This is a genomic window from Sandarakinorhabdus sp. DWP1-3-1 (assembly GCF_049896705.1).
GTDB lineage: Bacteria > Pseudomonadota > Alphaproteobacteria > Sphingomonadales > Sphingomonadaceae > Sandarakinorhabdus.
In genome coordinates, this window is sequence record NZ_JAFCUV010000003.1 from 245,001 (window position 1) to 302,176 (window position 57,176).

General features: G+C 66.4%; 53 protein-coding genes and 1 other RNA gene (1 of these 54 only partly in view). 10 read left to right on the forward strand and 44 right to left on the reverse strand.

Annotated features, from left to right (window positions below; genetic code table 11):
• Positions 1-154: the 3' portion of a hypothetical protein gene (locus tag ACP7AI_RS14890; RefSeq protein WP_426168951.1), read on the forward strand. The gene continues 65 nt to the left of window position 1, outside the view; 154 of the gene's 219 nt are visible here — the last part of the coding sequence; its start codon lies off the left edge, out of view; the stop codon is at positions 152-154.
• Between the two features lie 180 nt (positions 155-334).
• On the opposite strand, the gene ACP7AI_RS14895 is transcribed toward ACP7AI_RS14890, so the two are convergent.
• The 7 genes from ACP7AI_RS14895 to ACP7AI_RS14925 all read right to left on the reverse strand — a co-directional run bounded on the left by ACP7AI_RS14895 (position 335) and on the right by ACP7AI_RS14925 (position 8,284).
• Complete coding sequence (locus ACP7AI_RS14895) at positions 335-1,456, reverse strand: DUF4167 domain-containing protein (protein WP_426168954.1); 1,122 nt, start codon at positions 1,454-1,456, stop codon at positions 335-337.
• 131 nt (positions 1,457-1,587) lie between these two features.
• A complete protein-coding gene (locus ACP7AI_RS14900; RefSeq protein WP_426168957.1) occupies positions 1,588-2,316 on the reverse strand; it encodes a hypothetical protein in 729 nt (242 codons plus the stop codon).
• Complete coding sequence (locus ACP7AI_RS14905; protein WP_426168960.1) at positions 2,316-3,119, reverse strand: SDR family NAD(P)-dependent oxidoreductase; 804 nt, start codon at positions 3,117-3,119, stop codon at positions 2,316-2,318. The genes ACP7AI_RS14900 and ACP7AI_RS14905 overlap by 1 nt, the downstream gene beginning before the upstream one ends.
• On the reverse strand, positions 3,119-3,802 hold the full coding sequence (locus ACP7AI_RS14910; RefSeq protein WP_426168963.1) for an NnrU family protein: 684 nt from the start codon (positions 3,800-3,802) through the stop codon (positions 3,119-3,121). The genes ACP7AI_RS14905 and ACP7AI_RS14910 overlap by 1 nt, the downstream gene beginning before the upstream one ends.
• Entirely contained in the window at positions 3,799-5,097 is a 1,299-nt protein-coding gene (locus ACP7AI_RS14915; RefSeq protein WP_426168965.1) for an amidohydrolase family protein, read from the reverse strand. The genes ACP7AI_RS14910 and ACP7AI_RS14915 overlap by 4 nt, the downstream gene beginning before the upstream one ends.
• On the reverse strand, positions 5,094-6,512 hold the full coding sequence (locus tag ACP7AI_RS14920; protein ID WP_426170146.1) for an amidohydrolase: 1,419 nt from the start codon (positions 6,510-6,512) through the stop codon (positions 5,094-5,096). The genes ACP7AI_RS14915 and ACP7AI_RS14920 overlap by 4 nt, the downstream gene beginning before the upstream one ends.
• A complete protein-coding gene (locus tag ACP7AI_RS14925; protein ID WP_426168967.1) occupies positions 6,512-8,284 on the reverse strand; it encodes a peptide MFS transporter in 1,773 nt (590 codons plus the stop codon). Before ACP7AI_RS14925 ends, ACP7AI_RS14920 begins: the two co-directional genes overlap by 1 nt.
• A gap of 105 nt (positions 8,285-8,389) precedes the next feature.
• On the opposite strand from ACP7AI_RS14925, the gene ACP7AI_RS14930 reads away from it, so the two are divergent.
• Positions 8,390-8,968 carry a nitroreductase family protein gene (locus ACP7AI_RS14930; protein WP_426168970.1) on the forward strand — a complete coding sequence of 193 codons (579 nt, stop codon included), beginning with the start codon at positions 8,390-8,392 and terminating at the stop codon, positions 8,966-8,968.
• Here the strand turns inward: ACP7AI_RS14930 and ACP7AI_RS14935 are convergent.
• From ACP7AI_RS14935 to ACP7AI_RS14960, 6 genes are all read right to left on the reverse strand, one after another.
• Positions 8,965-9,654, reverse strand: coding sequence for a head GIN domain-containing protein (locus tag ACP7AI_RS14935; RefSeq protein ID WP_426168973.1), 690 nt, complete (start codon positions 9,652-9,654; stop codon positions 8,965-8,967). The genes ACP7AI_RS14930 and ACP7AI_RS14935 overlap by 4 nt on opposite strands.
• 45 nt (positions 9,655-9,699) lie before the next feature.
• Positions 9,700-10,245, reverse strand: coding sequence for a hypothetical protein (locus ACP7AI_RS14940; RefSeq protein WP_426168976.1), 546 nt, complete (start codon positions 10,243-10,245; stop codon positions 9,700-9,702).
• 28 nt (positions 10,246-10,273) lie between these two features.
• The gene (locus ACP7AI_RS14945) at positions 10,274-10,777 is read right to left on the reverse strand and encodes a CarD family transcriptional regulator (RefSeq protein WP_426168978.1); all 504 of its coding nucleotides are present in this window, start codon (positions 10,775-10,777) and stop codon (positions 10,274-10,276) included.
• 347 nt (positions 10,778-11,124) lie between these two features.
• Positions 11,125-11,463 (reverse strand): ferredoxin FdxA, encoded by a 339-nt coding sequence (gene fdxA, locus ACP7AI_RS14950; RefSeq protein WP_426168981.1) that lies wholly within the window; start codon positions 11,461-11,463, stop codon positions 11,125-11,127.
• A 75-nt stretch (positions 11,464-11,538) separates the two neighbouring features.
• Positions 11,539-11,856 (reverse strand): RNA-binding S4 domain-containing protein, encoded by a 318-nt coding sequence (locus ACP7AI_RS14955; RefSeq protein WP_426168983.1) that lies wholly within the window; start codon positions 11,854-11,856, stop codon positions 11,539-11,541.
• Positions 11,857-11,859: 3 nt separating this feature from the next.
• Positions 11,860-14,382 (reverse strand): helicase-related protein, encoded by a 2,523-nt coding sequence (locus tag ACP7AI_RS14960; protein ID WP_426170148.1) that lies wholly within the window; start codon positions 14,380-14,382, stop codon positions 11,860-11,862.
• A gap of 389 nt (positions 14,383-14,771) precedes the next feature.
• Here ACP7AI_RS14960 and ACP7AI_RS14965 point away from each other — a divergent pair, with 389 nt between their 5' ends.
• Together ACP7AI_RS14965 and ACP7AI_RS14970 are read left to right on the forward strand one after the other, a co-directional pair.
• Entirely contained in the window at positions 14,772-16,280 is a 1,509-nt protein-coding gene (locus ACP7AI_RS14965; protein ID WP_426168986.1) for a M23 family metallopeptidase, read from the forward strand.
• Positions 16,281-16,321: 41 nt separating this feature from the next.
• Entirely contained in the window at positions 16,322-16,990 is a 669-nt protein-coding gene (locus ACP7AI_RS14970; RefSeq protein WP_426168988.1) for a class I SAM-dependent methyltransferase, read from the forward strand.
• Positions 16,991-16,999: 9 nt separating this feature from the next.
• Here ACP7AI_RS14970 and ACP7AI_RS14975 read toward each other — a convergent pair whose 3' ends face one another.
• Positions 17,000-17,629, reverse strand: coding sequence for a 1-acyl-sn-glycerol-3-phosphate acyltransferase (locus ACP7AI_RS14975; RefSeq protein ID WP_426168991.1), 630 nt, complete (start codon positions 17,627-17,629; stop codon positions 17,000-17,002).
• 125 nt (positions 17,630-17,754) lie between these two features.
• On the opposite strand from ACP7AI_RS14975, the gene hslV reads away from it, so the two are divergent.
• From hslV to ACP7AI_RS14995, 4 genes are all read left to right on the forward strand, one after another.
• Positions 17,755-18,315: an ATP-dependent protease subunit HslV gene (gene hslV, locus ACP7AI_RS14980; RefSeq protein WP_426168993.1), complete on the forward strand. Its 561-nt coding sequence runs from the start codon at positions 17,755-17,757 to the stop codon at positions 18,313-18,315.
• Between the two features lie 5 nt (positions 18,316-18,320).
• Positions 18,321-19,637, forward strand: coding sequence for an ATP-dependent protease ATPase subunit HslU (gene hslU / locus ACP7AI_RS14985; RefSeq protein ID WP_426168995.1), 1,317 nt, complete (start codon positions 18,321-18,323; stop codon positions 19,635-19,637).
• Between the two features lie 138 nt (positions 19,638-19,775).
• Positions 19,776-22,397 carry a M1 family metallopeptidase gene (locus ACP7AI_RS14990; RefSeq protein WP_426168998.1) on the forward strand — a complete coding sequence of 874 codons (2,622 nt, stop codon included), beginning with the start codon at positions 19,776-19,778 and terminating at the stop codon, positions 22,395-22,397.
• A complete protein-coding gene (locus tag ACP7AI_RS14995; protein WP_426169000.1) occupies positions 22,394-22,630 on the forward strand; it encodes a hypothetical protein in 237 nt (78 codons plus the stop codon). The genes ACP7AI_RS14990 and ACP7AI_RS14995 overlap by 4 nt, the downstream gene beginning before the upstream one ends.
• A 4-nt stretch (positions 22,631-22,634) precedes the next feature.
• Here ACP7AI_RS14995 and ACP7AI_RS15000 read toward each other — a convergent pair whose 3' ends face one another.
• The 12 genes from ACP7AI_RS15000 to ACP7AI_RS15055 form a co-directional block, all read right to left on the reverse strand.
• Complete coding sequence (locus ACP7AI_RS15000) at positions 22,635-23,501, reverse strand: class I SAM-dependent methyltransferase (RefSeq protein WP_426169003.1); 867 nt, start codon at positions 23,499-23,501, stop codon at positions 22,635-22,637.
• A complete protein-coding gene (locus ACP7AI_RS15005; protein WP_426169006.1) occupies positions 23,498-24,763 on the reverse strand; it encodes a M16 family metallopeptidase in 1,266 nt (421 codons plus the stop codon). Before ACP7AI_RS15005 ends, ACP7AI_RS15000 begins: the two co-directional genes overlap by 4 nt.
• Positions 24,760-26,163: a threonine synthase gene (gene thrC, locus ACP7AI_RS15010; RefSeq protein ID WP_426169009.1), complete on the reverse strand. Its 1,404-nt coding sequence runs from the start codon at positions 26,161-26,163 to the stop codon at positions 24,760-24,762. The genes ACP7AI_RS15005 and thrC overlap by 4 nt, the downstream gene beginning before the upstream one ends.
• Before the next feature lie 11 nt (positions 26,164-26,174).
• Positions 26,175-26,834: an SURF1 family cytochrome oxidase biogenesis protein gene (locus ACP7AI_RS15015; RefSeq protein WP_426169011.1), complete on the reverse strand. Its 660-nt coding sequence runs from the start codon at positions 26,832-26,834 to the stop codon at positions 26,175-26,177.
• Entirely contained in the window at positions 26,831-27,118 is a 288-nt protein-coding gene (locus ACP7AI_RS15020; protein ID WP_426169014.1) for a DUF983 domain-containing protein, read from the reverse strand. The genes ACP7AI_RS15015 and ACP7AI_RS15020 overlap by 4 nt, the downstream gene beginning before the upstream one ends.
• Before the next feature lie 79 nt (positions 27,119-27,197).
• Complete coding sequence (locus tag ACP7AI_RS15025) at positions 27,198-28,031, reverse strand: cytochrome c oxidase subunit 3 (RefSeq protein WP_426169016.1); 834 nt, start codon at positions 28,029-28,031, stop codon at positions 27,198-27,200.
• Positions 28,032-28,036: 5 nt separating this feature from the next.
• Positions 28,037-28,645, reverse strand: a complete 609-nt coding sequence (locus tag ACP7AI_RS15030; protein ID WP_426169019.1) for a cytochrome c oxidase assembly protein — start codon at positions 28,643-28,645, stop codon at positions 28,037-28,039.
• A complete protein-coding gene (locus ACP7AI_RS15035; RefSeq protein WP_426169021.1) occupies positions 28,642-28,845 on the reverse strand; it encodes a hypothetical protein in 204 nt (67 codons plus the stop codon). The genes ACP7AI_RS15030 and ACP7AI_RS15035 overlap by 4 nt, the downstream gene beginning before the upstream one ends.
• Positions 28,842-29,759 carry a heme o synthase gene (locus ACP7AI_RS15040; RefSeq protein WP_426169024.1) on the reverse strand — a complete coding sequence of 306 codons (918 nt, stop codon included), beginning with the start codon at positions 29,757-29,759 and terminating at the stop codon, positions 28,842-28,844. Before ACP7AI_RS15040 ends, ACP7AI_RS15035 begins: the two co-directional genes overlap by 4 nt.
• A gap of 71 nt (positions 29,760-29,830) precedes the next feature.
• Positions 29,831-31,483 carry a cytochrome c oxidase subunit I gene (gene ctaD / locus ACP7AI_RS15045; RefSeq protein WP_426169026.1) on the reverse strand — a complete coding sequence of 551 codons (1,653 nt, stop codon included), beginning with the start codon at positions 31,481-31,483 and terminating at the stop codon, positions 29,831-29,833.
• Positions 31,484-31,496: 13 nt separating this feature from the next.
• Positions 31,497-32,537: a cytochrome c oxidase subunit II gene (gene coxB, locus ACP7AI_RS15050; RefSeq protein WP_426169029.1), complete on the reverse strand. Its 1,041-nt coding sequence runs from the start codon at positions 32,535-32,537 to the stop codon at positions 31,497-31,499.
• A 107-nt stretch (positions 32,538-32,644) separates the two neighbouring features.
• A complete protein-coding gene (locus tag ACP7AI_RS15055; protein ID WP_426169032.1) occupies positions 32,645-33,466 on the reverse strand; it encodes a crotonase/enoyl-CoA hydratase family protein in 822 nt (273 codons plus the stop codon).
• 128 nt (positions 33,467-33,594) lie between these two features.
• On the opposite strand from ACP7AI_RS15055, the gene ACP7AI_RS15060 reads away from it, so the two are divergent.
• A complete protein-coding gene (locus ACP7AI_RS15060) occupies positions 33,595-34,119 on the forward strand; it encodes a (2Fe-2S)-binding protein (RefSeq protein WP_426169034.1) in 525 nt (174 codons plus the stop codon).
• Here ACP7AI_RS15060 and ACP7AI_RS15065 read toward each other — a convergent pair whose 3' ends face one another.
• The 14 genes from ACP7AI_RS15065 to rpoB form a co-directional block, all read right to left on the reverse strand.
• A complete protein-coding gene (locus ACP7AI_RS15065; protein ID WP_426169036.1) occupies positions 34,120-34,665 on the reverse strand; it encodes a DsrE family protein in 546 nt (181 codons plus the stop codon).
• A complete protein-coding gene (locus ACP7AI_RS15070; RefSeq protein WP_426169039.1) occupies positions 34,662-35,618 on the reverse strand; it encodes an NAD(P)H-dependent flavin oxidoreductase in 957 nt (318 codons plus the stop codon). The genes ACP7AI_RS15065 and ACP7AI_RS15070 overlap by 4 nt, the downstream gene beginning before the upstream one ends.
• 117 nt (positions 35,619-35,735) lie before the next feature.
• A complete protein-coding gene (locus ACP7AI_RS15075) occupies positions 35,736-37,172 on the reverse strand; it encodes an aldehyde dehydrogenase family protein (protein WP_426169041.1) in 1,437 nt (478 codons plus the stop codon).
• A 68-nt stretch (positions 37,173-37,240) separates the two neighbouring features.
• On the reverse strand, positions 37,241-37,453 hold the full coding sequence (locus ACP7AI_RS15080) for a DUF2061 domain-containing protein (RefSeq protein ID WP_426169043.1): 213 nt from the start codon (positions 37,451-37,453) through the stop codon (positions 37,241-37,243).
• Between the two features lie 93 nt (positions 37,454-37,546).
• The gene (locus tag ACP7AI_RS15085) at positions 37,547-38,827 is read right to left on the reverse strand and encodes an amidohydrolase (protein ID WP_426169046.1); all 1,281 of its coding nucleotides are present in this window, start codon (positions 38,825-38,827) and stop codon (positions 37,547-37,549) included.
• Positions 38,828-38,880: 53 nt separating this feature from the next.
• Positions 38,881-39,522: a DUF4893 domain-containing protein gene (locus ACP7AI_RS15090; protein WP_426169049.1), complete on the reverse strand. Its 642-nt coding sequence runs from the start codon at positions 39,520-39,522 to the stop codon at positions 38,881-38,883.
• Positions 39,523-39,562: 40 nt separating this feature from the next.
• On the reverse strand, positions 39,563-40,219 hold the full coding sequence (gene gmk / locus ACP7AI_RS15095; RefSeq protein ID WP_426169052.1) for a guanylate kinase: 657 nt from the start codon (positions 40,217-40,219) through the stop codon (positions 39,563-39,565).
• A 46-nt stretch (positions 40,220-40,265) separates the two neighbouring features.
• On the reverse strand, positions 40,266-41,660 hold the full coding sequence (locus ACP7AI_RS15100) for a class II fumarate hydratase (RefSeq protein WP_426169055.1): 1,395 nt from the start codon (positions 41,658-41,660) through the stop codon (positions 40,266-40,268).
• A gap of 69 nt (positions 41,661-41,729) precedes the next feature.
• Positions 41,730-42,200 carry an SspB family protein gene (locus ACP7AI_RS15105; RefSeq protein WP_426169057.1) on the reverse strand — a complete coding sequence of 157 codons (471 nt, stop codon included), beginning with the start codon at positions 42,198-42,200 and terminating at the stop codon, positions 41,730-41,732.
• 286 nt (positions 42,201-42,486) lie between these two features.
• Positions 42,487-42,836, reverse strand: a transfer-messenger RNA (tmRNA) gene (ssrA, locus tag ACP7AI_RS15110).
• A gap of 39 nt (positions 42,837-42,875) precedes the next feature.
• Positions 42,876-44,063, reverse strand: a complete 1,188-nt coding sequence (locus ACP7AI_RS15115) for a glycosyltransferase family 4 protein (RefSeq protein WP_426169060.1) — start codon at positions 44,061-44,063, stop codon at positions 42,876-42,878.
• Positions 44,064-44,208: 145 nt separating this feature from the next.
• The gene (locus tag ACP7AI_RS15120) at positions 44,209-44,949 is read right to left on the reverse strand and encodes a PEPxxWA-CTERM sorting domain-containing protein (RefSeq protein WP_426169062.1); all 741 of its coding nucleotides are present in this window, start codon (positions 44,947-44,949) and stop codon (positions 44,209-44,211) included.
• A 201-nt stretch (positions 44,950-45,150) separates the two neighbouring features.
• Entirely contained in the window at positions 45,151-49,326 is a 4,176-nt protein-coding gene (rpoC, locus tag ACP7AI_RS15125; protein WP_426169064.1) for a DNA-directed RNA polymerase subunit beta', read from the reverse strand.
• A gap of 89 nt (positions 49,327-49,415) precedes the next feature.
• Positions 49,416-53,558 carry a DNA-directed RNA polymerase subunit beta gene (rpoB, locus tag ACP7AI_RS15130; RefSeq protein WP_426169067.1) on the reverse strand — a complete coding sequence of 1,381 codons (4,143 nt, stop codon included), beginning with the start codon at positions 53,556-53,558 and terminating at the stop codon, positions 49,416-49,418.
• A gap of 541 nt (positions 53,559-54,099) precedes the next feature.
• Here rpoB and ACP7AI_RS15135 point away from each other — a divergent pair.
• On the forward strand, positions 54,100-54,639 hold the full coding sequence (locus ACP7AI_RS15135; protein ID WP_426170150.1) for an opacity protein: 540 nt from the start codon (positions 54,100-54,102) through the stop codon (positions 54,637-54,639).
• 99 nt (positions 54,640-54,738) lie between these two features.
• Here ACP7AI_RS15135 and ACP7AI_RS15140 read toward each other — a convergent pair whose 3' ends face one another.
• The 4 genes from ACP7AI_RS15140 to ACP7AI_RS15155 all read right to left on the reverse strand — a co-directional run bounded on the left by ACP7AI_RS15140 (position 54,739) and on the right by ACP7AI_RS15155 (position 57,062).
• Positions 54,739-55,128, reverse strand: a complete 390-nt coding sequence (locus ACP7AI_RS15140; protein WP_426169069.1) for a cupin — start codon at positions 55,126-55,128, stop codon at positions 54,739-54,741.
• 223 nt (positions 55,129-55,351) lie between these two features.
• Complete coding sequence (rplL, locus tag ACP7AI_RS15145; protein ID WP_426169072.1) at positions 55,352-55,726, reverse strand: 50S ribosomal protein L7/L12; 375 nt, start codon at positions 55,724-55,726, stop codon at positions 55,352-55,354.
• A 51-nt stretch (positions 55,727-55,777) separates the two neighbouring features.
• Positions 55,778-56,293 (reverse strand): 50S ribosomal protein L10, encoded by a 516-nt coding sequence (gene rplJ / locus ACP7AI_RS15150; RefSeq protein WP_426170153.1) that lies wholly within the window; start codon positions 56,291-56,293, stop codon positions 55,778-55,780.
• Between the two features lie 277 nt (positions 56,294-56,570).
• Positions 56,571-57,062: a hypothetical protein gene (locus ACP7AI_RS15155; protein WP_426169074.1), complete on the reverse strand. Its 492-nt coding sequence runs from the start codon at positions 57,060-57,062 to the stop codon at positions 56,571-56,573.
• Positions 57,063-57,176: the final 114 nt, after the last annotated feature.

Below are 57,176 nucleotides of genomic sequence, written 5' to 3' on the forward strand. Positions count from 1 at the left end.
CGGCGTTCCCTTTCGCCTGCATTTCATGATTGCGATGGGCGGGGGAATCATCATCGCCCTGCTGCTTGCCGGCGCCTTGATGGGCCTGGCATTCGTCTCGAATCGATCGGGCCATGACGAGTCGGTTGGCGACAACCCGGGTGAGACTGACTGAGGCTCTCCGATAACGTGCCGGCAACGCCGGGAGCGGCGTATCTCGACCCTGAGCTGGGCACGAGACTTTAGGTCCGTGCCGCCAGGGCCGATTAGATCGACACTGTTGCTAGCAGTATCGCGCGGCCGTTCGGCCGCGCTTGCAAGCTTTAAGGCCAAGCGAACGACCTTGGCGCCGCGATCAGCCGTCGATCGGCAGTTCGGCAACAACCTTGCGGGGGCGACCGCGGCGACGCGGGGCGACCGCTTCAACGTCATCGCTGGGCAACTCGGCCTGGACCACTGGCGGCGCTTCGGCTTCGACCGCCACCGACTCGCGACGCGGCGCCCGCGTCGGTCGTTCGGGGCGCTCGCCATCGACAGGGCGCGTCACGCGCAGGGTCACAGGACCTGGCAGACCCGGAATCGGACCTTCATCGAGAACTGCCGGCTCGGCCGCGCGCGGCGCCTCCGGACGACGTTCTGGACGCTCGGGACGTTCGGGACGCTCGCGGCGCTCGCCACGCTCGTTGGGCCGCTCGGCCTGGCGCTCGCTCTGGCGGTCACGATCGGGACCACGGTCTTGCTGGACCCGATCGGCACCGCGTTCGGCATTGCCGTCGCGGTTGCGGTTGGGCGCATTGCCGTTCCACGGTTGCCGTTCGCGATTGCCATCGCCGCGCGCTTCACGCTGGGCGCCGTCACGATTGCCCTCACTGCGCGGTTCACGCTGGCCACCATCGCGGTTGCCGCGGTCGCGATCACCCCGGTCCGGGCGCTCGCGGGGCTGGTTGCCCTGATTGCCCTGGCTGCCGCGCTCCTCGCGCCAGTTGCCGCGATTGTCCTGCTGGTCGTCGCGATCGTCGCCGCGGGCCTCGCTGCGCTCCCCGTCCTGGTCCTCGTCGTCGCCGATGTCGGCATCGTCGCCGCCGGCATAGGCGGCATTGTCGTCGTCGTAGAATTCGCGGCCACGCTGGCGGCCATTTTCGGGCTGCTTGTCGCGGTAATCGCCCAGAACCCGGTAATAATGGTCGGCATATTGCAGGTAATATTCGGCGGTGACCCGGTCGCCGGCTTGCTGCGCGTCACGGGCCAGGGCGCGATATTTCTCCAGCAGCTGGCTGGCATTGCCGCGCTGGCGGTTGTCGAGCCGGTTGCCGTAGTTGTTGCCGCCGCCCATTTGCTGCGGACGCGGACCGTTGCCGCCGCGGCGCCGCCGGTTCTGATTGTTCCTGATCAACTTCGCGTCCCCGTATCCACGGACGGCATCAGCCGTGATTCTGGCAAGGTTCGACCTGTTTCCGGGCGGTTCCCAAGGGCCCATCGTTGATGGAGCTGGGGAAATAGGTCGACCGAAGCGGCAATGTCGAAGGGTGGAGGATTTTGATCTACGCCACCTTGTTCGTTCCTAGACGGCTTTACCGGGCCTTCCAAGCGAAAAAGGATGTGGGGCAGTCATCGCCGCAATTCAACCAGCTCGTACCAGGTTTGCATATAGCCCCCCACCCCGCCGCAGACAAAGATCGAGTCGTCATCGGCGGTGACCCACATGTCATAGGGTGGATGCTGGGTCCCGCCCATCGCGGCTTCGTCCACGAACCGGAAATGCCGGCAGGCAAAGATGCCTGCAGCGACCGTGCGCTCCGCCTCCCCGACATATTCGAGGTGGATATCGACCCGCGCCAGCAGCGGCGGCGTCGCGCCGCGATGGTCGGGCGACGGCAGCAGCACGGTGACGTGGCGGCGGTGAGGGCCGGCGGCGACGTCCATGCAGCGGGTCAGGAAGCCGTCACCGACGATCGGATGCGTCCCGAACCCCACCATGCCATCGGGAATCGGCATGCGCTGGGACACCCGACCGATGCTGGGGCCGTGGGATTCGCATTCCGCCACCCCGGCATCATGGTCGAATCGCACCCAGCCCGACCCCAGATAGGCATCATCGAGGCTGAGCCGGACATGGCAGTCCATCGGGCTCCGGCGGGCATCGAGCGAGTAGAGGATGTCGCGCATCACCGTCGGCGCGGGTTCCTCGATCTCGCAATGGGCGCGGATCGTCACCGCGCCATCGGCGTGATGGGTGAAGGCGAAGTCTTCGCGGCCGCGTTCCTGGTCCAGTCGCTCGGGCTTTTTCGACGTATAGCGTATGCGCCCGGTGATCCGCCGGTGCGCCATTGCCGGCATCAACGGGCGACCTTGGGTGCCATTCCCGCCATGATGTCGTACAGCGCCACCGGATTCTCGCGCGGGAATTTCAGCAACTGCATCTCGGGCGCGCCGGGGCGGCCGACCGGGATCTCGGGGGTATCGCCGGCCAGCGCATCGATGATCTGGGTCGCCGCCTCGTCGGTGCTGATGCCGGCGTTGACCGGATCATCGCCGGGACCGTTGACCTGGCCATCCCCCAGCAGCGCATTGGCGGCGATCTGCGTAGCGACGAAGCCCGGGGTCACGACATGGACGGTCAGGCCATATTGGGCGATTTCGGCGCGCAAGGCGTCCGAATAGCCGACAAGCGCGTGTTTCGCCGCGCAATAGCCGGTGCGCAGCGGCGATCCGACCTTGCCGGCGACCGAGGCGATGTTGACGATGGCGCCCGACCGGCGCGCCACCATCGCCGGCAACACCAGCTGGGTCAGCCGCAACGGCGCAAAGAAATCCACCTCCATGACCCGGCGATAGACCTCGAAATCGGTATCGAGCGCCAGGCTGCGCTGCGAAATGCCGGCATTGTTGACGAGGATGTCGATGCCGCCGGTGCGCCGCTCGGCTTCCGCAACGATGTCCGGCAGGGCGTCGAGCTCGGTCGCTTCGAACGGCAGCAGCATGGCGTCGCCCTGGCAGCGGCCCGCCACTTCCTGGAGCGCTTCCACCCGGCGCCCCGACAGCACCAGCCGGGCGCCGGCGCGGGCAAAGCCGGTGGCCAGCCCTGCCCCGATGCCCGACGATGCACCGGTGATCCAGACGGTCTTTCCGGTGAAATCCATTACATTGCTCCCATTGGCAGTGGCGACAGGCCGATCACCAGCGGATGCGCCCACAGCAGCAGGGCCCAGAGCACCAGGCCGCCGATGGCGGCGACAAGGCCGGGATTGCCCGACGACCAGGGCTGGCGGCCGCGCAACTGCGCCCCGAACGGCACGAATCCAGTCGCCGCCATATGCTCGCCATAGCCCTGCAGTGCGGCGCGCTTCTTGCCGTCCTGCATGGCGGCGCCGAACAGCGCCAGCGTCAGGATGCCGGCGGCGAGCACGATGGTGCGGCTGTCGGCCGAGACGATGATATGAACGATCGCCCAGATGGCGAAACTCCACATCATCGGGTGGCGGGTGATGCGCTGGACACCGCGCGGGTTGCCGCCGGCGCGCATGCCCATCAGCGCCGGATTGGGTGCCGTCACCGATCCGACGAACAATATGGCGGCAAACAGCATCAGGATGACGGCCATCCAGCCGAACCAGTCGGGCGCCAGCCATAGCCGATCGGCCGGAATCCGCCGCCAGAGCAGCGTTGCCCAGCCGAGACTGGCGAAGGCGACGACGGCGTAGAGCAGCGAAAAGCCCTTTTCCCCCAGCCTGGCCACCAGCGGCGCGCGCAGCGGATGCGAGAGAAGTTCGTGTCCGCCGACGAACAGCGAGACGGCGAGGATGAGAAGGGCGAGGTCGCTCATTTGTTGTACTGCAGCGGCAGCGCGCCGGGGGCGAGGTCGCGATAGCGGTCGCGCAGCAATGTCTGGCGTGATGTCATCGGCTGGGGCACCCCGTCGATGAGAACCGCGACCGGTGCCGAGGTCAATTCGAGCGGGTCGCCGTCCCAGACGACGACGTCGCCGCGCTTGCCGACCTCCAGCGAACCTAGGTCGGTGAGGCCGAAGATGCGCGCCGGCGCGCTGGTGATCGTGGCCAATGCCTGCGCGCGCGTAAGGCCGACGCCCCCCGGTACCGCCGCCTGGGCGACGGCATTGCCGGCGAAATAGGGCAGGTTGCGCGGCTGCGCACCCGAATCGCCCTGAAAAACGCCCAGGCCCACGGTGACGCCGGCGGCGACGAGGCGTCCGACATTGGAGCGCGTCGAGGCCAGAGTCTCGAAACTGTCGGGCAGATCGTACAGCGAGAGGGTGATGACCGGCACCTTGGCAGCGGCAATCCTGTCGGCAACCAGCCAGCCTTCGCGGGCGCCGATGAGGATGATGCGCAGCCGCGGGAACTCGCGGGTCAGGCCCAGCACCCCGGTGATGTCGCTGGCGCGTTCGACATGGAACACCGCCGGCACCCGGCCTTCGACGACCGCCACAAGCGCCGCGGCATCGAGCCGCTTGATCAGCGAGTCGCGATCGCGGCCGCTATCGAACGCCGCGGGGTTGCGGGCATAGCGTTGCGCCTCGGCGAAGCCGTTGCGGAGGTTGAGCCAGGCGGCCGGGCGCGAGCCGCCGGCGGTGCGCGCCCCGTCCTCGCCGAGCTCGATCAGCTGGAACGCCTGGCCGCGAACGAGGATATCGGTCTTGTCGGCGAGGCTGATGATGGCCCCCTGCCCGCCGAAAATCTCGTTGGACGCCTCCGGACCCACGATGGCGCGGGTGATTCCACCCAGCCGGCTGATCGCGATCGGGGGTGACATCGGGTTGATGGCCGGCGTCACGTCGATGGCGGCAGAGAATGGCGTGGTGCGCGCGCTGGCGTCATTGGTCTGCCGCACCCCCTCGACCTCGGTAATGCCGAGGGTCGACATGGCGGTGATCAGGCCTGGCGTGACATATCTGCCGGTGGCATCGATGACGGTGGCACCCGCCGGGACGGGCAATCCGGCACCGACGGCGATGATGCGGCCGTCGCGAACGATGACGGTGCCGTTGGTGATGACGGTGTCGCCGACCGCGGTGGCGACGGTGCCGCCGGTGATGGCATAGGTCGCCGCCAGCGCCGGCGAGGCCAGCAGAACGGCGAGGAGGAGAGCAAAACGCCTCATTTCGGGTCTCCCGCGCCGGGCTGGCCGAGCTCGAAATCGGCCATCGGGCGGCGTTTGGCGTCGGCCCAGTCGTACATCACGGCCCCGTCGATCCAGACTTTCTCGGGGCGCGAATAGACCGAGAAGGGATTGCCGTTCCACAGGACGACATCGGCCATCTTGCCGGGTTCGAGGCTGCCGGTACGGTCGGCGATGCCAAGGCCCTTGGCCGGGTTGAGCGACAGCCACGTCCAGGCGTGTTCCGGCGTGATGGCAAAGCCCATGCGATTGCCCGCCGCCATGGCCTTTGCCGCCTCCTGGTTCAAGCGCTGGATACCGTTGGCATCGTCGGAATGGACGATGGCGCAGGCGCCGGCATGGTCGACAAGGGCGATGTTCTCGCGAATGCCGTCATAGCTTTCCATCTTGAAGCCGTACCAATCGGCCCACATGGCGCTGCAAATCCCCTCCTTGGCGAGCAGATCGGCGATCTTGTAGCTTTCGACGGCGTGGTGAAATGCGGTGACCTTGTAGCCGAATTCATGGCTCATATCGATGACATTGGCCATTTCGTCGGCGCGATAGCAGTGGTTTTCGACCAGGATCTGCCCGCTGAGCACGCCCATCAGCGTATCGCCGGCGATCTCCCGGCGCGGCGCGTCGGTGGGTTTGGCGGTGCCGGCCTTGGCGCGGCGGGTATAATCGTCCCATTTGCGCTTGTAGATGACGGCATCGGACCAGGTCTGGCGGTTATAGGCGATGTTGCCCATGCGGGTCGCGGGCAGCTGGTTGCGGCTGCCATAGACGCGCTTGGGGTTTTCACCGCACGCCATCTTGAGGCTGTAGGGCGCGCCCGGGAACTTCATTTCCTGCGCGGTGCGGCCATAAACGGTCTTCAACGTCACGCCGCGGCCGCCAAACAGGTTGGCGGAGCCGGGCAGAACGTGGAAAGCAGTGACGCCGCCGGCCAGCGCGCGGGCAAAACCGGCGTCCTGGGGCCATACCGAATGCTCGGCCCAGACCTCGGGACGCGCCGGGCTGGTGGCTTCATTGCCGTCCGACACCGCGTCGACCTGCGGGCTGGGATAGTCGCCGAGGTGGCTGTGGATGTCGATGACACCGGGCGTGACATACTTGCCCTGGGCATCGATGACGGTGGCGCCGGGCGGAATGGTCACGGTGGCGCCGATTTCGGCAACCTTTCCACCCTCCAGCCGCACCGCGCCCGGGGCGATTTTCTTGCCGGTTCCGTCGAAAACGGTGGCATTCCGGATGACTGTGGTGACGCCCGGATAGGCGCGGTAGGTCGAGGGGAATGGATCGAGCGGTACCGACACGATCTCGCCGGGCTTGGCGCCGGCGGTATTGGCTGGTGGCTTGCTGGTGGTGGCACAGCCGGCGACCAGCAACAGGCCGGCAAGGGGCAGAAACCGCATCATTTGACCCCGTGCATCCAGCGCTTGAGGAGTGGCGAGACCAGCAGCAGCACCCCGCCGATGGCCGCCGAGGCGATGCCGATGGTCTGGAACACGCCGGCATAGGTCGACAGGCTGACCGACAGGTTGGTGACTTCGCCGCCGACGGTTTCGACGCTGGCGAATTGGGCGACGATGCCGCCGACATATTGCGCCACCGAGATCGACAGGAACCAGACCCCCATCATCATGCCGACGATGCGGGCGATCGACAGCTTGGTGATCATGCTGAGGCCGACGGGCGAGATGCACAGCTCGGCCATCGAGTGGATGAGGTAAAGCCCTGCCAGCCACCATAGCCCGACCTGGAAATCAGGCCCGGCAAAGCTGGTGCCCCAGACAAGGAACAGGAAGCCGGCGCCGACGCCGACCAGCGCGATGCCGAACTTCACCGGAATGCCGGGTTCGAGGCCGCGTTTCGCCAGAGCGATCCACATGGCGCTGAACAGCGGTGCCAGCAGGACGATGAACAGCGCGTTGAAGAACTGGGTTTGCCCGGCGGTGATGCTGAACAGGCCGAACACCGACAGGTTGGTGTTGCGGTCGGCAAACAGGGTCAGCGACGAACCTGCCTGTTCGAACAGCGTCCAGAAGGTGACGTTGAAGACGATGAGCACCATGGCGGCGACCATCATCTGGAATTCCGCCTTGCTGCCGGCCTTGTACGACCAAACGAGGATCGCCGGCAGGCCGATAACGAATGTGACGAACAGCGCCTTGCCGAGCACCGGCAGCGCCAGCAGATAGCCGCCGATGCCTTCGCCGGCGACGGGCGCCGGGGCATCGAGGGTGTTCGAAAACAGCAGCCAGGGGATGACCACCGCGGCAAAGGAGACGAGGTAGATCAGCCGCGAGCGATCGCGGGCGGTCGCGCTTTCCGGCGCCTCGCCATAGCCGTCGAGCTTGCCGCCATCGAACTGGATCAGCGCCCAGGCGACCAGCATGCCGGCGGCGGCGAGGCCGAAACCCGCCCACCAGCCGAAGGTGACGGCGAGAAACGGGCAGAGGATCTGCGAGCCGAGCGACCCGAGGTTGATGCCCATGTAGAAGATCGTGAAGCCGGCATCGCGGCGGTTGTCGGTCTTGTCGTAGAGCGACCCCACCATCGTCGAGATGTTCGGCTTGAAGAACCCGTTGCCGATGACGATCAGCGACAGCGCCAGCAACATCACCCCGACATAGAAGGGCGAACGCTCCGCATCGCTGACGAAGCCACCCTTGGCCAGCGTGCGCACCGCGGTGCCGTCGGGCGCAACCAGGTCGACGGCGCCATCGTCGCGGCCCTTGATCTGCAGCCGCTGGCCGGCGTCGACGACGAACTGGCCATCGGTGCCGGCGGCCGTTTTCGCAATCGTCACCTCGTGCCGGGTACCGTCATAGGTCGCGAACGGCGTCGCCGTCTGGCCGCCGAAACACAGCATCAGGTAACCGGCAGACATCACCAGCGCGCCGAACTTCACGGCGCGCTTCGACCCGAGATAGCGATCCGCCAGCAGCCCGCCGATGAACGGCGTCAGATAGACGAGGCTCATGTACGCGCCGTACATGCCGCTGCCGACGCGATCGTTGAAGATGAAATGCTGGGTCAGGTACAGGACCAGCAGCGCCCGCATGCCGTAGAAACCGAAACGTTCCCACATTTCCGTGGTGAACAGCCGCGCCAGTTGCGCTGGGTGACCGAACCATTGCGGTCGCGTATCGGCGACCGGCCCAGCGGCGGCAATATCGGTCAAATCTGGAACTCCCGAACCCTCGATCCGGCAATTGTCAGCCGGTTAAGGCCGTCACGATAGCGAGCGAAGTGGCGCCGGCGCAAGCGGCGCGATAGAAGCGCCGGCATGACCGGTTTCAACGATACCACATCCGCCGCGACCCTGCTCGCCACCCGCCGTTCCGGCAAGGCACGCGACATGGTGGCGCCCGGCCCCGACGCCGTCCAGCTGCGCGCCATCCTGGGGGCGGCGATGCGAGTGCCCGACCATGGCAAACTGGCGCCGTGGCGCTTCGTGACCATCGCCGACGATCGCCGCGCGGATTTCGCGGCCGCGCTTGGTGCGGCCTATGTGATCGACAAACCCGAGGCCGGCCGGCTGGAACGCGAGGCAGCGCTGGCCTTCGGTGCCGAGGCGCCGTGCCTGGTCGTCGTGCTCGCGCATCCGATCGAAAGCCATATTCCGGCGTTCGAGCAGGAGCTGTCGGTCGGCGCCGCCATCATGCAGCTGTTGAACGCCGCCCATGCCGAGGGTTTCGTCGCCAACTGGCTGACCGGCTGGGCGGCCTATTCGCCGGCCGTCCATGCGCTGGTTGGCGAGCCCGGGGAGCGGATTGCGGGCTTTGTCTTCATCGGCACCCCCGCACGCCCGCTCGAGGAGCGGCCGCGGCCCGATCCGGCGCTCGTCGTGCGCCGCTGGTCCTAGCCGCAGGTTACGTCGCCGCTGCCCGACGTCCGCGAGTTGCAGCGGGCGCCGCCCGCGATGACGACATCGCCCGAGCCCGAAATGCGAATGTCTGCCGCCCCGGTGGCGCGCGCCGCGACATCGCCCGAGCCGCTGATCGCGATGTTGATGTTGGTGCAGGCAAGGTTGGGCAAGGTCATGTTGCCGCTGCCCGAGATCGAGACCTTGGCGTCGCGGCACTGGCCGGCGGCAGCGATGTCGCCCGATCCCGAGGTGCGCAGCGTGACGCTCGGGCTGTCGATGCGCGCGATGCTGAGATCACCCGAGCCCGACAGGCTGCCCTCGAACGCCGGGCCGCTGCCCTTGTCGGCGCTCAGGTTGCCGGACCCGCTGGCATGGACACCATGCAGCGCCGGCATGGTAATGGCGATGCGGACCTGGTCGTTGCGGCCCCAGCTCCAGCTGCTGCCGGGCTTGTGGTCGATCATCAACTTGCCGTTTTCGACACGGATCCGCAGCCGGTCGAGCCGCTCCTGCGGGCCGGTGGCGACGACCGATGCGGCCTTGCCGGTGGTGATCACGATGTCCTCGGAACCCGAGGCCGAAACCCTGTCGAAACCCGATGCCGGGAATGCGCGCTGCGCTGCTGCAACGGCCGATGACGAGACCAGGGCGATCAGCGCAAGCGCCAAGGGGCGGACAACCATCGAACCTATCCTTGCAATGTTGTGTACTATCCGAATAGTACACAATCAGCCGGCGCTGGCAAGGCTCTTTGCGCCGCCGGCTTCGATCCGAAAGATGTTTATCTCGACGATGAAGAAGCACAGGATCCAGAGCAGGGCATCCCAGAAATCGAGCCAGATGCCGGTCACGCCCCAGGCCAGCGCAAACACCAGCGTGGCGGCATAGAGCGGCACCTTCAACTGCAGACGCCGGCGAGACGCTGCGCTGCCGGCGGGCACCGGCCGCAGCACGTCGAGCACGATCAACGCCGAGATCGCCAGCCAGACGGTCGAATTGCCGAGATCGAGCCACTCGCCGGTCCGCGCATATTGGACAAAGGCATAGATCGCGAGAGCATAACCAGTGAGTTCGACCGCGAGCGCCCAGCGCGACACCGTCCGGCCGGCGTTGGCGGAGCGGGTTTCCCATTCGAAGACCGCCAGCAGCAGCAGCCAGCCGACCTCATCGATCGCTTTGGTCGGACTGGCCTCGCGGATGAACAGGAAAACATTGGCGAACAGCAGCAGGTAGAGCAGCGGCTTGAACACCGCCATCCACAGCTGCTGCCCCATCAACCCTGCCGGCCGTGCGCGACGGCGGTCAGGCTGCCTTCAGCACCTGTTCGATCTTCAACTGCGCCGCCGGCTCGTCGATGTTTTCCATCGCGGCAAGCTCGCGCGCCAGGCGGCCGATCGCGGCCTCGTAGATCTGCCGCTCCGAATAGCTCTGCTCCGGCTGGTCTTCGGCGCGGTGCAGGTCGCGGACCACCTCGGCGATCGACACGAGATCGCCGGAGTTGATCTTGGCTTCATATTCCTGGGCGCGGCGCGACCACATGGTGCGCTTGATCCGCGGCTTGCCCTTCAGCGTGGTCAACGCCTCGGTCAGCGTTGCCTGGCTCGACAGCTTGCGCATGCCGACGGCTTCCGCCTTGTTGGTGGGGACGCGCAGGGTCATGCGTTCCTTTTCGAAACGCAGCACGAACAGCTCGAGAGTGGTGCCGGCGATTTCGGAGCGTTGCAGCTCGACGACACGACCGACGCCATGTTTCGGGTAAACGACATAGTCACCGACTTCAAAGCCGAGCGGCTTGGCGATTGCCATGGATATCCGTTCCTTCCTGCGCGCCGGCGCCGTGAGCGATAGGCACCTCGCAACGCCACCCGATGCGGTGGCGGCGGTCCATCTCATGCTCTGGTCCGGGCGACCTGCCAGTTGTACCATCTGGTTCGCCGCCGACCCGGCAGGGGGCAGTTGGCGGCAGAACCGGCGACCGCGGCGGTGGTTTGTCCACCGTCACGGAATGTACATAGCACGAAAAGTGCCGGATTTCTACTGTTCCGGCGGTATTGGCCGGCATTATGCCGAAAATGTCACGCGCGACGCCAAAAAAGATGCCGACAGCAAGGCTGTCGGCATCACGGGCTCGCTTCGGGGCACTCAGACGCAGGTCAGGATGCGGCGCCCGGCTTGTCGGAGAAATATTTGTCGAACTTGCCCTCTTCGCCCTTGTGCGAATCGGCATCGTCCGGGCTATCGCCCTTCATCGTGATGTTGGGCCATTGCGCCGAGAAGGTGGCGTTCAGCTCCATCCACTTTTCGAGGCCGCCCTCGGTGTCGGGCAGGATCGCCTCCGCCGGGCATTCGGGCTCGCAGACGCCGCAATCGATGCATTCATTGGGATTGATGACGACCATGTTCTCGCCTTCGTAGAAACAGTCGACCGGGCACACTTCGACGCAATCCATGTACTTGCACTTGATGCAGGCTTCGGTGACCACGTACGCCATTATCTCTCCCCCGCGGGTCGCACCCGCATAGTTTCGCGGCGGGGGCGGCCCCGCCAAATTTGCCGTCGCCCGCTGCTAGAACGAGGCCGATACCGTCGTCAATGCTTGAGCGCGCATGGGGCTGCGCTGCGACAGGTCGGTATAGAGGTGCCGGGCCTCCTCATAAGGCCCGCGCCGGTCGGCCAATCCCTCCACCCGGACCACGATGACGTCATCGTCGCGGGGAAAGCTGAGCACCGATCCGGCCCGGACCAGCGCCGATGCCCGATCGATGACGCGGCCGTCGATCCGCAATCGTCGGCTCTCGCACAGGTCTTGCGCCGCAGAGCGTGATTTGGCGAGACGCGCAAACCACAACCATTTGTCGAGCCGAAGCCCTGCGCCATAAACCAAATGCTACCTGCCCTTCATGCTCGCCAGGATGGAAAACGGCGAAGTCGGCAGCGTCCCGGCGGCGCTGGCGACATCGTTGGGGGGTGCCGGGCGGCGATGGCCGCGCCAGGCGAAATGCGCTGCGCCATCGACGAGCTGCAGGCGATAACCAAGGGCGCGCATCAGCCGCGCCAGCCCGTCGCGGGTCAGCCCGGCCGAAGCGGCCCAATTGGGATCGGGGATGAACGGTGCCCGGCCCTCGCGCCGGCCATGGATGGCACGCGCCAGCCGATCGACCATGTCGATGCGCACCGCCTCGCTGCCGATGCGCCAGAAACCGGCAGCCTCGACAAAGCCCGGCGGCAGGCCGTCGTCGGCGGCGATGCTGACCCGGCCGGGCTGGGGCAGCGGCGGCAGTGCGGCGATCTCGTTCCACACCGCCCACAGCGCCAGCCGCCAGCGCGTCGGTTCGGGCCGCAAGGCTGCCGCCACAAAGACATGGACGACGCCCAGCCGCACGCCGGCGGCGGTCAGCGCCTGCCGGTCGGCGCGGGGCAGCGCCTCGACCTGGTCGCCGGCATCACCGCGCTTCAGTGCGCCCAGCGTTTCGATGAGGCGCACGATCAGACCGCGCGCCACCGGCGAGACCTGGTCGCGCAGCGCCGCCAGCCGTACCAGCGGGCCCAGCTCGCGTGCCAGCGCTGCCGCAAACCATTGCTCCAGCCGCGCCGCGACCCGGCGGCGATCGTCGATCGACAGGCTGGCAAGCGAGCGGTCGAGCTCCAGCCGCGGCGTCATCGCGTCGCGGCCCTTGCGCAGCGCGCCGACCCGGGCACCGTTCCACAGCAGGCGCGGCGGCATGCGCCCGGTGAAATCGAGCCCGAATGCATCGTCGCCGGCCTCGCCCAGCAGCGCGGCGCGCCGCGCCAGTTCCTTGACCAGATAGCGTTCGGCCGCCGCCAGCAGCAGCCGCTGTTCGCCGGCACGCGCCTGCTGGTCGACGGTGAAGCGGAAGCCGTCGAGCCGGCCGATGACTTCGCCTTCGACCGCGACCGACCCGTCGGGGTCGATCTCGACGCGCTGGTCCTGGCCACGCGCCTTCAGGTCGCGCAGCAGCACGGCGGTGCGGCGATCGACGAAACGCTGGGTCAGCGCGGCGTGCAGCGCGTCCGACAGGCGATCCTCGACGGCACGGGTGCGTTCCGCCCAATGCGGTGCATCGGCCAGCCAGTCGGGGCGATGCGCGACATAGGTCCAGGTGCGCGCGCCGGCGATGCGGTCGGCGAGCGTCTCGACATCGCCGGTGACGCGATCGAGATGCGCCAGCTCACTGGCGATCCAGGCCTCGGGCAGCTTGCCGTCGCCTTCGGACAGATGGCGGAAGACGCGGCCGACGAGGCGCGCATGCTGCTCCGCCCCGGTCTTGCGATAATCCGGCAGGCCGCACGCCGCCCACAGCCGCGAGACGCCGCGCGGGCCGGGGGTGCGCTCCATTACCCAGGGCTCCCCGGCCAGCCGTTTCAGCACGGCCAGGTCGATCGCGTCGTCGCCGCGCTGAAGTTCGACCCGCGGCGGCCGCGCGTCGAGCGCGCCGATCAGCCGGGGCAGCGTGTTGAAATCGAGCTCGGTATTGCGCCAGACGAGATGCTCGAGCGCTTCGAAGCGATGGCCCTCCAGCCCCTCGATCTCCTCGGGCGTGAAGGCTGCTGCCGCCGCGGTGCCGAGCTGCACCGTGCCGAAGGTGCCGTCCTTCTGGTAGCGCCCGGCGCGGCCGGCGATCTGCGCCATTTCCGACAGCATCAGCCGGCGCTGGCGGCGGCCATCGAACTTGCCCAGCGACGCAAAGGCGACATGGGCGATATCCATGTTGAGCCCCATGCCGATGGCATCGGTGGCGACAAGATAATCGACCTCGCCCGACTGGTACATCGCGACCTGGGCGTTTCGGGTTCGCGGAGACAGGCTGCCCATGACGACGGCGGCGCCGCCCTTTTGCCGGCGCAGCATCTCCGCCAGCGCATAGACTTCCGTTGCGGTGAAGGCGACGATGGCGCAGCGGCGCGGCAGCCGCGACAGCTTTTTGGACCCGGCATAACTCAGCGTCGAGAAACGCGGGCGGGTGATGATCTCGGCGTCGGGCAGCAGCTTCCTGATCAGCGGCCGCAGCGTTTCGGAGCCGAGGATCATCGTTTCGGCATAGCCGCGGGCGTGGAGCAGCCGGTCGGTAAAGACATGCCCACGTTCGGGATCGGCGGCGACCTGGCCCTCATCGATGGCGACGAACGCCACTTCCCGGTCGGCGGGCATCGATTCGACCGTGCACAGGAAGTAGCGCGCGCCTTCGGGCACGATCTTTTCCTCGCCGGTGATCAGCGCGACCAGCTTCTCGCCCTTGATGGCGACGACCTTTTCATAGACCTCGCGCGCCAGCAGGCGCAGCGGGAAACCGATGATACCGCTGGCATGGCCGCACAGCCGTTCGACCGCGAGATGTGTCTTGCCGGTGTTGGTCGGCCCGAGCACGGCGGTGACATTCGCCGAGGAAATGCCGGCACCGGCGTTGCGGCCCGGGGTGCGGGCCGAAGCAGCGGCAAAGATCGGACGTGTCGTCACCCGGTCAATCTGGGGTTTGTGCAAGGCGGCGGCAACCGGCCCGCAGGGGCTGTGGATGGCCGTGGACTGGTTTGCTGTCCGCGCATCGCGTCCTTTGCAAATCGCCTGTGATCGGAAGACTCGCATGCAACAACGCGTGATTCAAGTGACCGTTCAAAGACCATCGCCTCGTCGCATGTCGCATTTCCGGCGGCGTTGCAGGATTGACACAGGCCGTCCGAATGATTCAAGGATTCCATTGTATTGGACGGCCCGTGGGGGAAACACGCTTGTTCCAGCCGGAATTGCATGCCGCAAACGGGGCGGCCGCGCTTGCGGTACCGTTGTCGCGTGCCGGTCCGCGCCGCTTTGCCACACCCGATTGGCGCGCTTTTGTCGCCCGCCGTGACCGCGGTTATGAAGGTATCGGCCTCGGCACCGAACTGTCGCTGGATCTCGGTGATGCCATCGGCAGCCGGGCCTGGTGGCTGGGGCTCGGCGCCTGCACGGCGCTGTGCGGCACGGCCGTGTGGCTGGGCAGCGCCGTGGTGCCGATCCGGGAGCCGGCCTACCAATTGCTGACGCCCGTGCAGCGCGAGATGGTGCGGCCCCAGGTGATTGCGCCGCTCGCGCGCGGCGGCGCCACCGGTGCCCAGCCCATCCCCAATGCCCGCCTCGTCGAGCCGCTCGCCGAGGCGCCCGAGCGGCCGCGCCTGGAACTGACCGCACGCCTCAATGCCCGCGACAGCTTCGAAGGCGTGCTGCGCCGCGCCGGTGTCGGCCAGGCCGATATCGCCGGCGTCGTCGCGCTGGTGCGCCCGCTGACCAACCTCGGCTCGCTGCCCGGCGGCACCGACATGGACATTGTGCTCGGCCGCCGCGAAACCCGCAGCGTGCCCCGCCCGCTGGAACTGCTCGGCTTTCGCGCCGCCTTCGACCTGCGGCTGGCGGTCGCCCGGCAGGACGGCGCGCTCGTCGTCCGCAAGATCCCGATCGCCGTCGATTCGACGCCGTTGCGCGTCCAGGGCCTTGCCGGCGGCAATATCGAACGCGCGCTGCGCGGCGCCGGCATCCCGGCGCGGCTGGCCAGTGCCTATGTGAAGACGATGGGCTATGCCGTCGATTTCCAGCACGGCGTCGACAAGCGCGCACGCTTCGACATCGTCATCGCCCAGGACAAGGCCGAAACCGGCGACATCCGGCATGGCGAGCTGCTGTTCGCCGGCCTGTCGCGCACCGGCAAGGAGCCGATCGAGATCGGACGCTGGGATTTCGGCGGCAAGCCGCAGTATTTCCGGGCCGGCGGCGACAGCGTCCGCAAGGGCTTGATGCGCACGCCGGTGGATGGCGCGCGGCTGACATCGGGCTTCGGCATGCGCTTCCACCCGCTGCTCGCCTATTCACGCATGCACCAGGGCGTCGATTTCGGCGCCCCCTGGGGCAGCCCGATCTATGCCGCGGCCAGCGGCGTCGTTGGCTTTGCCGGGCGCCACGGCGGCCATGGCAACTATATCATGCTGAAGCACAACAAGGAGTTGAACACCGCCTATGCCCATCTGTCGCGCTTTGCGGTGCGCGCCGGGCAAAGCGTCGGCCAGGGCCAGGTCATCGGCTATGTCGGCTCCACCGGCATTTCGACAGGGCCGCATCTTCATTACGAAACCTGGTTTCGTGGCCGGGTGATCAATCCGATGCAGCTGAAATTCACCGGCGGCATGCAGCTGTCGGGCAACGACCTTGGACAGTTCATGGCGCAGATGAACCGCTGGCGGCAGCTGGCGGTCAGCGGCGGCAGTGTCGCGGAGCCGAAGCGTGCCGACACGATGGCGGACAAGCGGCGCCGCCGCGCCTGATGCATATGGCCAGCCGGCGCCTGACCGGCTAATCCATATCGATGCGTATCTTGTCCCCGCTCCTGTTGCTCATCCCGTTGCTGGTCGCCGTGCCGGCCGTCGCCTTTCCCCTGCCCCAGCGCGATGTCGCCCGGATCGTCAGCCCGGCCTGGGCCAACGAAGACAGTCGCGACCGGGCGGGCGAGGCGGCGCGGGTGATCCGCCTGCTCGGTATCGGCCCCGGCCAGACGGTCGCCGACATCGGCGCCGGCAGCGGCTATTACACCGTCCGCGTGTCGCCGGTGGTGGGGCCGCGCGGCAAGGTCATCGCCCAGGACATCGTGCCGTCCTATGTCGCGCAGCTGCGCCAGCGCGTCCGTCGCGCCGGCCTGAAGAACGTCGCCTTCGTGCTCGGCTCGCCGATCGATCCCCGGCTGCCGCCGCGCAGTGTCGACACCGCGCTGCTGATCCACATGTACCACGAGATCGCCCAGCCCTATGCCCTGCTCTACAAGCTGCGCGCCAGCCTGAAGCCGGGCGGCCGCATCGCCGTCGTCGACCTCGACCGGCCGACAGACGCGCACGGCATGCCCAAGGCGATGCTGGTCTGCGAGGTCAAGGCGGTCGGCTATGACCTGGTTTCGATCGCCGACCTGAAACCCGGCTATCTGGCGATCTTCAAGCCCGGCGCCCCGGTCGACCCGGCCACGGTAAAGGCCTGCCGCGCCTGATTTCGGGCGCTACCGCCCGGTCATCACGAACTTGTCGGGGTATTTCCCTCGCGCCGGCGCATAATAGCTCTGGATGATCGGCAGGTCGCGCTCATAGTCGCCGCTCGGCCACAGCGTCGCCGGCAGGCTGACGGTCTTAGTCGCATAGTCCATCACCGCAAAGGTGATCGGCACGCCGGCGGCGACGGCGATGTGGTAGAAACCCGACTTCCATTTGTCGACGGCGTCACGCGTGCCCTCCGGTGGTACCACCAGCACCAGGTCGTCGGCCTCGGCAAAGGCGTCGACCATGCTCTGCACGACGGCGTTGCTCTTGGTGCGGTCGATCGGCACGCAGCCTGTCCATTTGACGATGCCGCCCAACGGCCCCTCGGTGAGACTCTTCTTGCCCATGTAATTGAGGCGGATCCGCCATTTCGCCGCGGCGGCGATCATCCAGATGCCGTCCCAGTTCGACGTGTGCGGCCCCGCGGTAACGACGACCTTGTGATCCGCCGGCCAGTCGCCCGCGATGCGCCAGCCGCCCAGCCCAAGGAACGCCCTGCCGCACCAGTGCCAGATTTCGACGAGCAGCCCGCGCGGCGGCCGCGAACGCGCGCTGCCGAGATCATGGACGATCAATGTGCCGGGGGCTGCCATCGGCGGGGCTTAGCAGGTGCCCCGAACCGTTACCATGCCGTCAGCTTTGGCAGGTCTTTTCTCGGGCCGAAACCTTCCTACATCGCTGCGGACAGCGAAATTCAACCGAAAGCACATTCCCCGAAATGGCAGATTTTCCCGATTGGCACGGCACGACGATCGTGTCGGTGCGCAAGAACGGCCGTGTCACCATCGCCGGCGATGGCCAGGTGACGATGGGCAACACCGTGATGAAACCCAATGCCAAGAAGGTTCGCCGGCTCGGCCCCGGCGGTCTTGTCATCGGCGGCTTCGCCGGCGCCACCGCCGATGCCTTTACCCTGTTCGAACGGCTGGAGGCCAAGCTGGAGCGTTATCCCGGCCAGTTGACCCGCGCCGCCGTCGAACTCGCCAAGGACTGGCGCACCGATCGCTATCTGCGCCGGCTGGAGGCGATGATGATCGTCGCCGACAAGGACGTGACGCTTGTGCTGACCGGCACCGGCGATGTGCTGGAGCCGATGGGCGGTGTCGCCGCCATCGGGTCCGGCGGCAATTATGCGCTGGCGGCCGCCCGGGCGCTGGCCGACACCGACAATGATGCCGAGCACATCGCGCGCCGCGCCATGGGAATCGCCGCCGAGCTTTGCATCTATACCAACGACCAGCTGACCGTCGAAACCATCGCGGCCGGAGAGGACAAGTGAACGTCATGAACCCCGTTGCAGCCGATGAAGCGGGCCTGACCCCGCGCGAGATCGTCGCCGCGCTCGACCGCCATATCGTCGGCCAGGATGACGCCAAGAAGGCCGTCGCCGTCGCGCTTCGCAATCGCTGGCGCCGGCAGCGGCTCGGCGACGATTTGCGCGACGAGGTCACGCCCAAGAACATCCTGATGATCGGGCCCACCGGCTGCGGCAAGACCGAGATCAGTCGCCGGCTGGCCAAGCTCGCCAACGCCCCGTTCCTCAAGATCGAGGCGACCAAGTTCACCGAGGTCGGTTATGTCGGCCGCGACGTCGATTCGATCGTCCGCGACCTGGTCGAGGAGTCGATACGGCTGGTGCGCGAGAACCGCCGCGCCGGGGTCAAGGACGCCGCCGAAGCCGCGGCCGAAGCCCGGCTGCTCGACGTGCTGGTCGGCAAGGACGCCAGCGAGGCGACGCGGCTGGCGTTTCGCGACCGCTTTCGCAACGGCGATTTGAAGGGCCGCGAGGTCGAGATCGAAGTTGCCGACAACCCGCCGGCTTTCGAGATGCCCGGCATGCAGCCCGGCCAGGTCGGCATGATCAATCTGTCCGACATGCTCGGCAAGGCGATGGGCGGCCGCACCAAGCGCCGCAAGATGAAGGTGGAGGCCGCCTGGGAGGCGCTGCTCGCCGAGGAATCGGACAAGCGGCTCGATGACGACGACATCGCCCGCGAGGCCGTGCGCAGCGCCGAGGCCAATGGCATCGTTTTTCTCGACGAGATCGACAAGATCGCCGTTTCCGACGTGCGCGGCGGCTCGGTCAGCCGAGAGGGTGTGCAGCGCGACCTGCTGCCGCTGATCGAGGGTACCACCGTCGCGACCAAATACGGCCCCGTGAAGACCGACCATATCCTGTTCATCGCGTCGGGCGCTTTCCATGTGTCGAAGCCCAGCGACCTGCTGCCCGAACTGCAGGGCCGCCTGCCGATCCGCGTCGAGCTGAAGGGCCTGACCTATGAGGATTTCAAGCGCATCCTGACCGATACCGAGGCGTCGCTGATCCGCCAGTACACGGCGCTTCTCGGCACCGAGGGCGTCACGCTGAGCCTGACCGGCGACGGCATCGATGCGATCGCGCGGACCGCGGCCCAGGTCAACGACGCGGTCGAGAACATCGGCGCCCGGCGACTGCAGACGGTGATGGAAAAGCTGCTCGAATCGCTGAGCTTCGACGCCAGCGAGCGTGCCGGCGAGGCCGTGACGATCGACGCCGCCTATGTCGAACGCGAGCTCGGCGCCATCGCACGGGATACCGATCTGTCGAAGTTCATTCTTTAAGGGAACGGTCGCTCACTCTGACCTGGTCACCCCGGCGTAGGCCGGGGTGACAGTTTTCCCCGCGGTTGGTGCCGTGCCCTTGTCCCGGCGTTGCCGCCGGGGCAAGTTGCGGCCTTGTCCTTGAAGGCTGCTCTGTCCATGAAATTCCTGGCGTCCGCATTTCTTGCAACGTCGGCCGCACTGGCCATCGCCGCCGCGCCGGCGCCGCCGCTCGGGCGGCTGCCTGCCGGCATCACGCCGACCGCCTATCGGCTCGACCTCACCGTCGATCCGTCCAAGGCGGGGTTCACCGGCCGCACCGAAATCGATGCGACCTTAGCGACCGCGACGTCGACGGTGTTCCTTCACGGCCGCGACCTCAAGGTGACGCGCGCCACCGCCACCGCCGGCGGCAGGACGGTCACCGCCCGCTATGCCGACGTCGACAGCAGCGGCGTTGCCCGGCTCGACCTCGCGACGCCGCTGCCGGCGGGCAAGGTCACCTTTGCGATCGACTATGCCGCCGGCTTTCGCACCGGCGCCGAGGGGCTGTTCCATGCCAAGGTCGGCAATGACTGGTACGCCTGGACCCAGATGGAGCCGATCGACGCGCGCCGCATGTTCCCGGGTTTCGACGAGCCCGGCTTCAAGACGCCGTTCACGGTGACGCTGACGGTGCCGACCGGTGCCAAGGCCTTTGCGAACACGCCCGAAGTCTCGGCGACGGCAAAGGGGGCAGTGACCGTCCACAAATTCGCGCCGACCAAGCCGCTGCCGACCTATCTCGTCGCCATCGGCGTCGGACCGTTCGACACGGTGTCGGCCACCATGCCGCCGAACGCCGTGCGCAAGCGCCCGCTCGATTTCCGAGTCATCGGCACCCGGGGCCAGGCCCCGCGCATGGCGATCACCGCGCGCGAGACGCCCAAGCTGCTGGCGCTGCTCGAGGATTATTTCGGCAGCCCCTACCCCTATGAAAAGCTCGATGCGCTCGCCTCCCCGATCCAGGGCGGCGCCATGGAAAATGCCGGGCTGATCCTTTATTCCGACGACCTGATCCTGCTCGACAGCGACGCGCCGCCCAGCCAGTTGCGCGGCTTCGGCGAGGTGTCGGCGCACGAGATGGCGCACCAGTGGTTCGGCGACCTGGTGACGCCGACCTGGTGGACCGACATCTGGCTCAACGAAAGCTTTGCCTCGTGGATGGGCAACAAGGTCGGCGACCTGTGGCGCCCCGATCTCGGTATCGGCGTCAGCGAGGTCGCCGACGCCTTCGAGGCGATGGACACCGATTCGCTCGGCCGCGGCCGGCCGATGCGCCAGACCATCGATCGCAACGACCAGATCGCCAGCGCGTTCGACGGCATCACCTACCGCAAGGGGGCGCAGGTGGTGTCGATGTTCGAGGCCTTTGTCGGCCCCGAAAAATTCCGCGCCGGCGTCCGCCTCCACATGCAGCGCCACGCCCATGGCAACGCCAGCGCCGAGGATTTCTTCGCCTCCGTCGGCGAGGCGGCCGGCGATCCGCGGCTGGTGCCGGCACTGCGCACCTTCACCGACCAGACTGGCGTACCGGTGGTGACCGTCGAGGACCGGCCCGACGGCATCAGGCTGCGCCAGTCACGCTATGTACCGATCGGCGTTGCGACGGATCGCATGCAGCGGACCTGGTCGATCCCGATGTGCCTGTCGCGCGGCGAAGGGCGGACCTGTACCCTGTTCGACAAGGCCGAGACGACGCTGCCACCACTGATCGGCACCGAATTGGCGCTGATGCCCAATGCCGGCGGCGCCGGCTATTACCGCTTTTCGCCTGCAGGCGGCTGGAACGCGCTCATCGACGCGGCCCCGAGCCTGCCCGGCCGCGATGCCATGGCGGTCGCCGACAGCCTGTGGGCCGACTTCGCTGCCGGCAAGACCGATTTCGCCACGGTGGCGCGGGGCGCCAAGGCACTGGCCGGCAATCCCGAACGGCTTGCCGCGATCGCGATCGGCTATCACCTGAAGGATCTCGGCGATACGCTGCTGACACCGGCGCAGCGGCCGCAATATCGCCGGATGATGGCGGCGATCTACGCGCCTCGACTGGCGGCGCTGGGCTTCGACCCGCGCCGCGCCGCCCATGCCGGCGATGCAATGCAACAGCAGTTGCTGCGGGCCTCGCTGGTGTCGCTGATGGCGCTGGAGGCGCGCGATGCGGCCACACGCTCGAAGCTGGTTGCGGCGGCCAGAGCCTATCTTGGCGGTGACAATGCGGCGATCGAACCGAGCTATCGGCAGGTTGCGCTCGCGGTCGCCGTGCAGGAAGGCGGCGTGCCCTTCATGGAAAGCCTGTCGAAGCGCATGATCGCCTCCGACGACCCGTTGTTCCGGGCGCAGGCGAGCGTCGCCATCGGCATGGCCGACAGCCCGGCGGCGGTCGCGGCGGCGCAACGGCTGGCGCTGGTCCCCGGCGTACAGTCGCTGGAGACCGTTCGTACCATCGGCATGCTGGGCAGCCAGCCCGCGGCCCGCGATGCCACGGTGGACTTCGTCAACGCCAATTTCACGCGGGTGATGGAAAGCTATCCGGGCTTTTCGCGCACCTCGATCATCGGCCTGTATCGCGGCTATTGCGATACGGCGGCGGCCGGCCGGATCGAGGCCATGGTCCGCCCCAAGCTGAAGACGATCGGCGGCGGTGAGCTCGAGCTGTCGCAGGCCAAGGAACAGGTGGGACAGTGCGCTGCATTGAAGGCCGCGAAAGGCGACGAGATCGGCCGCGTGCTGGCAGCCTATTGATCGCGGCGCTGATCGCCATGTCGTGGCCGACGCGGGTCGGTCACGACATTTTTCGATGCGACATCATGCACGCCGGTTCGTCGCATTGGCCCTGTCCTACAAAGAACAAAAGAGGAACAATTGCGGCATTGGAGTCGCGTATGATTATCCTCGATCAGTCATTGCTTATCGGCCTTGCCACCATTGTCACCAGCCTGGCCGCGCTGGTCTGGGCGTTCCGGCGCAAGCCTTGACGGCTCAGGTGGCGGCCCAGCGGCTGAAGATCGCCGTCGGCAGCAACAGCCCGCGGCCGTCCTCGCGGATCGCCATGTCGCCGCTGGCGATGTGCCCGCCGGCGCCGGCCATGACCTCGTCCATCAGCGCATGGATGGCGAGCGCCGACATGCGGATGGCGTAGACGGTGAGCACCAGAAGGGCGGCATTGTCGCTGAGCAACTGCCGCGCCAGGTGCATCAGCTCGGGCAGGTCACGCTCCAGCGACCAGATCTCGCCATCGGGGCCGCGGCCGTATTTCGGCGGATCGAGCAGGATGCCGTCATATTTGCTGCCGCGCCGGACCTCGCGCCGCATGAACTTCAATGCGTCGTCGGTCAGCCAGCGCACCGGCGCATCGGTCAGGCCCGACAGCGCGGCGTTGTCGCGCGCCGACGCCACCGCCTTCTTGCTCGCATCGACATGCGTCACCTGCGCGCCGGCCTCGGCGGCGATCAGGCTGCCGACGCCGGTGTAGCCGAACATGTTGAGAACGCGGGCGCCGGGCACCGTCCGCACGCGCATCCAGTCCCATTGCGCGCCCATGTCGGGAAAAAAGCCCAGGTGGCGGAACGGCGTGTTTGTTGCCGCGAACCGCACCGGCCCCCGCGCCAGCGTCCAGCGTTCGGGAACGTGATATTCGAGATCCCAGCGGCCACCGCCTTCATCGTCGCGGCCGCCGGTGAACTCGCCATCGGCCTTCCATTCAGCGCTTTGCGGACGCCATAGCGCCTGCGCCTCGGGCCTGATGAAGCGATAGGGGCCATAACGTTCCAGCTTGCGGCCGTCACCCGAATCGAGGAGCGCATAATCGTCCCAGGCTTCGGTCACCAGGACCTGCAGGCTCGTCACGCCGCCTTCTTCGTCATCTTTGCGACACCAGCTTTTGTCGCCTTCGCGACGGCGCCGATCTCCGCCCGTGCCGGGGCATGGGCGAGCATGGCGCGACCGGCGGCGCGCGCCGCATCGACGGTCACCGCCTCGATGCGGGTCACCACTTCCGATGCCGGCACCCAGCGGCCATGAACGAGCAGCTGGCGTGCCAGATAGTCGCCCTGCCCCTGCGGGCTTTCCAGCGCCATCAGCAGCGAGGCCACGGCCTGCGCCTTGGCCCGCGCCAGTTCGGCGGTGTCGAGCGATTCGGCCGTTTCCGCCAGCACTCGGTCGATCAGGTCGCGCGCCCGCGCCGCATCCTTGCGCGCCGTCGCGGCATGAACGCTCATCAGGCCGGCGTCGGCATAGGGGGTCGTCGCCGCACTGATCGAATAGGCGAGGCCGCGCGCTTCCCGCACTTCCTGGAACAGCCGGGACGACATGCCGCCACCGGCCGCCAGGGTGAACAGCGCCGCCGCGTCATGGCTGGCATCGTAATGGCCCGGCGCCGGATAGCCCGCGGTTAGCTGCGCCTGTTCGAACTTGCGCGGGTCGGCGAACTGGCCGGGGGCGAAGTGCGCAACCTCCGGCACCGGCTGGGCACCGCCGCCGCCGTTGGGAAACGCCGCCTCGGCGATCCGCATGACCTCGTCATGATCGAGCTTGCCCGCGACGACGAGCGTCAGCCGGTCGTTGCCGTAATGGGCCGCCAGCCAGGCCCGCAGGTCGTCGGCGGTGAGACGGCCAAGGCTATCCTCGCTGCCGAGGATCGAACGGCCGAGCGCCTGGCCCGGGAATGCCGCTTCCTGCAAATGATCGAAGACGATGTCGTCGGGCGTGTCGCGCGCCTCCCCCAGTTCCTGCAGCACGACATCCTTTTCGCGCACTAGGTCGTCGTCGTCGAAGCGCGGATTGGTGACGAGATCGGCGATGATATCGATGCCGAGCGGCAGGTCGCGCGCCAGCAACCGGGCGTGGAACACCGTGGTGTCGCGCGACGTCCAGGCGTTGAGGCTGCCGCCGACATCCTCGACCTGTTCGGCGATGGCACGGGCACTCCGGGTGGCGGTACCCTTGAACACCATATGCTCGAACAGATGCGCCAGCCCATTGTCCTCGGCGCGTTCGAAGCGGGCGCCGGTTTCGGCGTGGATGGCGACGGCGACGGTCTCCACGCCCGGCGTCTCGCAGGTGGCGACGCGCAGGCCGTGCCGCGTATGGCCGATCTGGGGAGTCTTCATGCGGCGACGGCTGCCGGCCGCGCCAGCTCGGCGATATAGGCCTCGATGGCTGCCAGCTCGGCCGGCAGGGTCACATAGCGTTCCTCACGGTCAAACAGCCCCTGCACGCGCGTCGGCAGCGCCGGGCGGATGCCGCAGGCACGCTCGACGGCATCGGGGAATTTCGCCGGATGGGCGGTGGCCAGCGTCACCACCGGTGCCGGGGCGCCGCAGGCCCGCGCCGCGGCCAGCCCGATGGCGGTGTGCGGATCGATCACCTGCCCGCATTTGTCGCGCGCCCAGCGGATCGTCTGCGCCATCGTATCGCTGTCGATGCGGGCACTGTCGAACGCCAGCGCGGCGCCGGCGCGTTGCCCGGCCGAGATCGACAGCGCCCGCGCCGATTCGAACCCGCGCATCATCGCCGCGGTGGCGCTGCCGTCACGGCCCGCCAGGTCGAACAGCAGCCGTTCGAAATTGCTGCTGACCTGGATGTCCATCGATGGCGACGCCGTCGGCTTGACGACGCCGGCGGAATAGTCGCCGAGCGTCAGCGCGCGGTGCAGTATGTCGTTTTCATTGGTGGCAACGATCAGCCGGTCGATCGGCAGGCCCATCTGGCGCGCCACATAACCGGCAAAGACATCGCCGAAATTGCCCGTCGGCACCGAAAAGCTGACCGGGTGCTCGGGCGCGCCCAGCCTGACCGCCGTGTAGAAATAATAGACCACCTGCAGCATCAGCCGCGCCCAGTTGATCGAATTGACCGCCGACAGCGAGAAACGCCCGGCAAAGTCGCGATCGTTGAACATCGCCTTCACCAGCGCCTGGGCGTCGTCGAAATTGCCCTCGATGGCGATATTGTGGATGTTGGGCGCCAGCACCGTCGTCATCTGGCGGCGCTGCACGTCCGATACGCGGCCCTGGGGGTGGAGCATGAACACCTCGACCCCGTCGCGGCCGGCGAGCGCGTTGATCGCCGCCGAACCGGTGTCGCCGGAGGTGGCACCGACAATGGTGACATGCCGGCCCGAGCGGGCGAGAAACGCCTCGAAAAACAACCCGAGCGCCTGCATCGCGACGTCCTTGAACGCCAGCGTCGGCCCGTGGAACAGTTCCAGCAGCCAGTGGCGCTGGTCGAGCTGGACCAGCGGCGTCACCGCGGCATGGTCGAAGCCGGCATAGGCGCGGGTCAGCAGGTCGCGCAGCTCGGCCTCTGCCATCGCCGGGCCGACGAACGGCGCGCAGACGCGGAGCGCGGTTTCGACATAGGACATCCCGGCCATGCCGGCGATCGCCGTCTTGCCGAAACGCGGCCAGGTTTCCGGCACGTACAGCCCGCCGTCGCTGGCCAGGCCGGCAAGGGTGACGCCCTCGAAATCGAGAACCGGGGCCGCGCCGCGCGTTGAGATGTACCGCATGAAGTGAGCGATTAACGGTGCGGGGACACGGCGGCAACCGTTTCCCCACCCGGAGCGGCCTGCAGCCGTCGCCGCAGCCAGATCGCATAGATCGCCGCCAGCACGGCAGCGAGCCCGAACCATTGCACCGCATAGGACAGGTGATTGTCGGGCACGCTGTCCGCGGCCGGCAATTGCGACCGCTGCAGCGGCGGCACGGCGGTGTCGGGAATCAGCATGAACTGCGGCCGGTCGGGTGCCTTGCCATAGGGCCGCTCGATGATCAGGCCGCGAAACACCGTGTCGACGTGGACCGGGATCGCCGCCGCATCGGGCCGCCGGGTCCAGCCCGCCACGGCGACGATGTCGGGCGGCTTGCGGTTCGGCCGGCACGACACCAGCAGCAGGTAACCGGGGACACCGCCGATGCTGGTACCGCCCTTCAGATCATAGGGCAGCACGTCGCCCGGAGAACATGGCAGCTCGGCACGTCGATACTGGACGCTCTTCTTGCCGATCATCGACAGATAATAATCGGCCGGCGTCAGCAGCGGTTGTTCCGGCGCCGCGGCGAGTTTTGCCAGCAGCGCCTGCTTCCAGACCCGGCGATCGAGCTGCCACGCACCGAGACTGACCAGCACGGCGAGCATCACGGCGGTCAGCAACGTCGGGAAGACCAGCCCGCGCTTCACAGCCGGCCCTGGCGCGCCTCGTGGCGATATTCCAGCGCGAGCAGCAGCGCCTTGCTGAAACGCAGCATCGCCAGGGTCAGCACCAGCGTCAGCGGCACCCAGAGCAGCACATGGACATACCAGGCCGGCTCGACCGACAGCTCCAGCCACATGGCGAGCCCGGTGACGATGGCGCCGATGATGAGGATGAGGAAGCTTGCCGCACCGTCACCGACGTTGAACGCAAGATAGTCGAGACCGCAATTCGTGCACTGCGGTGCAAAGCCGATCAGACTGCCGAACAACCGGCCCCGGCCGCAGCGGGGGCAACAACCGCCGATCGCCACCCGCAGCGGCGTCGGCGCCGCTGCCGGAGGCGGGCCGTCAGCCAAAGGCGTTGTGGACCACGGCGGCACCGAACTTCGATCCCCAGACATAGATGGAGATGAACAGGAACAGCCAGACGACGTCGACGAAATGCCAGTACCAGGCCGCGGCTTCGAAGCCGAAATGCTGCCGCGGGGTGAAGTCACCCTTATAGACGCGTGCCAGGCATACGGCGAGGAAGATGGTGCCGACGATGACATGGAAGCCGTGGAACCCGGTCGCCATGTAGAAGGACGCGCCATAGATGTCGCCGGCGATGCCGAAGCTGGCGTGGTGATACTCATAGGCCTGGATGCAGCTGAAGATGATCCCGAGCACGATGGTCAGCCACAGGCCCTGCTTCAGGCCCTTGCGATCGCCATGGATCAGCGCGTGATGCGCCCAGGTGACGGTGGTGCCCGACAGCAGCAGAATCAACGTGTTCATCAGCGGGAAGACGAAGGGATCGAGCACTTCGATACCCTTGGGCGGCCAGACGCCATCGATGCCTTCATGCAGCTTGGGGTACAGCGCCGCATTGAAATAGGCCCAGAACCAGGCGACGAAGAACATGACTTCCGAGGCGATGAACAGGATCATGCCATAGCGGTGGTGCAGCTGGACGACGGGGGTATGGTCGCCGGTGTTGGCTTCGTTGACGACACTCGCCCACCAGAAAAAGAACATGGCGATCACCCCGGCGAGGCCGAGGAAGAACACCGGCATGCCCCAGGCCAGTTCGTGCATCCAGCCGATACCGCCGGCAGCGAGCACCAGCGACGCGAACGACATGGCGATCGGCCACGGCGACGGGTTAAGGATATGATAATCGTGGGTCTTGCCGGCGGCCATCAGCCCTAGCCCTTGTTTTCAATTTTGGTTGCAGCGGCGCTTAGCGGCTTTGGGGCCGGATTGTCCACCGGGTAGAAGGTGTAGCTCAGCGTGATCTCGTCGATCTTCCTCGCATCCGGGTCATCGAGGATCGCCGGATCGACGAAGAATGTCACCGGCATCTCGACGGTTTCGCCGGCAGCCAGCGTCTGTTCGGTGAAGCAGAAACACTCGATCTTGCGGAAATACTGCCCGGCGGTGTCCGGCGACACGTTGAAGATGGCGCGGCCGGTCGTGGCGGTGCCGGCGGTCGACGTGGCGCGATAGAAAGCCAGGCGCTTTTCGCCGATAGCAATCGTCTGCTCGCGGTCGCGCGGCTGGAATTTCCAGGTCATGCCCGGCGCGGTATTCGAATCGAAGCGGATCTTGATGGTCCGGCCACCAAGCGCGCGCAGCGCCTGCGCGTCGGGCAGTGCCGATGCCTCGGCCCGGCCTGTCGTGCCGCCAAAGCCTGTCGCCTGGCAGAACAGCCGGTACAGCGGCACGCTGGCATAAGCGAGGCCGATCATCGCCAGCGCAATGCCGGCGGCCAGCAGCGCGGTGCGGCGACGGGCGCGGAGGGCGAGATCGGTCATGGTCTGGCCTGGGAGGCGGGCGCGGCAAGGGTCGGACCCGGCTGCGGCTTGCCGTTCTGCAGCCCCGGCGCCATGCGGACGACCGTGATGCCGAAGAACAGCAGCACCAGAGCACCGAGCAAGAGCCCGAGCGCCATGTTGCGCGACTTGCGACGGGCGTCGAATGCCGCCTTTTCGGCAGGGGTCCAGCCGGCGCTCATGCCAGCAACAGGCGGTCGGCGACCAGCGCGCCGAACAGGCAGGCAAGATACAACAGGCTGAACTTGAACAGCTGTTTTTCATCGGCCATATCGGCGGCGGCCTCGGCCGTGCCGCGCGAGACCTTCCACGCCATCCACAGGAACAGGCCGCCCAGCGTCACCGCGGTGCCGCCATAGGCCCAGCCGGTCAGCCCGAGCACCGCCGGGGCGATGGAAACCGGCACCAGCAGCAGCGTATAGGCCAGGATCTGGCCACGGGTGTGCGACAGGCCATGGGTCACCGGCAGCATCGGCACGCCGGCCTTGGAATAATCGGCCTCCATGAACAGCGCGAGTGCCCAGAAATGCGGCGGCGTCCACAGGAAAATGATGGCGAACAGCAGCCAGGGCAGCAGCGATGTGTCGCCCGTGACCGCGGCCCAGCCGACGATGACCGGAAAGGCGCCGGCGGCGCCGCCGATGACGATGTTCTGCGGGGTCCGACGCTTTAGCCAGACGGTGTAGACCATGACGTAGAACAACACCGAGACGGCGAGCCAGAAGGCGGCGACCCAGTTCACCGCCAGGCCCATGATCGTGACCGACGCAATGCTGAGGACGACGCCGAACGCCAGCGCCTCCGGCCGCTCCATCTTTCCGGCGGGCAGCGGACGGTTCGCCGTGCGCTTCATCAACGCATCGATATCGGATTCATACCACTGGTTGAGCGCACCCGACGCGCCGGCGGCGACGGCGATGCACAGGATGGCGACAAAGCCCAGGAACGGGTGGATCGTGCCCGGCGCCGCGACCATCGCGCAGGCGGCGGTGAACACCACCAACGTCATCACCCGCGGCTTCAGCAGCGCGAAATAGTCGCGCCATTCCGCAAAAGCCGTCACCGGCGCGGTCGCAAAGGGGGTCGAGGTCGTCATGGAACGCGGGTCACTCTATGCATTGCCCCCGGCGCGCAGGAACGCACGCCGGGGCATCATGCTGCCGGTCCTTACTTTATGACCGGCAGGGTCTCGAACTGGTGGAACGGCGGCGGCGAGGACAGGGTCCACTCCAGCGTCGTCGCACCTTCGCCCCAGTAATTGCCCTCGACGCGGCGCTTGCCGAGCAGGCTGACGGCGAGGTTGACGAAGAAGATCAGCATGCCGACCGCCATGATCGCATAACCGTAGCTGGCGATCTGGTTGTACTGGGCGAACTGCGCCGGATAGTCGGGGATGCGCCGCGGCATGCCGTCCTGGCCGAGGAAGTGCATCGGGAAGAACATCACGTTCACACCGATGAAGAACACCCAGAAGTGCAGCTTGCCGAGGAACTCGTTGTACGGCTTGCCCGTCATCTTGCCGAACCAGTAGTAGAAGCCGGCAAAGATCGCGAACACGGCGCCGAGCGACAGCACATAGTGGAAGTGCGCGACGACGTAATAAGTGTCGTGGAAATAGGTGTCGACACCGGCATTGGCCAGGATGACACCCGTCACGCCACCGACGGTGAACATGAAGATGAAGCCGATCGCCCACAGCATCGGGGTGGGGAAGGACAGCGAGCCGCCCCACATTGTCGCGATCCACGAGAAGATCTTGATGCCGGTCGGCACCGCGATGATCATGGTGGCAGCAGTGAAATACATCTTGGTATTTACGTCGAGGCCGGCGGTGAACATGTGGTGGGCCCAGACGAGGAACCCGATGAAGCCGATGGCGACCATTGCGTAGGCCATGCCCAGGTAACCGAACACCGGCTTTTTCGAGAAGGTCGAAATGATCTGCGAGACCATGCCGAATCCGGGCAGGATGAGGATGTACACCTCGGGGTGACCGAAGAACCAGAACAAGTGCTGGTAAAGCACCGGATCACCACCGCCGTCGGCCGTGAAGAAGTGGGTGCCGAAGTTGCGGTCGGTCAGCAGCATGGTGATGGCGCCCGCGAGGACCGGCAGCGACAGCAGCAGCAGGAAGGCGGTGACCAGCACCGACCAGACGAACAGCGGCATCTTGTGCAGGGTCATGCCCGGCGCGCGCATGTTGAGAATGGTGGTAATGAAGTTGATGGCGCCCAGGATCGACGAGGCGCCGGCGATGTGCAGCGACAGGATGGCCATGTCGACCGCCGGCCCCGGATGACCCGAGGTCGACAGCGGCGGATAGACCGTCCAGCCGGTGCCGGCACCGTTGAAGCCGGCGGGCCCCTCGACGAACATCGAGCCGCAGAGCAGCGCGAACGACGGGACCAGCAGCCAGAACGACACATTGTTCATGCGCGGGAACGCCATGTCGGGCGCACCGATCATGATCGGCACGAACCAGTTGCCGAAGCCGCCGATCATCGCCGGCATGACGGTGAAGAACACCATGATCAGGCCGTGGGCGGTGATGAACACGTTCCACAGGTGATAGGAGGCGTCCAGATTGCCCTGGGTGAAGAAGGTCAGATACTGGATGCCCGGCTGCGCCAGTTCGAGGCGCATGATGCCCGAGATCGCGCCGCCGATGGTCCCGGCGATGATCGCGAAGATCAGGTACAGCGTCCCGATATCCTTGTGATTGGTCGAGAACAGCCAGCGCTGGACAAAGCCCAGCTTGTGATCGTCGTGATGGTCGTGCGCGTGGTCAGCGTGACCGACGAGTGCGCTCGGGGTTGCCATGTCAGGTCCCTCTTCAGGCGGCGGGAGTGGTGGTGCCGGCAGCGGCGACGGGTGTGGGCTTGGGCGCTTCGGGGGTCGCGGCGGGCGTGACGCCGGGGGCGGTGGGCAGCGGCGCAGCGCCGGTTGCCGGCGGCGCCTGGCCAACGGTCGCGGCCTCCGCACCCGGCGGCGTGATCCCGTTCTCCTGCTGCTTGGCGGCGACCCAGGCGGCGAAACGCTCCCGCGACACCGCCTCGACGGCGATCGGCATAAAGGCGTGCTTGGTGCCGCACAACTCCGAACACTGGCCGAAATAGACGCCCGGGCGCTCGACCTTGAACCAGGTTTCGTTCACCCGGCCCGGCACGGCGTCCATCTTCACCCAAAAGCTGGGCACGGCAAAGCTGTGGATGACATCGGCCGACGTCGTCAACACCTTCACGACGGAGCCGACCGGCACGACGATGCGATTGTCGGTATCGAGCAGGTCGGGCGACTTGCGCTGTTCGGCCTCGGCCTTGGTCAGCATGACGGCATCGAAGCTGAAACCGCCCTGATCGGGATATTCATATTCCCAATACCACTGGTGGCCGGTCGCCTTGATCGTCAGGTCTGCCGCCGGCGGGCTGTACTGGTTGGCGAGCAGGCGGAACGACGGCACCGCGATCCACACGAGGATCAGCACCGGCACCACTGTCCAGACAACTTCGACAACGGTGTTGTGGCTGGTCTTAGACGCAACCGGGTTGGCGGAAGCGCGGAAGCGGAACACCGTCCACATCAGCAGGATCAGCACGAAGATCGCCGTCGCCGCCATCAGCGGGTTGAGCACGCCATTGGCCATGGCCTGCGCCTCGCGGGCGATCGGCGTGACCGGCGTCTGCAGGTCATAGCTGCCGCGCGGCTGGCCAAAGCCGGCCTCGGCCGGGACATAGGACGGACCGGCGGTCGGCACCTCGGCGGTGGTGACCGCGACGACGGGCGCCGCGGCGGGCGCATCCGATTGCGCAAGCGCCGGCAGCGGCGCCAGCGCGATCAGGAACGGCAACAGCAGGCGCTGGAGATTGCGCATCATGGCCCCATGACAAAATCAGCCGAACCAGTCGTCCGGCAAGGAATGCGCCCCTATGGCGCGATGCAGCGCAAGGAGCAAGCGGGTGATGTGTCGCGGGGTGCGGCGGGTCAGGCCCGAAGGTCGGCGAAAACCGCCTCCTGCTTGGCCATCTGCGCCTTAACCGCATTGGGCACATCGTCGCCCTGCAGCATCCCGGCGTTCCAGACGGCGACATATTCGAGGCCCTGCTCGATGGTCTGGCTGCGGCCCTCGTTGAGCACCTGCTTGATGCCGGCGATGACCAGCGGCGACTTGGCGGCGATCTGCTGCGCCATCGCCTCCGCCGCTGCCAGCGCCGCCTCATGGTCGGCGGTGACGGCGTTGACGAAGCCATATTGCTTCGCCTCGGCAGCCGGAAAACGCCGGCCGGTATAGGCGAGCTCGCGGATCAGGCCCTGGGGCAGCAGATGCGGGATGCGCTGCAGCGTGCCGACATCGGCGACGATGGCAATGTTGACCTCCTGGACGGTGAAGAATGCATTCTCGGTGCAGATGCGCATGTCGCAGGCGGTGACGAAATCGACGCCGCCACCGATGCAGCCTCCCTGGACCACGGCGATCACCGGCACGCGGCAGCGATCGACGACGTTAAAGGTTTCCTGCATCTGCTTGACGTGGCGCCGGAAGGACTCGCGTGCCCGGCCCGGATCAGCCGGCGCGCCGCCGCCCAGGCTGGCCGCCGCCATGCCGAGGTCCAGCCCCGCGGTGAAGTGCCGCCCGGTCGAGGCGATGATGACGGCACGGACCCGCATGTCGGCGTCGATGGCGGCAAAGACGTCGATCAGCTCGTTCCAGAAGGCCTTGTTCATCGTGTTGAGCTCGTCCGGCCGCTTCATCGTCACCCGGGCGATGGCGCCGTCGACACGATAATCGAGGGTGGTGAGTTCCATGGAAGATTCCTTTCGGGTAGTCGATGTTCGGTGCCGGCCCGCTCCCCCGCCCGGCCACCCATTCCAGTGTACGCTGTGGGTGGTCGGGTGGGGGAGCGGGCCGGCACCGCCAGCATAAGGCACCATCGATGACCAAGTTCACCGTCAACGGCAATCCTGTGCATTTCAAGATGCCGCCCGAAACGCCCCTGCTTTGGGCGCTGCGCGATGCGTCGAACCTGACCGGCACCAAATATGGCTGCGGCGCCGGGCTTTGCGGCGCCTGTACCGTCCATATCGACGGCAAGGCGCAACGCAGCTGCCAGGTGCCGATCGGCAGCATCGAGGGCACCTTCGTGACGACCATCGAAGGTCTGTCCGACGATCGCAGCCATGTCGTGCAACAGGCCTGGATCGCCGAGCAGGTGCCGCAATGCGGTTACTGCCAGTCGGGCATGATCATGGCGGTGGCGGCGCTGCTGAAGGACACCCCCCAGCCGAGCGACGCCGACATCGACGCGACGATCACCAACCTCTGCCGGTGCGGCACCTATCCACGCATCCGCAAGGCCATCCACCGCGCCGCCCGCGGCAATGTCGATTCCGGGGTGCCGTCGGCGGACACGACAGCGTCGGAAGCCGCACGCATCGCCCCGAGCCTCAAGGCACGCTGATCAGAACGGGTTGAGCGTATAGCCTGACCGTTGCAGCAGCGCATGGCTGCTCATCGCCGAAATAGACATCTTCACGCCCGGCAGCAGTTCGTTGTCGGTGATCCCGCGCGACGCTGCCGATTGCCCGCAGAGGTGGAAGACGACTCCCTTGCCGATCATCTGCGCGATGGCGTTCGCGCTGCCATTCGCCTTGCCGGCATGGCGGTCGGCATAGGCGGCGGACTGCAACAGGTCGTCGGGCGCTGCGCCATGGACCACGACGGCAACGCTGATTGCGGACAGCAGCACGCCGGCGTCGACGTGCTGGTTGATGAACCGCGCCGCCGTCTCGATGGCGCGGCTGAGGTCACCCGGCGCGGCGGCGTCCGACACGTCGAAGGCGACCTTGAACCGGGTGCCGGCGGGCACCGTCACGTCGCTCCTGATCGTGGCGATCGGCGCGAAATCGGTGAACACCGGCCCGGCATGAAACGCCGTTCGCCCCTGCGCCGCCGCCATCCCCGGCAGCGCCAGCAACAGGACGGCCATCGGCAGGCGTCGCATCATGCGGGGCGCGGCATCTGGCGCAGCACTGCCTCGGCCTCCGCCATGATCCGCCGCACGATGTCGCCGGCCGGCAATATGTCGTGGATGGCGCCGCCGCCCTGCCCGGCTGCCAGGCACTGGCGCGCCGGATCGACATTGTCGACGACGCCGGCGATCGGGCCGAGCCGGTTGAGTTCGACCGATTCGGCGACCTGGGCAAAGAACGGCTTGGCCTCCTTGCCTTCGAACTCGCGGGTAGATTCATTGGCGATGGCGCGCAGCGTCTTGCCGGTGAACACCTTGCTGATGACGGTGTCGCTCTCGCTCATCGCGACGATGGCGTCCTTGTAGGGCTGGCCGGCATGCGCCTCGACGCTGGCGATGAAGCGCGTGCCCATCCAGACGCCGGTGCAGCCGAACGCCAGCGCCGCCGCCAGCCCGCGGCCGTCGAACAGCCCGCCGGCCGCCACCACCGGGATATCGACGGCATCGACAACCTGCGGCCACAGCGCCACCGACGCGACGCTGCCGGTATGCCCGCCGGCCTCTGTCCCTTGCGCGATGATGACGTCGCAGCCGGCCTCCGCCGCCTTCACCGCATGGCGGACATTGCCGGCCATGCACATGACGATGACGCCGGCCTGCTTCAGCTGCTCGACGATGGCGACCGGAACCCCCAGCCCGGCGATGAACGCCTTGGCGCCGCCCTTGATGATGACATCGACGCTGGCGGTCAGCGATTCGGGCTGGGCGGTCAGCAAATCGACGCCGAACGGCTTGTCGGTCAGGTCGCGCACCCGCGCCATCTGCTCGGCGATGCCGCGCGGCGAAACGCCGGCCATGCCCAGCGAGCCGAAGCCGCCGGCCGCGCTGACCGCGGCGCAGACCTCGGCATAGGACACCCCGCCCATGCCGGCGAGGAGAACGGGATGCTCGACGCCGAGCAGGTCGCAGATTTTCGTGTGGATGGTCATGATTGTTCCCTGTTCAAGCGCGAAAGACAGGCGCGGGCAAAGCCCGCGCGTCAGACGGGTTCGGTCGGCAAGGCCGCCTGCCCCGCCGGCCGGCCTGGCGCGAGTCCGCGCTGCGGCCTATTCCGCCGCTTCCGCCGCGCCCCAGCCGATGATCGCCTTCGTTTCGAGGAAATCGGTGAACGCATGGTCGCCCCACTCGCGCCCGTTGCCCGACTGCTTGTAGCCGCCGAAGGGCGCCATCATGTCGCCCTGGGCCTGGTTGATGTTGACCTGGCCGGTGCGCAGCTGGCGGGCCACCTTGCGGGCGTGCTCGGGTTCGCCGGAGATATAGCCGGCAAGGCCGTAGACGGTGTCGTTGGCGATGGCGACGGCCTGTTCCTCGCTCTGGTACGGCAGCATTGCCAGCACCGGACCGAAGATTTCTTCCCGCGCGATCGTCATGTCGTTCGACACATCGGCAAAGATCGTCGGCTTGACATAATAGCCCTTGTCGAGCCCGTCCGGCCGGCCGGTGCCGCCGGTGACCAGCGTCGCGCCTTCGTCGATGCCCTTCTGGATCAGGCCCTGGATCTTGGTCCATTGCGTCTCGCTGACCACCGGCCCCATCGCGGCATTGCCGTCGGGCGAGCCCACGGTCGTGGCTTCGGCAGCGGCCTTGGCGATCGCCTTGGCGGCTTCCATCTTGGCGGCCGGCACCAGCATCCGGGTCGGCGCATTGCACGACTGGCCGCTGTTCATCATCACAGACTTCACGCCGCCGCTCACCGCATGCTGCAAATCTGCGTCATCGAGGATGATGTTGGGCGACTTGCCGCCCAGTTCCTGGTGGACGCGCTTGACCGTCGGCGCGGCGTTCTTGGCGACTTCGATGCCGGCGCGGGTGCTGCCGGTGAAGCTCACCATGTCGACCTCCGGATGCGACGACAGCGCGGCGCCGACCGTCGGGCCATCGCCGTTGACGAGGTTGAAAACGCCGGCCGGCACGCCCGCGTCATGCAGCACTTCGGCCCACAGGATCGCCGAGAACGGCGCGATTTCGGACGGCTTCAGCACCATCGTGCAGCCGGTGGCGATGGCGGGCACGACCTTGCAGGCGATCTGGTTGATCGGCCAGTTCCACGGCGTGATGAAGGCGCAGACGCCGATCGGCTCATGGGTGATCAGCGTCGAACCGCGCAGTTCCTCGAACTTGTAGTTCTTAAGCACCTCGATGCCGGTCATCAGGTGCCCGACGCCGATCGCGGCCTGCGCCTGCATGGCGAGCCAGCCGGGTGCGCCCATTTCCTCGGTGATCGCCGCAGCGATCTCGGCGAAACGCTCCTGGTACTTCGCCAGGATGTTCTGCAGCAGCTCGATCCGGTCGGCGCGGCTGGTCTGCGAATAGGCGGGGAAGGCCTTGCGTGCCGCCATCACGGCGCGATCGGCATCGCCGGCGCTGCCCATCGAGATGACACCGGCCACCGCTTCCGTGGCGGGATTGATGACATCGATCTGCGCAGGCTTGGCTGGATCGACCCAGGCGCCATCGATGTAGAATTTCAGATATTCGCGCATGTCAGGCACTCCCCAGAGCTGGTTTGCGCCTGTGTAGCACGGCAACCGCCCGCCGCACCTCTCGCTTTTCAGACGGGGAGCGAGCGGTCGCGCTTCCAGGCCGCCCAGTCGAACTTCCAGGCGCGTTCATGGAAAAAGAACGCCACCGCGTTGATGCACGGCTCGATGATCGCGATGCCGCCGGCGATCTGCCAGCTGCCGGTCATCAGATAGGCGACCGTGAAGCCGATGGTCAGGTGGATGCTGAGATAGGTAAGTGTTTTGGCGAGTTCCTGGCGCACGGCAACCTCCTTGTCGTCGCAAGGTGCGACCGCGTGGAGAAAACCGCCAACGACGAGTTTGCGTTGCGCCGATCGAAAAAATCTTTGGCCGGCCTACTTCCGCGCCAGCACCATCTGCGCCGCCGCGGTCATCGCCTCCACGCCCATGGCGATCGTCGGCGCGGGGTCGGGCGCAAAGCCGCTGTTGTGCAACGACGGCGTCGTCGTTCCCCTGGTCCTGGCCGCATCGAAGGCCGATTGCTTGACCGCGCCCAGCCAGAATATCGTCGTTTCGATCGCCGGGTCGGCGGCGCCGAACTCGTTGAAATCCTCGCTTGCCATCGACGGGTCGAGCGAGATCACCCGAGCCTGGCCGAACTTGCCGACGAACAGGTCGTTGACCCGCGTCGCCAGCGCCGGCGTGTTCCGCGTCGCCCGGATGTTATGCAGCACCGTCGTCACCGGCATCTTGTCATCGGGGAAACCGGCGGCGATCGCCTCGCCGCGCGCCACCCGGGCGATGCCGTCGAGCAGCCGCTGCTGCTGCGCGCCATCATAGGAGCGCACCGTCAGCTGCAGCTTGACCTCGTCGGGGATGATATTGTGCTTGGTGCCGCCGTGGATCGACCCGACGGTGATCACGCCCGGCTGGAACGGGTCATTCTCGCGGCTGATGAGCGGCTGCAGGCCATTGATGATCCGCGCCGCCAGCATGACGGGGTCCCTGGTCGTCGCCGGATAGGCGCCATGGCCGCCGATCCCCGACACGACGACATCGACCATCGCGCCGGCAGCCAGCGCCGCGGTCGGCGGCACCGAGACCGTGCCGGCCGGGATGCGGCTGTCGTCGTGCAGCGCCAGCGCGAATTGCGGCTTGGGGAAACGCTTGAACAGCCCGTCGGCAAGCATGGCGAGGGCGCCACCGCCGCCTTCCTCCGCCGGCTGGCCGATCATCACCAGCGTGCCTGACCAATTGGCTTTCGATGCTGCCATGGCGCGGGCGACGCCGACCCAGACGCTCATGTGGATGTCGTGCCCGCAGGCGTGCATCACCGGCGTCATGCCGCCGTCCGCCGCCTTGCCCATCGCGGCGCTGGCATAGGGCAGGCCGGTGGCCTCCTTGATCGGCAGGCCGTCCATGTCGGCGCGGACCAGCAGCACCGGCCCCGGGCCATTGGCCAGCACCGCCACGATACCGGTGCCGCCGACCTTTTCGGTGACGGTAAAGCCCGCCGCGCGTGCCTCGGCGGCCAGGATCGCTGCCGATCGCGTTTCCTGGAACGCCAGCTCGGGGTGGGTGTGCAGGTCCTTGTACAGTGCGACAAGGTCGGTCGGCGCGGCGGTGGCGGCGGTCCCGGCAAGGAGCAGGGCAAGCGGCAGCAGGCGGATCATCATGGCGCCATGAACAACGCCGCCGCCCAGCATGCAAGCCCGGCATGCAAGCCCGTTCAGGCCGGCACGATCTCGATGACCTGGAGGTTCGATTGCCACATCGGCCACGGCAGCTCGAGCCGCCAGCGCTGCTCGCCGAGCGCTCGCAGCACGCCGACCTGGTCGCGCTCGGCATCGGTGCCATAGCGCATCAGCCCCGATTCGCCGGCCAGCGCCAGCGTGCCGAGAAAGACCTGCCGGTCGCCATCCGGATACAGCGCGCCCGCCACGCGCTGGTCACCGTTGCCCTGGTCGAAGAACAACAGCCCCTTCCGCACGGTGATGCGGCATGGCCGGACAGCACCCGCCATGACCGGCGGCGACGGCGTGCGAATGGTGCCATCCTCGCGATTGCCCATCTTCACCGACCGGCAGCGATAATCGCCCGGCCGCGGCGGCGGCCCCGGGATCGCCGCATCGGCGACCGCCATGGTGCCGAGCGCGCCGACCTTGTCGGCCTGCCCGGCCTGCTGCACATCGGCGAGCGAGCGCGTCCAGGCGCCCCACAGGCCGGCCAGGCGCTTGCGATCGGCGTCGCGGATCACGGTCTGCCACGGCGGCGCCTGCACCCCGGCCGTCGCCGGCGAGCCCTTTCCGGCGCAGCCCGACAACAGCGCGGCAACGGTCATCAGGGCAAGGCCGGCAGGTTTCGACATCATCGTCATATCTAACGCACGATCCTGTGCCGGGACTGAACAGTCAATTGCCGAGCATGTCGCGGACGAAGGCGGCCAGGCCCAACTGGCGTTTCCGCCGCAGCCGCTCGGCATGGAGAATCGAACGGATTTCACCGAGGCAGACCTCGGCATCGTCGTTGATCAGGATGTAATCATACTCGCCCCAGTGGCTGATCTCGTCGCGCGCCCGCGCCATGCGCCCGGCGATGACATCGGCGGCATCGGTGGCACGGGTGGTCAGCCGCCTTTCGAGCTCGCCGAGGTCGGGCGGCAGGATGAAGACGCGCACCAGGTCGCTCGCGGCGTCGGTCTGCTGCAGCTGCTGGGTGCCCTGCCAGTCGATGTCGAACAGCACGTCGCGCCCCGAATGCAGCGCCACCTCGACCGGTGCCCGCGGCGTGCCATAGCGATGCCCGAACACGGTCGCCCATTCGAGCAGCTCGTCCTTGTCGACCATCTCGGCAAAACGCTCGGGCGAGACGAAATAATAGTCGGTGCCCTCGATCTCGCCGGGCCGTGGCGGCCGCGTCGTGGCCGACACCGACAACATGATGCCGCCGTCATCGGCAAGCAGCCGCCGCGACAGCGTCGTCTTGCCGGCCCCCGACGGCGACGACAGCACGAACATCAGGCCGCGACGGGGCGGATTGTGCGAAGCGGGACGGCTGAACTCGGTCATTGCGGGTGGTTAGCGGGTTCGGGCAGCGGCGTCACGCTCCCTGCCATCAGATCATCGCCTCGGGCCGCACCACCCGCCGGAACGTTGCCTCGTCGGTCAACCCGAGCGCCAGCCCGGCCTCGAGCAGCGACGTGCCGTCGTGATGCGCCTTCTTGGCGATCGCCGCGGCGTTGTCATAGCCGATCTCGGGCGCCAGCGCCGTCACCAGCATCAGCGAGCGTTCGACCAGATCGGCAAGCTGCGCGCGGTTGGGCGTCATGCCATCGACGCAGCGCAGCCGGAACGAATCGATCGCATCGGCGAGCAACTCGATGCTGCCGAGCACGTTGTGCGCGATCAGCGGCTTGAAAACATTCAACTGCAGATGCCCCTGCAGGCCGCCGATCGTCACTGCAACGTGATTGCCCATCACCTGGGCGCAGACCATCGTCAGCGCCTCGCACTGGGTCGGGTTGACCTTGCCCGGCATGATCGAGCTGCCGGGCTCGTTCTCCGGCAGCGCCAGTTCGCCCAGCCCCGACCGGGGCCCCGACCCGAGCAGGCGCAGGTCGTTGGCGATCTTCATCATGCCGACGGCGATGCTGTTGAGCACGCCCGAGACCTCGACCATCGTGTCGTGCGTCGCCAGCGCCTCGAACTTGTTGGGCGCCGATTCCCACGGCACGTCGCCGGTCAGCCCGGCCAGCGCCGCGCAGAAATCCGGGCCGAAGTTATCGGGGGCGTTAAGCCCGGTGCCAACCGCGGTGCCGCCCTGCGCCAGCCGCGACAGCCGCGGCCACAGCGCGATGACCCGCGCCGCATTGTCCTCGCAGGTCTGTGCCCAGGCCGACGCCTCCTGCCCCAGCGTCATCGGCGTCGCGTCCTGCAAATGGGTGCGACCGATCTTGATGATGTCGGCCCATTCCCGTTCCTGGTTGCGAAACAGCCCGGCGAGCGCGCGCAATGCCGCCAGCAGCCGGCCGCGCAGCTCCATCGCCACCGCGACATGCATCGCCGTCGGGAAGGTGTCGTTGCTACTCTGCGACTTGTTGACATGATCGTTGGGGTGCACCGGCACCTTGCCGCCGCGGGTGCCGGTCAGCAGCTCGTTGGCACGGGCGGCGATGACCTCATTGGCGTTCATGTTGGTCTGGGTGCCGCTGCCGGTCTGCCAGACGACGAGCGGAAATTGCGCGTCGAGCTTGCCCGTCGCGACCTCGTCCGCGGCCGCCTCGATGGCGTCGGCCAGGCGCGGGTCGAGACCATGGGCCCGGTTGACCACCGCCGCCGCCTGCTTGATGCGACCGAGGGCATGCACCAGCGGCAACGGCATGCGCTGGCCACCACCATGGCTGGTGCCGATCGGAAAATTGCCGATGCTGCGCTGGGTCTGCGCGCCCCAATAGGCGTCTGCCGGCACCTCGATGGGGCCAAAGCTGTCGGATTCGGTGCGAGTCGTCATGTCGTTCTCCGCGGCAGGGCAAGTATCGGCCGTCGCAGAACGCTTGAGCCGGCGCCCGCGGCGCCGACCCTATTTCTTGCGAAAACGATCCATCGTCACGACGTTGCTGCCCGGCTCGATCGGCGCCGGCGGCTCGGGCTCCGGCTCGGGCTCGATCGGCGCCTCGCCTTCCTTGGGTGCGAACTGCAGCGCGAAATTCACTGCCGGGTCGACAAAGCCGGTGACCGCGTCAAACGGGATGCGCAGCTTGGCCGGCACCTGGTTGAAGCTCAGCCCGATCTGGAAGCCTTCGTCATCGATGGCGAGGTCCCAATAGCGGTTCTGTATGACGATGGTCATCTCGTCGGGATAGCGCTCCAGCAGATGCTTCGGGATATCGACCCCCGGCGCCCGGGTGCGAAACGCGATGTAGAAATGATGCGCGCCCGGCAGCCCGCCGGCGACGTCGATTCGGTCGAGCACGCGGCGCACGACGGTGCGGAGCGCGTCCTGAACGATCTCGTCATAGGGAATCAGGCTGTCGGCGGTCGTCTCGGTCACGTTCGCCCTACTCGGCTGGCCAGATGCTTGCCACGGCCATCAACTGACGCCTGCGGGCCTTGCGGTCAAGCCGCCGATTGCGTCTGCGGCTAAGCTATCGCTCGCCCTGTCGCGACGATCACCGCGACAACGGCCGCCGTCACCGCCCAACCTTCCCACGTCGCCGGGGACCAGCCGAAGCCGAAGGTCTTGGGCCGAAACCAGGTTGCGATCGGGTTATTAGGCATGACATTCTCCTGCATGGACAGGCGGGGAGCTTCTGTTGCTCGGTGCTCCCCAAACCGCCGGTTTCTGCTTCTGTTGCCCGGTGCAGTCCCAACCGCGCTTTCGGCCAGTGTAACTTAGTCCGTTAGGACCGGGTTACGCTGCGATTGCGAATGCCTCGTTGTCGTTGGCATTTAGGTGTTTTGAAACATTTAACGGCTTATTCATGCCGGGCAAAAGCTCTCGTCTTTCAACACACGTCGATCCTGGTTCGGCCCCGCACAACCCGCGACAACCGGGGGTTATTTGGTGGAGCCGCCGGGTACTGCCCCCGGGTCCGCTGCATCTATTTCACGACGCCATTTATCGCCATAGACGGGCCGAAGCCCGACAGGGACCGATATAGGCGCTTGTCGGCCGGAGTTCAACGCGCGATCGGATTGCCGACCAGTCGCCCGATCGGCAACGCGCTCAACCCTGGTTCAAGATCTCGTGATAGCGCGTCAGCACCGCGCCGTTGATCGTGTCCCAGTCATAGGCAGCCGCGCGCTTCAGCCCCTGTACCGCGGCTGCGGCGCGCGCCTGCGGGTCGGTCAGGTACAACGACAGCGCATCGGCAAAGCCGCCGATATCGTCATGCGGCACCAGCCTGCCGTTCTCGCCATCGGTGATCAGGCAGTTGCTGCCGGTGGCGATCGCCGCGACGACCGGAATGCCGCTGGCCATGGCTTCCAGGTTGATATTGCCGAACGTCTCGGTGATCGACGGGTTGAGCAGCATGTCGGCACTGGCGTAGGCGCGGGGCAGCGTCTCGCCATCGAGAAACCCGGTGAAGATCGCGCCCGGTACCTGCGCCGCGAAACGTTCCCGCGCCGGGCCAACGCCGACGACCAGCAGCTTGTGCCTGACGCCGCGCCCGTCGAGCTCGGCGACGATCGCGGCAATGGTGTCGAGACCCTTTTCCAGCACAAGTCGGCCGACGAAGCCGATCACCACCTCGTCGTCGGCGATGCCCAGGCCACGCCGCCAGGGCAGCGAACGCTTCATCGGGTTGAAGCGCAGCTTGTCGACACCGCGGCTCCAGACCGCCGAATGGTCGATCAGGCCCTGCTCGCGCAGTACGTCGCCAAAGCCCGCCGAGGTAACGAAGACTTCGTCGAGGCCGGCGTAGAAGCGGCGCAGCAGCGCCTCCCCGGCCGGTCGCGCCCAGCCAAGGCCGTAATATTCGAAATAGGTCTCGAACCGGGTATGGACGCTCGCCACCACCGGCCGGCCCATCGCCCGCGCCAGCTTCTTGGCGGAATGACCCAGCGGATCGGGCGCCGAAAGATGGAAGATATCGGGATCGAAGGCGGCAATGTCGCGCTTCAGGCTGCCCGGCAGGCCGCGCGCGATGCGATATTCGGCGCGGCCGGGAATCGACACCGACGGTACCGAGATCAGCGTGCCGGCCGGCGGGAATGCGGGCGTGTCGCTGGTCGGCGAATAGATGCGGCAGACATGGCCCTGCGATTCGAAATAGGTGACCAGCCGGTTCAACGCCTGGTTGGCGCCGTCGCGGACATAATTATAATTGCCGGAAAACAGCGCGATGCGCAGCGGGCGCGACAGTGTCACGGGTGGCAGGTCGTCGACGGGCAGACGATAGGCAGTCGCCACAGGGTATTCCTCAACTAGGATAGGTCCTGTGGATAACGCAGCATTGTGACCAGCATGGGGCGATGCTGCGGCGACGCTCGCCACAATGACAAGGGGCCCGCCGGATCGCGCCGGCGGGCCCCCATGTCGCTGTTGTACGCGTCGATCAAGCGGCGGTAGCGGCCCGCCTGCGGCGCAAGCAGGCGCCGATCAGGCCGAAGCCGGCGATCAGCATCGCCCAGCTTGTCGGCTCGGGCACGCCGGCGCCGGCAATCAGCAAATTGGGGCCCCAGTAACCGTCGCTGACGGACGCGCCATTGGTCGGATTGAAGTCGGCGGACAGGTTGTTGACATAACGATCGCTGAAAGCGGTGTAGTTGATCCGGGAATCGGTAGCGAAGCCGATATTGTCAAAGGCGTAGCGGGTGCCCAGCGGCATCGTTCCGACGACCATGTAACCGCTGCCGGTCGTGAGCGTGACGGGACCGATCTCGGTGAAGACGAAGTGCCCGACCGTGGTGCCCGTGCTGTCGACCGTCGCCGAGGCGATCAGCGACCCGGTGGTGTCGCACGCCAGCGTGGCGCAGGCATACAGGTTGACAAGGCTGTTCGGCGAGGTCGTGCCGTCGTTGAAAATCCCGAGGGCGGTCGCCCGAACGGTGGTGTTTACGGTGAACGCAGCCCCGAACGACCAGTCGTCGTTGGAGTTGATCCCGCCGACCGTCTCGAACTCCCAGGCGGCCGTCCCGGTCAGCGCCGCGGCAGGCGCCGCGCAGCCGATCGCCAGCGCCGCGAGGGCGAACCCATATCGATTCATGTCTGTCTTCCCCCGAAGATCGTGCCTCGTGACACCTGCAAAGGTGGGAATGCACGAAGCATGCCAGATCGTGGCTGGGCAAAGTCGCATTGCGGATGAACAGCTTGCGTCGGCCCGTGCGGGTCCGGCCTTCCGAAAGTGTAAAGTCTACCGACAAACGATCGCTGTCGATCGCGGCGGCACGAATGCAGATGCTGTCGGCATCCGTCAGGAAGAATCCTGCCTGTGGTGTCCCGACACAAAAAAGGGCGCGCCGTCGCCGGCGCGCCCTCCTTCGCGTCATGTCCGAACTCAGCCCTCGGCAGGCGCCTCGGCCGACGCAGCGGTGATCGCCGCCGGAGCTTCGGCCTTGGCCTTCGCCGCCATCGACGCGCGCAGCGCGGCGTCCCGGCTGTTCGCAGCAACACGAAGCCGCGACATGCCGGCGCCGGTGCCGGCCGGGATCAACCGACCGACGATGACGTTTTCCTTCAGGCCCTGCAGGGTATCGATCTTGCCCTGGACCGCGGCTTCGGTCAGCACCCGCGTCGTTTCCTGGAACGATGCGGCCGAGATGAAGCTCTTGGTCTGCAGGCTTGCCTTGGTGATGCCGAGCAGGATCGGCTTGCCTTCGGCCGGCTCCTGGTTCTTGCCGAGCTTGGCATTGTCGTTGTCCATCTCCTCACGATCGACCTGTTCGCCGACGAGCAGCGTCGTGTCGCCCGACTTGGTGATTTCCACCTTCTGCAGCATCTGGCGAACGATCGTCTCGATGTGCTTGTCGTTGATGCGCACACCCTGGAGACGATAGACCTCCTGCACTTCCGTGCAGAGATATTCGGCCAGCGGCTCGATCCCGAGGACATCGAGGATGTCATGCGGGTTCGGGTTGCCGTCGATCAGATAATCGCCGCGGCGGACGTAATCGCCCTCCTGGACCGAGACATGCTTGCCCTTGGGCACCAGATACTCGGCCAGTTCGCCGCCATCTTCGGGACGAATCGAGATACGGCGCTTGGTCTTGTAGTCCTTGCCGAATTCGACGCGGCCGTTGATGCGCGCGATGATCGCATTGTCCTTGGGAATACGCGCCTCGAACAGCTCGGCCACCCGCGGCAGACCGCCGGTGATGTCGCGCGTCTTGGCGGCTTCGCGCGGGATACGCGCCACCACGTCGCCGGCAAACACGTCCTGGCCGTCGTTGACCGACAGAATGGCATCCACGGCGAGCAGGTAGCGCGCCGTCTCGCCCGAGCCTTCATCGAGAAGGGTGATGCGCGGACGCAGGTCATCCTTCTTGTTGATGGCGCGCCAATCCTGCACGACCTTCTGGGCAATGCCGGTGGCCTCGTCGACGTTCTCCGACATGGAGACGCCTTCGATCAGGTCCTGATACTTCACCTTGCCCGATTTCTCGGTGATCACGGGAAGCGTGTACGGATCCCATTCGGCCAGGCGATCGCCCTTGGACACCTTGGCGCCCTCGAGATGCATCACGGTCGCACCGTACGGAATACGGTGGATCGAGCGCTCGCGACCATCGGCATCGCGCAGCACCAGTTCGCCGTTGCGGGCCATGGAGATGTTGCGGCCGCGGCTGTCGGCAATCGTCGACAGGGCGCGGAACTCGATGGTGCCATCGACCGGCGCATCGAGCGTCGACTGCTCGCTGACCTGTGCCGCGCCACCGATGTGGAAGGTGCGCATCGTCAGCTGGGTGCCCGGCTCACCGATCGACTGGGCGGCGATGACGCCGACCGCTTCACCGATGTTGACGGGCGTCCCGCGCGCGAGGTCGCGGCCGTAGCAGGTGCCGCAGACGCCGCCCTTGGTCTCGCACAGCAGCGGCGAGCGGATCTTCACTTCCGGCACCGCGGCATTCTCGATGCGCGTGACATCGACTTCCGACAACAGGAAGCCGGCCGGAGCGAGGACTTCGCCGGTCTTGGCGTCGACGACGTCCTGCAGGACGGTCCGGCCGAGGATGCGCTCGCCCAGCGAAACGATGGTGTTGCCGCCTTCGACGATGGCCTTCATGATCATGCCGCGCTCGGTGCCGCAATCCTGCTCGACGACGACGCAATCCTGTGACACGTCGACCAGGCGCCGGGTCAGGTAACCCGAGTTTGCGGTCTTCAACGCGGTATCGGCGAGACCCTTGCGGGCGCCGTGGGTCGAGTTGAAGTATTCGAGGACGGTCAGGCCCTCCTTGAAGTTCGAGATGATCGGGGTTTCGATGATCTCGCCCGACGGCTTGGCCATCAGGCCGCGCATGCCGGCGAGCTGCTTCATCTGCGCCTGCGAACCGCGGGCGCCCGAATGCGCCATCATGTAGATCGAGTTGATCTGCATGTCGCGACCGTTCTCGTCGACCTTCTTGGCGCTGATTTCCTTCATCATCTCGGTCGCAACTTGGTCACCGCAACGCGCCCAGGCGTCGACGACCTTGTTGTACTTCTCACCCTGGGTGATCAGGCCGTCCTGATACTGCTGCTCGAAATCGGCAACCGCACGCTTGGTCTCGTCGACCAGCTTCACCTTGGCTTCGGGGATGACCATGTCGTCCTTGCCGAACGAGATGCCGGCCTGGAACGCGTGGCGGAAGCCGAGCGACATGATGGCGTCGGCGAACAGCACCGTCTCCTTCTGGCCAGTGTGGCGATAGACGGTGTCGATGACATCGGCGATCTCCTTCTTGGTCAGCAGGCGGTTGATGGTCTCGTAAGGGACCTTCGACGACTTCGGCAGCGTCTCGCCGAGCAGCATGCGGCCCGGCGTCGTCTCGATACGACGCAGCACCATGTTGCCGTCCGCGTCGGTGGTCTCGACGCGGGCACGGATCTTGGAATGCAGCGTCACCACCTTGTTGTGCAGCGCCTGGTGGACCTCGGCCATATTGGCAAAGGCCATGCCCTGGCCCGGCTCGCCATTGGCTTCCATCGACAGATAGTACAGCCCCAGAATCATGTCCTGCGACGGCACGATGATCGGCTTGCCGTTGGCGGGGCTGAGGATGTTGTTGGTCGACATCATCAGGACGCGCGCTTCCAGCTGGGCCTCGAGGCTCAGCGGGACGTGAACGGCCATCTGGTCACCGTCGAAGTCGGCGTTGAAGGCCGAGCAGACGAGCGGGTGCAGCTGGATGGCCTTGCCCTCGATCAGCACGGGCTCGAACGCCTGGATGCCGAGGCGGTGGAGGGTCGGCGCGCGGTTGAGCAGCACCGGATGCTCGCGGATGACCTCGTCGAGGATGTCCCAGACTTCCTTGCGCTCCTTCTCGACCCACTTCTTCGCCTGCTTCAGGGTCATCGACAGACCCTTGGCATCGAGACGCGAGTAGATGAACGGCTTGAACAGCTCGAGCGCCATCTTCTTCGGCAGGCCGCACTGGTGCAGCTTGAGTTCCGGTCCGGTCACGATGACCGAACGGCCCGAATAATCGACGCGCTTGCCGAGCAGGTTCTGGCGGAAACGGCCCTGCTTGCCCTTCAGCATGTCGGACAGCGACTTCAGCGGCCGCTTGTTGGCGCCGGTGATCGTCCGGCCACGACGGCCGTTGTCGAACAACGCATCGACGGCTTCCTGCAGCATGCGCTTTTCGTTGCGGACGATGATGTCCGGCGCGCGCAGCTCGATCAGCCGCTTCAGGCGGTTGTTGCGGTTGATGACGCGGCGATAGAGATCGTTGAGATCCGACGTCGCGAAGCGGCCACCGTCGAGCGGCACCAGCGGGCGCAACTCGGGCGGGATGACCGGAACCACGGTCATGATCATCCACTCGGGCTTGTTGCCCGATTCGATGAAGGACTCGACGACCTTCATGCGCTTGATGATCTTTTTGGGCTTCAGCTCGGACTTGGTGGTCGCCAGTTCCTCGCGGAGCGTAACCATCTCGCCTTCGAGGTCCATTTCCTCGAGCAGGCGGCGGATCGCCTCGGCGCCGATGCCGGCGACGAAACCGTCTTCACCATATTCGTCCTGGGCGGTGAGCAGCTCGTCCTCGGTAAGGAGGTCGAACTTCTTCATCGGCGTCAGGCCGGGTTCGATGACGACATATTGTTCGAAATACAGCACCCGCTCGAGGTTCTTCAGCTGCATGTCGAGCAACATGCCGATGCGCGACGGCAGCGACTTCAGGAACCAGATGTGCGCGACCGGCGCGGCGAGTTCGATATGGCCCATGCGCTCGCGCCGGACCTTGGAGACGGTGACCTCGACGCCGCACTTTTCGCAGACGATGCCCTTGTACTTCATGCGCTTGTACTTGCCGCACAGGCACTCGTAATCCTTGATCGGACCGAAGATGCGCGCGCAGAACAGGCCGTCACGCTCGGGCTTGAACGTGCGATAGTTGATGGTCTCGGGCTTCTTGATCTCGCCGAACGACCAAGAGCGGATGCGCTCCGGCGAAGCCAGCGAAATCTGGATCTGGTCGAACGTCTCGGGCTTGGCGGCCGGCGAGAAGAAATTCATCAGTTCGGTATTCATAACCGTTCCTTTTCTACTCCCCACCCGCGCGGCGGATGGGGTCGGGGGTGAAAAGCTCGATGGGCGGGATGACTCCCGCCGCTGATCGATCAATCCACCTTCTCGTGGCTCTGCAACTCGACGTTGAGGCCAAGCGAACGCATTTCCTTGACCAGCACGTTGAAGCTCTCCGGAATGCCGGCCTCGAACGTGTCGTCGCCCTTGACGATCGCCTCATAGACCTTGGTGCGCCCGATCACGTCATCGGACTTCACCGTCAGCATTTCCTGCAAGGTGTAGGCGGCGCCATAGGCCTGCAAGGCCCACACCTCCATCTCACCGAAGCGCTGGCCACCGAACTGCGCCTTGCCACCCAGCGGCTGCTGGGTAACGAGCGAGTACGGCCCGATCGAACGCGCGTGGATCTTGTCGTCCACAAGGTGGTGCAGCTTGAGCATGTAGATATAGCCCACCGTCACCTTGCGATCGAACTGGTCACCGGTACGGCCGTCGAACAGCTCGACCTGGCCCGAGGTATCGAGCCCGGCCAGTTCCAGCATGTGCGACACGTCCGCTTCACGGGCGCCATCGAACACCGGCGTCGCCATCGGCACGCCGCCGGCGAGGTTCGATGCCAGCTCATGCACCTTCTCGTCGGTCATGCCGGCGATGTCGCTGTCGTACTGGCCGCCATAAATGGCCTTCAGCTTGGCGCGCATCGCATCGGTATCGCCCGAGGCAAGGTCCTTGCCCTTGGCATAGATGTCTTCCAGCATCGCACCGATCTGCTTGCCGAGGCCGCGCGCGGCCCAGCCCAGATGGGTCTCGAAAATCTGGCCGACGTTCATGCGCGATGGCACGCCAAGCGGGTTCAGCACGATATCGACCGGCGTCCCGTCGGCGAGGAACGGCATGTCCTCCTGCGGCAGGATGCGGCTGATGACGCCCTTGTTGCCATGGCGGCCGGCCATCTTGTCACCCGGCTGCAGCTTGCGCTTCACCGCGACGAAGACCTTGACCATCTTCAGCACGCCCGGCGGAAGTTCGTCGCCGGACTGCAGCTTGCCCTTCTTGTCGTCGAGCCGAGCGGTGATCAGCGCCTGGGCGTCGTCCCACTGGCTCTTCAAAGCCTCGAGCTCGGCCTGCACGCCATCATCGGCGACACCGAACTTCCACCATTCGCGACGCGGATGCTCGTCGAGCAGGTCCATGTCGATGACGGCGCCCTTCTTCACGCCCTTCGGCGCGGCGACGGCGGTCTGGCCGATCAGGCGATCGCTGACGCGGCCATAGGTGGCACGGTCGAGGATGGCGCGTTCATCGGCGGCATCCTTTTCCAGGCGCTCGATTTCCTCGCGCTCGATCTGCAGGGCGCGCTCGTCCTTGTCGATGCCGTGGCGGTTGAACACCCGGACCTCGACGACCGTACCGGCAACGCCCGGCGGCAGCTTCAGCGAGGTGTCGCGAACGTCCGACGCCTTTTCACCGAAGATGGCGCGCAGCAGCTTTTCTTCCGGCGTCATCGGCGATTCACCCTTGGGGGTGATCTTGCCGCACAGGATGTCGCCCGGCTCCACTTCGGCGCCGATATAGACGATGCCGGCCTCGTCGAGGTTGCGCAGGGCTTCCTCGCCGACGTTGGGAATGTCGCGGGTGATGTCCTCGGGGCCGAGCTTGGTGTCGCGGGCCATGACTTCGAATTCTTCGATGTGGATCGAGGTGAAGACGTCTTCCTTGACGATCTTCTCGTTGATCAGGATCGAATCTTCGTAGTTGTAGCCGTTCCACGGCATGAACGCGACGAGGGCGTTGCGGCCCAGCGCCAGTTCGCCATCCTCGGTCGACGGGCCGTCGGCGATGATGTCGCCCTTGCGAACCAGGTCACCAACCTTCACCAGCGGGCGCTGGTTGATGCAGGTGTTCTGGTTCGACCGCTGGAACTTCATCAGCGTGTAGATGTCGACGCCCGACTTGCCGGCCTCGACCTCTTCGGTCGCGCGGATGACGATACGCGTCGCATCGACCTGGTCGATGATGCCCGACCGGCGAGCGGCGATCGCGGCGCCGGAATCGCGCGCCACGGTGCCTTCCATGCCGGTGCCGACGAACGGCGCCTCGGCCTTGACCAGCGGCACGGCCTGGCGCTGCATGTTCGAACCCATCAGCGCGCGGTTGGCGTCATCGTTTTCCAGGAACGGGATCAGCGACGCGGCGACCGACACCAGCTGCTTGGGGCTGACGTCCATCAGCGTGATCTGGTTCTTCGGCGCCATCAGGAATTCACCCGCTTCGCGCGCCGAGATCAGGTCCTCGGTGAAGCTGCGATCGTCGCCCGTGTCGGCATTGGCCTGGGCGATCGTGTGACGCGCCTCCTCCATCGCCGACAGATAGACGACGTCGTCGGTCAGCTTGTGCTCGACGACCTTGCGGTACGGCGTCTCGATGAAGCCGTACTTGTTGACGCGGCTGAAGGTGGCGAGGCTGTTGATCAGGCCGATGTTCGGGCCTTCCGGCGTCTCGATCGGGCAGATGCGACCATAGTGCGTCGGGTGAACGTCGCGGACTTCGAAGCCGGCGCGCTCACGCGTCAGACCGCCGGGGCCGAGGGCCGAAACGCGGCGCTTGTGGGTGACTTCCGACAGCGGGTTGGTCTGGTCCATGAACTGCGACAGCTGCGAGCTGCCGAAGAATTCGCGCACCGCGGCGACCGCCGGCTTGGCGTTGATCAGGTCGTTCGGCATGACCGTGTCGATATCGACGCTGCTCATGCGCTCCTTGACGGCGCGCTCCATGCGCAGCAGCCCGACGCGATACTGGTTCTCCAGCAGCTCGCCGACCGAACGCACACGACGGTTGCCGAGGTTGTCGATGTCGTCGATCTCGCCCTTGCCGTCCTTGAGGTTCACCAGGGTCTTGACGACTTCCAGGATGTCCTCGCGGCGCAGCACGGTCATGTCGTCGGCGACATCGAGGTCGAGGCGCATGTTCATCTTGACGCGGCCGACGGCCGACAGGTCGTAGCGGTCGGGATCGAAGAACAGGCCATAGAACATGGCTTCGGCGGTCTCACGCGTCGGCGGCTCACCCGGGCGCATGACACGATAGATCTCGCTGAGCGCATGATCACGCTCCTCGACCTTGTCGGCCATCAGCGTGTTGCGGATCCACGGACCCACCGAGACATGGTCGATGTCGAGAAGCTCGATCGACGACTGGCCCGACTTGTCGATCTTGTCGAGATTCTCGGCGGTCAACTCGTCGCCGGCCTCGATGTAGATTTCGCCCGTCTGCTCGTTGATCAGGTCGAAGGCGCTGTAGCGGCCGAAGATTTCCTCGGTCGGGATCAGAAGCGTCTTGAGGCCGTCGGTCACCGCCTTGCGCGCGATGCGCGGCGTGATCTTGGTGCCGAGCGGGAAGACCACTTCGCCGGTCTCGCCGTTGACGATGTCAAACGTCGGCTTCTGGCCGCGCCAGTTGGCCTCGACGAAGGGCACGACCCAGCCTGCCTCGCCCTGCGAACCATGGCCGCGCACCCAGGTGACGCGGTTGTAGAACAGGTTGAGGATCTCTTCCGAGTTCCAGTTCAGCGCATAGAGCAGCGACGTGACCGGCAGCTTGCGCTTGCGATCGATGCGGACGTTGACGATGTCCTTGGCATCGAATTCGAAATCGAGCCACGAGCCGCGATACGGGATGACACGCGCGGCGAACAGATACTTGCCCGACGCATGGGTCTTGCCGCGATCATGGTCGAAGAACACGCCCGGCGAACGGTGCATCTGGCTGACGATGACGCGCTCGGTACCGTTGATGATGAAGGTGCCGTTGTGCGTCATCAGCGGCATGTCGCCCATGTAGACGTCCTGCTCCTTGATATCGAGCACCGACCGGGTCTCGGTATCGGCATCGACTTCAAAGACGATCAGGCGCAGCGTCACGCGCATCGGCGCCGCATAGGTCATGCCGCGCTGGCGGCACTCGTCGGTGTCGTACTTCGGCTCTTCCAGCTCGTAATGGACGAAATCAAGCTCGGCAGTGCCGGCGAAATCGCGGATCGGAAAAACCGAGCGCAGCGTCTTTTCAAGGCCCGAGACATAGCCGTCGGCCGGGCGCGAGCGCAGGAAATGCTCATATGATTCGCGCTGCACCTCGATGAGGTTCGGCATCTGCACGACCTCACCGATCTTGCCGAAATCCTTGCGGATGCGGCGGCGCGCGTTGAAGATCGGATTGCCCTTGGGGGGCTGCTTCATCTGGGTGGCCATGTCGGTCGGTCGCCTCTCGAAATCGCATCGCATCAACGGGTTAGCCCGATGACAACAAAAACCGCACGGCTTTCGGGTTCATCCGAATACCGCACGGGCCTTGGGCGTTGAAGCCTCCATATCCCCTATTCGTCGCGGTTCGTTCGCACCAGATCGAACCGTGTCCCGGGGACGGGAGGACGGCGGCCGCGTGCGGCCACCGGGAATGTCGTGTTGGCTCATATAGAGCCGCGACCCGCTGTAGGGAAGGGGTATTCGATAGTCGGGCACCGATACGACACGGCGCCATGGGGCTGATTGCCCGCCCGAAACGGTGTTGCTGCGCTGCAACACGAGGAAAAATCGTGGTAAAACAAGTCGCGTTGCCCGGAACCTGCCCGAGAGACCGGGATTGTCCCCGGCAGGCAGCGTTTCGGCGCGGTCAGTAACAGTTGCGTAGCGTAGCAAGGATTTCTGCATGAACATTCGTATCGCCGCCCCGGCGTTGGCCCTGGCGATCGCGCTGGCCGCTCCTGCCCTGGCGCAGGACATGGGCACCAGCTCGACCACCACCACGACCACCAGCGACACCGGCCCGACCGCGCCAGACGGCTCGAGCTTCTTCGGCTTCGAGCCCTATTTCGGCATCCTCGGCGGCTATGACAGCTTCGACAATCGCGCCGAATTCAACAGCTTCCCCAATAACCGTCGCCTCGAAGGCGCGCAGATCGAAGGCGTGCTCGGCGCCAACCTGCCGATCGGGCCCGTCTTTGTCGGCGTCGAAGGCTTCGGTGCCAAGGGCTTCGGTCCGATCAACTGGGAATATGGTGTCCGCGGTCGCGGTGGTCTCCGGATCGGCGAAAGCGGCCTCGTCTATGGCAGCTTCGGCCGTACCTGGATCGACATGAAGGACAATCGCGGCTTCGTGAACCGCGACGACTGGGTCTATGGCCTCGGCGTTGAAGTCGGCCCGCGCGACATCGGTCTCGGTGGCCTTACCGGCCAGTCCGGCGCCCGCTTGCGCCTGTCGGTCGAAAGCTATGACTTGAAGAGCATCCGCCCGATGGCCGGTGTGATCTTCCACTTCTAGGACCATCGTCCTGGCAGGCAGAGGGGCGGTCCGGAAACGGGTCGCCCTTTTTGTTGCAAGGTACCGTCACCCCGGCGAAGGCCGGGGTGACGGTAAAAGTCAGCGCGCGCGCCCCTCCGTCCCCAGCCCCGCCGTGATGAACACTGCGGTAGCGCCGCCGGCGATATCCGCCGTGTGCCAGCACCCTCGCGGGTTCACCGCATAGTCGCCCGGCTGCAACGTCACCGTCGCCGTGCCCCCATCGGCGAATTCCTGATGAAGCGTGATGCTGCCCGCCGTGCACAGCACGACCTCCTCGCCGGCCGGGTGCATCTCCCACTCCGTCCAGTTTTCGGTGAAGCTGTACATGCTGACCAGCCGCCCGTCCGCGCCGTCGCCGTCGTGGCGCTCGCCATAGCCCTGGTACCAGCTGCCGTCGGTGAACGGCGGCTGCGGGATGGCGGTGGCGCCAAGGCCGAGATGGATGAAGGATTCGGTGAGGTTGGGCATAGATCGGCTCCTCTGGCCGGCAGTTTAGCGCTTGGCGCTGAGACAAGAAAAGGGGCGGCCCCTTGTGGAGCCACCCCTTTGTCGTCAGGTTTGCCGCGGCAAAGCCGCGGCTGACGTCAGACCGGTTCGCGGAAGCAAGCTCCCGCGCCCGGCTGGCCGCCGCTCGCCGAATCCGGCTGCTTCGCCCGATTGCTACGCAATCAGGCTCCAGCAGCCAGCCGGCTCACTTGAGCTCAACGGTGCCGCCGGCTTCTTCCAGCTGCTTCTTGAACTTCTCGGCGTCGGCCTTGGAAACGCCTTCCTTGATCGCCTTGGGAGCCGATTCGACCAGCGTCTTGGCTTCGGTCAGACCGAGACCGGTGATGGCGCGGACTTCCTTGATGACGTTGATCTTCTTGCCGCCGTCGCCGGTCAGGACGACGTCGAATTCGGTCTTCTCTTCAGCGGCGGGAGCAGCAGCAGCGGCCGGGCCGGCCGAAACGGCGACGGCGGCAGCGGCGGAAACGCCCCACTTTTCTTCGAGCATCTTGGCAAGGTCGGCGGCTTCGAGAACGGTCAGTGCCGAAAGCTGTTCGACGATCGAGTTGAGGTCAGCCATGTGTAGTCTCCAGTTCCATGTGTCTTGTGAATGCGGCATCTGCCGCGGGTTTCAGGCAGCGTCCTTGGTGGCATAGGCCCCGAACACGCGGGCAAGCTTGGCCGCCGGCGCATTGGCCAGCTGCGCGAGCTTGGTAGCCGGCGAGTTGATGAGACCGATGAGCGTCGCACGAAGCGCGTCGAGCGACGGCAGTTCGGCGAGCGCCTTGACGCCATTCACGTCGAGGACAGTTGCCCCCATCGCCCCGCCGACAACCTCGAACTTGTCCGTGGTCTTGGCGAAATCGACGGCGACCTTGGCAGCCGCGACCGGGTCGGTCGAGGTTGCAAAGCCGATCGGGCCGGTCAGCAGATCGCCGAGCGGCTGGTAGGGCGTGCCTTCGAGCGCGATGCGCGCAAGGCGATTCTTCGTCACCTTGAAGCTGGCTCCGGCATTGCGCATCCGGTTGCGGAGATCGGTGACCTGGGCCACCGTCAGGCCGTGGTTGCGGGCGACCACAACGACGGACGTTTCCGACAACGTCTTGGCAAGACCAGAGATCTGCTCGGATTTTTGAGCGCGATCCATGCTCTCTCCTTGGTTTATGGCAGCACTTGCGTGATACCGGTTGAGCCAGGGCCAGGAGGGGTCCGGGCCATGGCCCGTCCGAGGGATCGTCGCCTGGGGCGCAGCCAAAGCCACGTTCACAAGCCCGGATGCCTTGCGGCAACCGGCAAAAACTCTCCCCGTCTCATGCAGGCCATTGCGGCTTAGGTGCTGATGCACACCTGCAATCTCGGACGGTCGCCGCCACCCTTGCGGGCGACAGCGGAAGCGGCGGCGTTTAGCGATCGGGGCGCCAAAGTCAAGTCGGCGTCCCCGATGGGCAGTGGCGGGCGATGCTCTGGCGCAGGATCGCCTGCAGCGAATCGGCGTCGAGCCGGGTCAGGCTGCCGGCGCCCGCCATGCACCGGATCATCGTATCGGCTTCCGCGAACAACCCACAAGCCTCGCCCTGGCGCCCGCCCGCCGCCAACGCGTCGCCGAGCGCGTTGAGGCCGACGACCAGAGCGCGCCGCCGTTCGGCATTCTGCGGCTGGGTCGCCAGCCAGCGGCGCCGGTCGGCCAGCGAAGCGCTCAATTCGACGATGGCATCGCCGGTCCGTCCCGCCGCCGCCAGGCCCTCGCCATACGACAGCCGCGTCGTCCGCACCCAGGATGCCACCGATTCGTCCTGCGGGTCCGCCGCCGCCATCGCCAGCCAGCCGGCCCGCGATGCCGACAGCAATGGCAGCGCCGCGCCGGCCCGTCCGGCGTCGACCAGCGTGGTCCCAAGGTTCCCCTGTTGCCGCTGCACCGCCCAGCGCGGTTCGGCTCCAATTGCGATTTCGGCAGCACGGGCCGCTTCGGCTTCGGCGCGCTCCCTGCGGGCCTCGACTTCTCGTCCGCATCCGGCGCGTTTCTGACAGCG

Bases quoted from the DNA above. Each gene is read 5' to 3' on its own strand.
- ACP7AI_RS14895 (WP_426168954.1), bottom strand. From the start codon at position 1,456: ATGGGCCCTTGGGAACCGCCCGGAAACAGGTCGAACCTTGCCAGAATC.
- ACP7AI_RS14900 (WP_426168957.1), bottom strand. From the start codon at position 2,316: ATGCCGGCAATGGCGCACCGGCGGATCACCGGGCGCATACGCTATACG.
- ACP7AI_RS14905 (WP_426168960.1), bottom strand. From the start codon at position 3,119: ATGGATTTCACCGGAAAGACCGTCTGGATCACCGGTGCATCGTCGGGC.
- ACP7AI_RS14910 (WP_426168963.1), bottom strand. From the start codon at position 3,802: ATGAGCGACCTCGCCCTTCTCATCCTCGCCGTCTCGCTGTTCGTCGGC.
- ACP7AI_RS14915 (WP_426168965.1), bottom strand. From the start codon at position 5,097: ATGAGGCGTTTTGCTCTCCTCCTCGCCGTTCTGCTGGCCTCGCCGGCG.
- ACP7AI_RS14920 (WP_426170146.1), bottom strand. From the start codon at position 6,512: ATGCGGTTTCTGCCCCTTGCCGGCCTGTTGCTGGTCGCCGGCTGTGCC.
- ACP7AI_RS14930 (WP_426168970.1), top strand. From the start codon at position 8,390: ATGACCGGTTTCAACGATACCACATCCGCCGCGACCCTGCTCGCCACC.
- ACP7AI_RS14935 (WP_426168973.1), bottom strand. From the start codon at position 9,654: ATGGTTGTCCGCCCCTTGGCGCTTGCGCTGATCGCCCTGGTCTCGTCA.
- ACP7AI_RS14940 (WP_426168976.1), bottom strand. From the start codon at position 10,245: ATGGGGCAGCAGCTGTGGATGGCGGTGTTCAAGCCGCTGCTCTACCTG.
- ACP7AI_RS14945 (WP_426168978.1), bottom strand. From the start codon at position 10,777: ATGGCAATCGCCAAGCCGCTCGGCTTTGAAGTCGGTGACTATGTCGTT.
- fdxA (WP_426168981.1), bottom strand. From the start codon at position 11,463: ATGGCGTACGTGGTCACCGAAGCCTGCATCAAGTGCAAGTACATGGAT.
- ACP7AI_RS14970 (WP_426168988.1), top strand. From the start codon at position 16,322: ATGCGTATCTTGTCCCCGCTCCTGTTGCTCATCCCGTTGCTGGTCGCC.
- ACP7AI_RS14975 (WP_426168991.1), bottom strand. From the start codon at position 17,629: ATGGCAGCCCCCGGCACATTGATCGTCCATGATCTCGGCAGCGCGCGT.
- hslV (WP_426168993.1), top strand. From the start codon at position 17,755: ATGGCAGATTTTCCCGATTGGCACGGCACGACGATCGTGTCGGTGCGC.
- hslU (WP_426168995.1), top strand. From the start codon at position 18,321: ATGAACCCCGTTGCAGCCGATGAAGCGGGCCTGACCCCGCGCGAGATC.
- ACP7AI_RS14990 (WP_426168998.1), top strand. From the start codon at position 19,776: ATGAAATTCCTGGCGTCCGCATTTCTTGCAACGTCGGCCGCACTGGCC.
- ACP7AI_RS15005 (WP_426169006.1), bottom strand. From the start codon at position 24,763: ATGAAGACTCCCCAGATCGGCCATACGCGGCACGGCCTGCGCGTCGCC.
- thrC (WP_426169009.1), bottom strand. From the start codon at position 26,163: ATGCGGTACATCTCAACGCGCGGCGCGGCCCCGGTTCTCGATTTCGAG.
- ACP7AI_RS15025 (WP_426169016.1), bottom strand. From the start codon at position 28,031: ATGGCCGCCGGCAAGACCCACGATTATCATATCCTTAACCCGTCGCCG.
- ACP7AI_RS15030 (WP_426169019.1), bottom strand. From the start codon at position 28,645: ATGACCGATCTCGCCCTCCGCGCCCGTCGCCGCACCGCGCTGCTGGCC.
- ACP7AI_RS15035 (WP_426169021.1), bottom strand. From the start codon at position 28,845: ATGAGCGCCGGCTGGACCCCTGCCGAAAAGGCGGCATTCGACGCCCGT.
- ACP7AI_RS15040 (WP_426169024.1), bottom strand. From the start codon at position 29,759: ATGACGACCTCGACCCCCTTTGCGACCGCGCCGGTGACGGCTTTTGCG.
- ctaD (WP_426169026.1), bottom strand. From the start codon at position 31,483: ATGGCAACCCCGAGCGCACTCGTCGGTCACGCTGACCACGCGCACGAC.
- coxB (WP_426169029.1), bottom strand. From the start codon at position 32,537: ATGATGCGCAATCTCCAGCGCCTGCTGTTGCCGTTCCTGATCGCGCTG.
- ACP7AI_RS15055 (WP_426169032.1), bottom strand. From the start codon at position 33,466: ATGGAACTCACCACCCTCGATTATCGTGTCGACGGCGCCATCGCCCGG.
- ACP7AI_RS15060 (WP_426169034.1), top strand. From the start codon at position 33,595: ATGACCAAGTTCACCGTCAACGGCAATCCTGTGCATTTCAAGATGCCG.
- ACP7AI_RS15065 (WP_426169036.1), bottom strand. From the start codon at position 34,665: ATGATGCGACGCCTGCCGATGGCCGTCCTGTTGCTGGCGCTGCCGGGG.
- ACP7AI_RS15070 (WP_426169039.1), bottom strand. From the start codon at position 35,618: ATGACCATCCACACGAAAATCTGCGACCTGCTCGGCGTCGAGCATCCC.
- ACP7AI_RS15075 (WP_426169041.1), bottom strand. From the start codon at position 37,172: ATGCGCGAATATCTGAAATTCTACATCGATGGCGCCTGGGTCGATCCA.
- ACP7AI_RS15085 (WP_426169046.1), bottom strand. From the start codon at position 38,827: ATGATGATCCGCCTGCTGCCGCTTGCCCTGCTCCTTGCCGGGACCGCC.
- ACP7AI_RS15090 (WP_426169049.1), bottom strand. From the start codon at position 39,522: ATGATGTCGAAACCTGCCGGCCTTGCCCTGATGACCGTTGCCGCGCTG.
- gmk (WP_426169052.1), bottom strand. From the start codon at position 40,219: ATGACCGAGTTCAGCCGTCCCGCTTCGCACAATCCGCCCCGTCGCGGC.
- ACP7AI_RS15100 (WP_426169055.1), bottom strand. From the start codon at position 41,660: ATGACGACTCGCACCGAATCCGACAGCTTTGGCCCCATCGAGGTGCCG.
- ACP7AI_RS15120 (WP_426169062.1), bottom strand. From the start codon at position 44,949: ATGCGACTTTGCCCAGCCACGATCTGGCATGCTTCGTGCATTCCCACC.
- rpoC (WP_426169064.1), bottom strand. From the start codon at position 49,326: ATGAATACCGAACTGATGAATTTCTTCTCGCCGGCCGCCAAGCCCGAG.
- rpoB (WP_426169067.1), bottom strand. From the start codon at position 53,558: ATGAAGCAGCCCCCCAAGGGCAATCCGATCTTCAACGCGCGCCGCCGC.
- ACP7AI_RS15135 (WP_426170150.1), top strand. From the start codon at position 54,100: ATGGGCACCAGCTCGACCACCACCACGACCACCAGCGACACCGGCCCG.
- ACP7AI_RS15140 (WP_426169069.1), bottom strand. From the start codon at position 55,128: ATGCCCAACCTCACCGAATCCTTCATCCATCTCGGCCTTGGCGCCACC.
- rplL (WP_426169072.1), bottom strand. From the start codon at position 55,726: ATGGCTGACCTCAACTCGATCGTCGAACAGCTTTCGGCACTGACCGTT.
- rplJ (WP_426170153.1), bottom strand. From the start codon at position 56,293: ATGGATCGCGCTCAAAAATCCGAGCAGATCTCTGGTCTTGCCAAGACG.